The organism is Methylomarinum sp. Ch1-1 (assembly GCF_030717995.2).
Classification (GTDB): domain Bacteria; phylum Pseudomonadota; class Gammaproteobacteria; order Methylococcales; family Methylomonadaceae; genus Methylomarinum; species Methylomarinum roseum.
In genome coordinates this window covers 3,917,989-3,975,659 of sequence record NZ_CP157743.1, presented here as the reverse complement: position 1 = coordinate 3,975,659, position 57,671 = coordinate 3,917,989, and the positions used below count along the sequence as shown (strand labels likewise).

Annotated in this window: 48 protein-coding genes and 1 pseudogene (2 of these 49 only partly in view); 28 read left to right on the top strand and 21 right to left on the bottom strand. The window is 52.2% G+C overall.

Annotated elements, in window-relative coordinates; translation table 11 throughout:
- From Q9L42_RS18110 to Q9L42_RS18100, 3 genes are all read right to left on the bottom strand, one after another.
- A protein-coding gene (locus Q9L42_RS18110) for a lysophospholipid acyltransferase family protein (protein WP_349431552.1) crosses the window boundary here: on the bottom strand, window positions 1–1,085 show its 5' portion. Its footprint begins 637 nt before the window's first position; the window shows 1,085 of its 1,722 coding nt (coding positions 1–1,085); its start codon is at window positions 1,083–1,085; the stop codon falls past the left edge of the window.
- A gap of 79 nt (window positions 1,086–1,164) precedes the next feature.
- Complete coding sequence (locus tag Q9L42_RS18105) at window positions 1,165–1,908, bottom strand: alpha/beta fold hydrolase (RefSeq protein WP_305907009.1); 744 nt, start codon at window positions 1,906–1,908, stop codon at window positions 1,165–1,167.
- Window positions 1,895–2,932 (bottom strand): M14 family zinc carboxypeptidase, encoded by a 1,038-nt coding sequence (locus Q9L42_RS18100; protein ID WP_349431551.1) that lies wholly within the window; start codon window positions 2,930–2,932, stop codon window positions 1,895–1,897. The genes Q9L42_RS18105 and Q9L42_RS18100 overlap by 14 nt, the downstream gene beginning before the upstream one ends.
- Window positions 2,933–3,708: 776 nt before the next feature.
- Between Q9L42_RS18100 and Q9L42_RS18095 the strand changes: the two genes are divergently transcribed.
- The gene (locus Q9L42_RS18095) at window positions 3,709–4,107 is read left to right on the top strand and encodes a TraR/DksA family transcriptional regulator (protein WP_305907012.1); all 399 of its coding nucleotides are present in this window, start codon (window positions 3,709–3,711) and stop codon (window positions 4,105–4,107) included.
- 72 nt (window positions 4,108–4,179) lie between these two features.
- Here the strand turns inward: Q9L42_RS18095 and Q9L42_RS18090 are convergent, their stop codons facing one another.
- The 6 genes from Q9L42_RS18090 to Q9L42_RS18065 all read right to left on the bottom strand — a co-directional run bounded on the left by Q9L42_RS18090 (window position 4,180) and on the right by Q9L42_RS18065 (window position 12,818).
- The gene (locus tag Q9L42_RS18090; RefSeq protein ID WP_305907013.1) at window positions 4,180–4,713 is read right to left on the bottom strand and encodes a DUF2380 domain-containing protein; all 534 of its coding nucleotides are present in this window, start codon (window positions 4,711–4,713) and stop codon (window positions 4,180–4,182) included.
- A 5-nt stretch (window positions 4,714–4,718) separates the two neighbouring features.
- Window positions 4,719–5,291 carry a hypothetical protein gene (locus tag Q9L42_RS18085; protein ID WP_349431550.1) on the bottom strand — a complete coding sequence of 191 codons (573 nt, stop codon included), beginning with the start codon at window positions 5,289–5,291 and terminating at the stop codon, window positions 4,719–4,721.
- Window positions 5,292–7,189: 1,898 nt separating this feature from the next.
- Window positions 7,190–8,605 (bottom strand): nitrogen regulation protein NR(I), encoded by a 1,416-nt coding sequence (ntrC, locus tag Q9L42_RS18080; RefSeq protein ID WP_305907019.1) that lies wholly within the window; start codon window positions 8,603–8,605, stop codon window positions 7,190–7,192.
- The gene (gene glnL, locus Q9L42_RS18075; protein WP_305907020.1) at window positions 8,592–9,671 is read right to left on the bottom strand and encodes a nitrogen regulation protein NR(II); all 1,080 of its coding nucleotides are present in this window, start codon (window positions 9,669–9,671) and stop codon (window positions 8,592–8,594) included. The genes ntrC and glnL overlap by 14 nt, the downstream gene beginning before the upstream one ends.
- Before the next feature lie 192 nt (window positions 9,672–9,863).
- The gene (glnA, locus tag Q9L42_RS18070) at window positions 9,864–11,273 is read right to left on the bottom strand and encodes a glutamate--ammonia ligase (protein ID WP_305907021.1); all 1,410 of its coding nucleotides are present in this window, start codon (window positions 11,271–11,273) and stop codon (window positions 9,864–9,866) included.
- A gap of 360 nt (window positions 11,274–11,633) precedes the next feature.
- The gene (locus Q9L42_RS18065) at window positions 11,634–12,818 is read right to left on the bottom strand and encodes a porin (protein WP_305907022.1); all 1,185 of its coding nucleotides are present in this window, start codon (window positions 12,816–12,818) and stop codon (window positions 11,634–11,636) included.
- A gap of 867 nt (window positions 12,819–13,685) precedes the next feature.
- Between Q9L42_RS18065 and glnK the strand changes: the two genes are divergently transcribed.
- From glnK to Q9L42_RS21560, 7 genes and pseudogenes are all read left to right on the top strand, one after another.
- Window positions 13,686–14,024, top strand: a complete 339-nt coding sequence (gene glnK, locus Q9L42_RS18060) for a P-II family nitrogen regulator (RefSeq protein WP_305907023.1) — start codon at window positions 13,686–13,688, stop codon at window positions 14,022–14,024.
- 20 nt (window positions 14,025–14,044) lie between these two features.
- Complete coding sequence (locus tag Q9L42_RS18055; RefSeq protein WP_349431549.1) at window positions 14,045–15,307, top strand: ammonium transporter; 1,263 nt, start codon at window positions 14,045–14,047, stop codon at window positions 15,305–15,307.
- Between the two features lie 157 nt (window positions 15,308–15,464).
- Window positions 15,465–15,803 carry a P-II family nitrogen regulator gene (locus Q9L42_RS18050; RefSeq protein ID WP_305907026.1) on the top strand — a complete coding sequence of 113 codons (339 nt, stop codon included), beginning with the start codon at window positions 15,465–15,467 and terminating at the stop codon, window positions 15,801–15,803.
- A 133-nt stretch (window positions 15,804–15,936) separates the two neighbouring features.
- On the top strand, window positions 15,937–17,229 hold the full coding sequence (locus Q9L42_RS18045) for an ammonium transporter (RefSeq protein WP_305907027.1): 1,293 nt from the start codon (window positions 15,937–15,939) through the stop codon (window positions 17,227–17,229).
- Between the two features lie 494 nt (window positions 17,230–17,723).
- Window positions 17,724–20,459: a diguanylate cyclase domain-containing protein gene (locus tag Q9L42_RS18040; protein WP_349431548.1), complete on the top strand. Its 2,736-nt coding sequence runs from the start codon at window positions 17,724–17,726 to the stop codon at window positions 20,457–20,459.
- Window positions 20,460–21,209: 750 nt separating this feature from the next.
- Window positions 21,210–22,003 (top strand): annotated as a pseudogene (ltrA, locus tag Q9L42_RS18035) (group II intron reverse transcriptase/maturase); the annotation flags it as partial.
- Window positions 22,004–22,108: 105 nt separating this feature from the next.
- Window positions 22,109–22,522 carry a group II intron maturase-specific domain-containing protein gene (locus Q9L42_RS21560; protein WP_349431453.1) on the top strand — a complete coding sequence of 138 codons (414 nt, stop codon included), beginning with the start codon at window positions 22,109–22,111 and terminating at the stop codon, window positions 22,520–22,522.
- A 133-nt stretch (window positions 22,523–22,655) separates the two neighbouring features.
- Here the strand turns inward: Q9L42_RS21560 and Q9L42_RS18025 are convergent, their stop codons facing one another.
- Together Q9L42_RS18025 and Q9L42_RS18020 are read right to left on the bottom strand one after the other, a co-directional pair.
- Window positions 22,656–23,531, bottom strand: a complete 876-nt coding sequence (locus Q9L42_RS18025) for a sulfite exporter TauE/SafE family protein (RefSeq protein ID WP_349431546.1) — start codon at window positions 23,529–23,531, stop codon at window positions 22,656–22,658.
- Between the two features lie 9 nt (window positions 23,532–23,540).
- Window positions 23,541–24,257 carry an MBL fold metallo-hydrolase gene (locus tag Q9L42_RS18020; RefSeq protein WP_305907033.1) on the bottom strand — a complete coding sequence of 239 codons (717 nt, stop codon included), beginning with the start codon at window positions 24,255–24,257 and terminating at the stop codon, window positions 23,541–23,543.
- Between the two features lie 157 nt (window positions 24,258–24,414).
- On the opposite strand from Q9L42_RS18020, the gene Q9L42_RS18015 reads away from it, so the two are divergent.
- Window positions 24,415–24,579 carry a hypothetical protein gene (locus Q9L42_RS18015; RefSeq protein ID WP_305907034.1) on the top strand — a complete coding sequence of 55 codons (165 nt, stop codon included), beginning with the start codon at window positions 24,415–24,417 and terminating at the stop codon, window positions 24,577–24,579.
- Between the two features lie 385 nt (window positions 24,580–24,964).
- Here the strand turns inward: Q9L42_RS18015 and hemF are convergent, their stop codons facing one another.
- From hemF to Q9L42_RS18000, 3 genes are all read right to left on the bottom strand, one after another.
- Window positions 24,965–25,891, bottom strand: a complete 927-nt coding sequence (hemF, locus tag Q9L42_RS18010) for an oxygen-dependent coproporphyrinogen oxidase (protein WP_349431545.1) — start codon at window positions 25,889–25,891, stop codon at window positions 24,965–24,967.
- Between the two features lie 711 nt (window positions 25,892–26,602).
- Entirely contained in the window at window positions 26,603–26,965 is a 363-nt protein-coding gene (locus tag Q9L42_RS18005; protein ID WP_305907036.1) for an HvfA family oxazolone/thioamide-modified RiPP metallophore, read from the bottom strand.
- Between the two features lie 446 nt (window positions 26,966–27,411).
- Window positions 27,412–27,600: a hypothetical protein gene (locus Q9L42_RS18000; protein ID WP_305907037.1), complete on the bottom strand. Its 189-nt coding sequence runs from the start codon at window positions 27,598–27,600 to the stop codon at window positions 27,412–27,414.
- A gap of 219 nt (window positions 27,601–27,819) precedes the next feature.
- On the opposite strand from Q9L42_RS18000, the gene Q9L42_RS17995 reads away from it, so the two are divergent.
- The 6 genes from Q9L42_RS17995 to Q9L42_RS17970 are packed head-to-tail and all read left to right on the top strand — an operon-like array spanning window position 27,820 to window position 32,972.
- Window positions 27,820–27,987 carry a hypothetical protein gene (locus Q9L42_RS17995; protein WP_305907038.1) on the top strand — a complete coding sequence of 56 codons (168 nt, stop codon included), beginning with the start codon at window positions 27,820–27,822 and terminating at the stop codon, window positions 27,985–27,987.
- Window positions 27,984–29,339, top strand: coding sequence for a polyphosphate:AMP phosphotransferase (gene pap / locus Q9L42_RS17990; RefSeq protein ID WP_349431544.1), 1,356 nt, complete (start codon window positions 27,984–27,986; stop codon window positions 29,337–29,339). Before Q9L42_RS17995 ends, pap begins: the two co-directional genes overlap by 4 nt.
- Window positions 29,336–30,199: a TRAP transporter TatT component family protein gene (locus Q9L42_RS17985; protein WP_349431543.1), complete on the top strand. Its 864-nt coding sequence runs from the start codon at window positions 29,336–29,338 to the stop codon at window positions 30,197–30,199. The genes pap and Q9L42_RS17985 overlap by 4 nt, the downstream gene beginning before the upstream one ends.
- A 15-nt stretch (window positions 30,200–30,214) precedes the next feature.
- Entirely contained in the window at window positions 30,215–31,216 is a 1,002-nt protein-coding gene (gene dctP / locus Q9L42_RS17980) for a TRAP transporter substrate-binding protein DctP (protein WP_305907041.1), read from the top strand.
- The gene (locus tag Q9L42_RS17975) at window positions 31,213–31,698 is read left to right on the top strand and encodes a TRAP transporter small permease (protein ID WP_305907042.1); all 486 of its coding nucleotides are present in this window, start codon (window positions 31,213–31,215) and stop codon (window positions 31,696–31,698) included. Before dctP ends, Q9L42_RS17975 begins: the two co-directional genes overlap by 4 nt.
- Window positions 31,695–32,972 (top strand): TRAP transporter large permease, encoded by a 1,278-nt coding sequence (locus tag Q9L42_RS17970; protein ID WP_349431542.1) that lies wholly within the window; start codon window positions 31,695–31,697, stop codon window positions 32,970–32,972. Before Q9L42_RS17975 ends, Q9L42_RS17970 begins: the two co-directional genes overlap by 4 nt.
- 785 nt (window positions 32,973–33,757) lie before the next feature.
- Here Q9L42_RS17970 and Q9L42_RS17965 read toward each other — a convergent pair.
- The gene (locus tag Q9L42_RS17965; RefSeq protein ID WP_305907048.1) at window positions 33,758–35,407 is read right to left on the bottom strand and encodes a putative transporter; all 1,650 of its coding nucleotides are present in this window, start codon (window positions 35,405–35,407) and stop codon (window positions 33,758–33,760) included.
- Between the two features lie 883 nt (window positions 35,408–36,290).
- Between Q9L42_RS17965 and Q9L42_RS17960 the strand changes: the two genes are divergently transcribed.
- Window positions 36,291–37,085, top strand: coding sequence for an undecaprenyl-diphosphate phosphatase (locus tag Q9L42_RS17960; protein WP_305907050.1), 795 nt, complete (start codon window positions 36,291–36,293; stop codon window positions 37,083–37,085).
- Here Q9L42_RS17960 and Q9L42_RS17955 read toward each other — a convergent pair.
- Window positions 37,044–37,613 carry a Smr/MutS family protein gene (locus Q9L42_RS17955; protein ID WP_349431541.1) on the bottom strand — a complete coding sequence of 190 codons (570 nt, stop codon included), beginning with the start codon at window positions 37,611–37,613 and terminating at the stop codon, window positions 37,044–37,046. The genes Q9L42_RS17960 and Q9L42_RS17955 overlap by 42 nt on opposite strands.
- A 63-nt stretch (window positions 37,614–37,676) precedes the next feature.
- Here Q9L42_RS17955 and surE point away from each other — a divergent pair, with 63 nt between their 5' ends.
- The 4 genes from surE (at window position 37,677) to Q9L42_RS17935 (ending at window position 42,696) form a co-directional block, all read left to right on the top strand.
- Window positions 37,677–38,432: a 5'/3'-nucleotidase SurE gene (surE, locus tag Q9L42_RS17950; protein ID WP_305907051.1), complete on the top strand. Its 756-nt coding sequence runs from the start codon at window positions 37,677–37,679 to the stop codon at window positions 38,430–38,432.
- Window positions 38,429–39,088 (top strand): protein-L-isoaspartate(D-aspartate) O-methyltransferase, encoded by a 660-nt coding sequence (locus Q9L42_RS17945; protein ID WP_305907052.1) that lies wholly within the window; start codon window positions 38,429–38,431, stop codon window positions 39,086–39,088. Before surE ends, Q9L42_RS17945 begins: the two co-directional genes overlap by 4 nt.
- A 2-nt stretch (window positions 39,089–39,090) precedes the next feature.
- The gene (locus Q9L42_RS17940; RefSeq protein WP_349431540.1) at window positions 39,091–39,666 is read left to right on the top strand and encodes a YqaA family protein; all 576 of its coding nucleotides are present in this window, start codon (window positions 39,091–39,093) and stop codon (window positions 39,664–39,666) included.
- 291 nt (window positions 39,667–39,957) lie between these two features.
- The gene (locus tag Q9L42_RS17935) at window positions 39,958–42,696 is read left to right on the top strand and encodes an Hsp70 family protein (protein ID WP_349431539.1); all 2,739 of its coding nucleotides are present in this window, start codon (window positions 39,958–39,960) and stop codon (window positions 42,694–42,696) included.
- Window positions 42,697–43,069: 373 nt separating this feature from the next.
- Here the strand turns inward: Q9L42_RS17935 and greB are convergent, their stop codons facing one another.
- A complete protein-coding gene (greB, locus tag Q9L42_RS17930) occupies window positions 43,070–43,564 on the bottom strand; it encodes a transcription elongation factor GreB (protein WP_349431538.1) in 495 nt (164 codons plus the stop codon).
- Between the two features lie 61 nt (window positions 43,565–43,625).
- Here greB and Q9L42_RS17925 point away from each other — a divergent pair, with 61 nt between their 5' ends.
- Window positions 43,626–44,105 carry an FKBP-type peptidyl-prolyl cis-trans isomerase gene (locus Q9L42_RS17925; RefSeq protein WP_305907055.1) on the top strand — a complete coding sequence of 160 codons (480 nt, stop codon included), beginning with the start codon at window positions 43,626–43,628 and terminating at the stop codon, window positions 44,103–44,105.
- On the opposite strand, the gene Q9L42_RS17920 is transcribed toward Q9L42_RS17925, so the two are convergent.
- The gene (locus Q9L42_RS17920; protein WP_349431537.1) at window positions 44,102–44,809 is read right to left on the bottom strand and encodes an ABC transporter permease; all 708 of its coding nucleotides are present in this window, start codon (window positions 44,807–44,809) and stop codon (window positions 44,102–44,104) included. The genes Q9L42_RS17925 and Q9L42_RS17920 overlap by 4 nt on opposite strands.
- A 19-nt stretch (window positions 44,810–44,828) precedes the next feature.
- Between Q9L42_RS17920 and Q9L42_RS17915 the strand changes: the two genes are divergently transcribed.
- Both Q9L42_RS17915 and Q9L42_RS17910 read left to right on the top strand, forming a co-directional pair.
- Window positions 44,829–45,680 (top strand): TraB/GumN family protein, encoded by an 852-nt coding sequence (locus Q9L42_RS17915; protein ID WP_349431536.1) that lies wholly within the window; start codon window positions 44,829–44,831, stop codon window positions 45,678–45,680.
- Between the two features lie 452 nt (window positions 45,681–46,132).
- Window positions 46,133–46,300, top strand: a complete 168-nt coding sequence (locus tag Q9L42_RS17910; protein ID WP_305907059.1) for a hypothetical protein — start codon at window positions 46,133–46,135, stop codon at window positions 46,298–46,300.
- Between the two features lie 608 nt (window positions 46,301–46,908).
- Here the strand turns inward: Q9L42_RS17910 and Q9L42_RS17905 are convergent.
- Window positions 46,909–47,478, bottom strand: a complete 570-nt coding sequence (locus Q9L42_RS17905) for a PAS domain-containing protein (RefSeq protein ID WP_349431535.1) — start codon at window positions 47,476–47,478, stop codon at window positions 46,909–46,911.
- 304 nt (window positions 47,479–47,782) lie between these two features.
- A complete protein-coding gene (locus tag Q9L42_RS17900; RefSeq protein WP_349431534.1) occupies window positions 47,783–48,097 on the bottom strand; it encodes a BON domain-containing protein in 315 nt (104 codons plus the stop codon).
- A gap of 638 nt (window positions 48,098–48,735) precedes the next feature.
- On the opposite strand from Q9L42_RS17900, the gene Q9L42_RS17895 reads away from it, so the two are divergent.
- The 5 genes from Q9L42_RS17895 (at window position 48,736) to Q9L42_RS17875 (ending at window position 56,921) form a co-directional block, all read left to right on the top strand.
- On the top strand, window positions 48,736–49,779 hold the full coding sequence (locus Q9L42_RS17895) for an OmpA family protein (RefSeq protein WP_305910151.1): 1,044 nt from the start codon (window positions 48,736–48,738) through the stop codon (window positions 49,777–49,779).
- A gap of 322 nt (window positions 49,780–50,101) precedes the next feature.
- Window positions 50,102–50,695: a BON domain-containing protein gene (locus Q9L42_RS17890; protein WP_349431533.1), complete on the top strand. Its 594-nt coding sequence runs from the start codon at window positions 50,102–50,104 to the stop codon at window positions 50,693–50,695.
- Complete coding sequence (locus Q9L42_RS17885; protein ID WP_305907063.1) at window positions 50,692–51,828, top strand: DUF1207 domain-containing protein; 1,137 nt, start codon at window positions 50,692–50,694, stop codon at window positions 51,826–51,828. Before Q9L42_RS17890 ends, Q9L42_RS17885 begins: the two co-directional genes overlap by 4 nt.
- Before the next feature lie 267 nt (window positions 51,829–52,095).
- Window positions 52,096–54,711: a chemotaxis protein CheB gene (locus tag Q9L42_RS17880; protein WP_349431532.1), complete on the top strand. Its 2,616-nt coding sequence runs from the start codon at window positions 52,096–52,098 to the stop codon at window positions 54,709–54,711.
- Entirely contained in the window at window positions 54,708–56,921 is a 2,214-nt protein-coding gene (locus Q9L42_RS17875) for a putative bifunctional diguanylate cyclase/phosphodiesterase (RefSeq protein WP_349431531.1), read from the top strand. Before Q9L42_RS17880 ends, Q9L42_RS17875 begins: the two co-directional genes overlap by 4 nt.
- A 381-nt stretch (window positions 56,922–57,302) precedes the next feature.
- On the opposite strand, the gene Q9L42_RS17870 is transcribed toward Q9L42_RS17875, so the two are convergent.
- Window positions 57,303–57,671 carry the 3' portion of a Crp/Fnr family transcriptional regulator gene (locus Q9L42_RS17870; RefSeq protein WP_349432768.1) on the bottom strand. The gene runs 444 nt beyond the window's last position, so the window shows 369 of its 813 coding nt (coding positions 445–813); the start codon falls outside the window, past its right edge; the stop codon is at window positions 57,303–57,305.

Genomic DNA, 57,671 nt, shown 5'->3' with positions numbered 1-57,671 from the left:
TCCAGGTCATTGTCGTCCCATAACACCAGGTGACTGTAATAGACATCATATTTGTCCAGGTCCTCGGCCAGTCCGGTGCCTTCCTCGACGGAGCGGAAAGTCAGCTCGCGTAGGCGGGCGATCTCCTGGATGACCGGACAATCGTCGCGGTAGTGATAGAGAAAAATCTTCTTGCCGTCTTTGGTGACACCCAATAAACGTGACTGGTGCAGCGCTTTTTTCAACATTTTTCGATCGACCGGATGGGCGACCGTCGTGATCGTGTCAAACAGTGGCTTTTTGCCTTTTTTGCCAAGGTTCATTACGTGTTTGCGAAAGCGTTGGCTGAGTTCCTTGTTGCTGAGCTCGGATTCGGCAAAGGCTGGGTAAGGCACCGGCGAGCCGACCTTAAGCTTAACGTCCTGATTTTTTTTGTTAAACATTTCCTCGACCAGCAATAGCGTGCTCATCGGTTTGTAAAGCATCGAAGCGGCGTAGAAGCAGGCGGAATTGCCGGCCTTGATATGGACCGGCAGCACCGGACAGCGGGCTTTTTTAGCCAGTTTGATGAAGCCGTTTTTCCATTTTCCGTCGCGCACGCCTTTCGGTGTGATGCGGGAGACTTCACCAGCCGGGAACAGGATCACGGCCTCCTCGTTTTCCAGCGCGGCTAGCATCGCCTGATAGGCCTGCTTGTGTGATTTTTTGGCTGACAGCACATCGATCGGCAAAAATACCGACTGCAACGGTTCCATATGGGATAGCACGCGATTGGCGACGATGCGTACATCCGGGCGCACCGAGCGGATCATCTTGACCAGCGCCAGGCCGTCCAGTGTGCCGATCGGGTGGTTGGCGACGATGATCAGGCGGCCTTCCGAGGGGATGTTGTGATACGATTCCGGGCTGGCCTGATAACTGAACTTGAAGTGCTTCAGCAGTTTGTCGAGAAAGGCATAGCCGCGCAGGTGCTGGTTTTTGGCGATGACTTTGTTGAAGTCGTCTTCATGCAGTAGTTTCTTGATGATTTTCCGCATCAACTGACTGTCTTTGCCGACTTTCAGATTCGGGTAGGTTTCGCGTAGGATTTTTTCGGCATCGATCATGTGGCTTTTCCAGGTTCTGGGGTATAGCCCGGCATTGTAGGCGGCGAATATGTCAGAAGTGTGAACGATGCCGGCCTGTTTAATGGATGCTCAGCCACTGCTTAATCGAATCCGCCAGCCAGGCCGGTTCATCCAGCGCTAAATCATGGCCGGCCGTGTCGTGTTGTCGGTAATCCGTCCGCCAGGCTTGATAAAGCTGCCGGCTGCAGCGACAATCGACCAATCGGTCGCCGCCGCTGGCGACAATCAGCATCGGGTGGGGCGGTCTCGGCGGCAGGGTGAAGTTGGCTGCGGCCCGTAATTGATTGCGGGCGCTGTATGAGGTAACCGGGCATTGGCGCTGCCATTGTCGCCAGTTGCTTAACAGCTCGCTATCGCCGCGATGGCGGTTGGAAGTCAGGCTTAGGATGTCTTGTTCCTGTTGTTGTTTTGAATGACACAGCATAGAGATGAGACGGGGATAGCTTTGCCAGCGCAGGCGTCGATAAAACGGCGAAAGGGGGCGGGCGCTGGTGTTGATCAGCACCGAGGAGCGAATTTCGTCGGGATAGCGGGCCATCCAGTCGATCGCGACCATGCCGCCCATCGAGAGGGCGATTAGATCGACGGGGATGCCGACCTTGATTTGCTCGCGTAATGCCTCGGTCATCGCGGCAATCGTGTTCGGGCTGGTCAGTCGGTGCAGGCGACCGTTACCAGGGAGATCCGGGGTCAGGATCCGGGCGTTAGGAAAGCGCTGCCGCAAGTCATCGGTAAATTCACCCCAGTGCCTAGCCTCTCGTAACAAACCGCGAATCAGGACGAAACAATTATCTTTTTGCATCGGGATACCAAAGGGCCAGGGCTTGTCGTTCCATTTCTCGGGTATGGCTTTTGTTCAGCCATTGTTGATAGGACAGCGTGGCGTGCAGTAAAAATTCCATCAGCACCAGATGACCGCGTAAAACCCGGTTAATCCGGTGAGGCTTGATCGGATGAAACAGACCCAGCGATCTGCGCAATTGCAGCGGGTTTTTGCGTATCCAGCGCCAGGATCCCATTTCCAACGTTAGCGGCAAGAATATGGTGTCGCTGTCCAACGATTGCTGATAGAGATAGTCCCATAAATCCCCGTGGGTTAGGTAATGCTGGGATTGTGGTTCGAAGCGGTAGTTTTGATAAGGATAGGTCTGCTGAAACAGTTTGCGCAAATAAAAAACTTCTCCGAGATGTTTAATCGGTTCGATCCGGCTTTTTGCATAGGGAAACCAGATCTGGTTGTGATATCCGAAACCGGAATGGCAATCGAGCACCAGGCTGAACGGGGAAGGCAGCACTTCTCGTCGAATATAGTCGCACAATACCTGAGCCTCGGTCTGCATCGACTGATCCGCTTTGCCCCGGTACCAAGGCAGCAGCGGAGAGAGGCGATGCCCCCCGCCTAGCCAGACGGTGTGTTCGTCGCTGTCGACCGGAGCGTTGCGCATCAAATCGATGCCTTGGCCATTGGCGCGGCTGTGATTGAGCATGCCAATCGGATTGATCAGCGGCAACACGTTGATGCGCACCCGCTGCAGCATGTCGACCAAGGTCAGATCCCAATGCAGGCGTTCCAGCAACGTTTCCAGAAAAGTCAGCACCACCTGTGTGCCGATTCGCTCCAGGCCGTGTATGCCTCCGACCAGAGTGAGACTTGGTAGTTGCGTAGATGTATTGCCCAAAGTCAAGGCATGAATCGGCAGCGAGGTTTCGCCGTAACGCAGGCGGCAGAGCACGCGAGTGGACAAGTATTGTTTATGGTCACGTCCGATGATCGCTTCGATTTGCCCGAGTTCCGGTAACCGTTCCTGGATAGATTGGCCGCTCATATTGCCTTGTTGTTGTCCGGTTTAGGGCACCATTGTAACGAATCATGGAGCGGTTTATATGACAGTTGTATTGCAAGCGGCCATTTCCAGATTGAGTATCCGTAGGTCAGGGGGCGCGCCAGCGTTCCCTGACAAATCGATGCAGTTGATTGTCACGTCATTGAGCAGGACAGGGTTTGTAACCTCGTCCTGAACGATTCATCCGAGCCCAAAGCGGAAAGCAAGTTGAACGTTCGGGGCGGGGCGGGTTAAATAACCCGCCCGCATGTTTATCCGTAGGTCAGGGCAGCAATTCCCAGTTTGAGTATTTTTGCGGGGTTTAGGGCGTGGGGTGTGTCTGTCGAGGAGCGCCGTAAACCCATCCCTGGGGGCTTGACGGCAGCATCCTTGCTGCCGACATCCTCGCCAAACACACCCCATGCCCTATTTGAACGCCAAAGTGGGAATTGCTGAGGTCAGGGTGCGCGCCAGCGTTCCCTGACAAATCGATGCAGGTGATTGTCACGTCACTGAGCAGGACGGGTTTTGTAACCTCGTCCTGAACGATTAAACCGAGGCCAAAGCAAGTTGAACGTTCGGGGCGGGTTAAATAACCCGCCCCGCATGTGGGCTTGACGCCGGCATCTTCGCCAGACATCCCCTCATTTTCTTCGATCCTCGAATTGGAAATTGCTGGTAACAAACTAGCCTGATAGTAAAATCGCCGGCTTCGGAGTAAACTGATAGACAAAAGCGCATCATTTTGATGAGCGCTATTTGAAGTGGAGGAAAACGCGATGACTGTTCAATTGACCGACCACCAAATCAAGGTCTTAAAGACCAAACTAAACGATCGTTTCATGGCCTTGCGACGGGAAATCAGCGAGGAATTACTGCGCTATGATGAGCAACAATATGGCGAACTGGCCGGCCGCGTGCACGACACCGGCGATGCCGCGCTGGCCGACTTATTGGTCGATATCGAACTGGCCTCCATCGACCGTCACGTCCAAGAAATCAGAGACATCGACACCGCCTTGATGCGCATCGCCGAAGGCAGCTACGGTGAATGCCGCGATTGTCAGGAGCCCATCGCCATTGAGCGTCTGACCGCCTATCCCGTCGCCCAGCGCTGCGTCGCCTGTCAGCAGGTTCATGATCGAACCTATGCTCATGGCGGGCAGGCGGCGTTATGATCGGCTTTGTAGGGTTGTGCTGAAAGGCATAAAGCGCAGCGTTATCATTGAAATGTAGAGAGGGGTCTGATATCAGCGCTGGCTCGATGAGGAAGGCGGGCGGTAACGTTGATCCAGGATAGCGTCTACTTCACTGGCCAGCGTTTCGATCGCCTTGCCGGTCAGTTTTTTCGCGCCGCCTTTGCTTTCCACGATGAAACGCCCGACCAGTTTGCCGTTGCTGACTTTAACCAAGTTTCCCATCAGATAGACGAATAGAAAACTGGGCTTATGTAATCGGCCGACCAGGACATAATCGGCCGCATAACGCTCGGCGAGCTCAGTGGCCGCATCGTGATGGTCGAATAGATAACCGACCCCACTGTTGGCGCGTTGTTGGGCCGATCGGTCGATATCGACGATGGTGTAGCCTGCGCCCGCCAACTCCTTTTCGAGCAACGGTTTGAGGCGGGCGGTACGCTCAAGCTCGACCGGCGTAGCCGATTTCATGGTCAGGTCCTTCAGTTCAAAGTCGAGGATGGCGATCCTGGTCTCGGCGCCGGCGGCGGAATAAAGGCAATAAGCCAATACTAACAGCCACTTACCTGATTTTATTAGTTTGGCCAAGTCGATCATTCCGTTTCGCTAGTTGAAGTCTTGGATTGGCGAAACATAAAAAACAACATGATAGCGATGAACACCGCTGGTATTGCAATTTTCAGTATGCCGGAAAAAGATTCTTCCTCGACGCCGACCGAAAAAGGCAAATGGGTATCCTGCTTTTCCCCTTGATGCATGATCGTTACATGAGCTAGATAATCGCCGGCGCCATATTTGCCGAAATCGATCGTGGCATTGACGGTGCCGGATTTAATTTTTTTCGGCTCCTGGTGAAAGATTCGCGTGCCTTCGGGTTCCTTGGTGATTTCGAATTCGACGGTGTCGTTGCGCAGTTTGTGACCCTCGTAATCAAAAACCAAGTTAGTGGGGCCGATATTTGGGATTGCCTGGCAATAGCCGGTGCCTTGGGTGAATGTCGGCGTGTAAGCGGTGAAGTGAATTTTCTCGGAGCCTACCCGTATCCGGCAAGTATCGATTTCATCGGCCGGTCCGCGATGAGCGTAGGCGCTGATTGCAGTTGTCATCAACAGTAAGCCGGTCAAGGTCTGAAAGTTGTGTAGCAAGCGGAGAATCAGTTTGTTCATTTCTTAACCTCTTTATGGTTATAGCTATCGGTTGTGGGAAGAAACGTAGAGCCTAGACTTAAAAACGCAGCGCGATGCTAGCGGCGTCTTATGCCCGTCCGAGCCAAATAGAATTTAGGTTATCGGTTAAATCTTTATTAGTCAAATATGGCTGCCATTCCTCAGCAATTCTCATCAGTTTGAGCATTTCCGTTGCGTTAAACATATTGGGGTGCGGCATTCTCGCTATTTCAAAGCCGGACGGAGTTTGCAACCTTTCATCGATTGCCTCATCGCAAGAAACGTTGACCGCGCTCTCGTTACTGCGGCACGCCTCGATTTGTTGGGCTTCATTTTATTCAGTCCAACCCACACAAATTTAAGACATCATGCAATATAGATACCACGATGAGTCAGGGCTACCTCATTAAATGAATGAGTGGCAAAACAGAAAATTAACAACAAATACGCCTAAGGAACGAGTATGAAATAACTTTTCCAACTGTCGGAAAAGGAATCGGAGGTTCGATTGACAGGATGCGACATCCCAGTCGCATACACTTCTTCCGCAAGCAATTGATAGTAAAAGAAATATTTTTTCAGTATCAAGCTGAATAGTGACTCCTAAAGTAAGTTAAACGTTTAGGGTGTGTTAAATAACCCGCCCCGTGTGCACGGCCAATTTTGCCCAGGTGGCGGTTTTTGGCGGCTTGCTTCGCGAAGCCGCCCTACATTGGTGGATCCGCTGCGCTTGATCCACCCTACGTTGGTATCGCAACCGTCGGTTGGCCCATCGTAAGGGGGATTCGCCGCCAGGCAATCCGCCTGGATACGCACAACGGCTAATTTTTCCCCGGTGGCGGGTTTTGGCGGCTTGCTTCGCGAAGCCGCCCTACATTGGTGGATCCGCTGCGCTTGATCCACCCTACGTTGGTATCGCAACCGTCGGCTGGCCCATCGTAGGGTGGATTCGCCGCCAGGCAATCCGCCTGGATACGCACAACGGCTAATTTTGCCTCCGGTGGCATTTTTTGGCGGCTTGCTTCGCGAAGCCGCCCTACATTGGTGGATCCGCTGCGCTTGATCCACCCTACGTTGGTATCGCAACCGTCGGCTGGCCCATCGTAGGGCGGATTCGCCGCCAGGCAATCCGCCTGGATACGCACAACGGCTAATTTTTCCCCGGTGGCGGGTTTTGGCGGCTTGCTTCGCGAAGCCGCCCTACATTGGCGGATCCGCTGCGCTTGATCCACCCTACGTTGGTATCGCAACCGTCGGCTGGCCCATCGTAGGGCGGATTCGCCGCCAGGCAATCCGCCTGGATACGCACAACGGCTAATTTTTCCCCGGTGGCGGGTTTTGGCGGCTTGCTTCGCGAAGCCGCCCTACATTGGTGGATCCGCCACGCTTGATCCACCCGTTGGTATCGCAACCGTCGGCTGGCCCATCGTAGGGTGGATTCGCCGCCAGGCAATCCACCTGGATACGCACAACGGCCAATTTTTCCCCGGTGGCGGTTTTTGGCGGCTTGCTTCGCGAAGCCGCCCTACATTGGTGGATCCGCTGCGCTTGATCCACCCTACGTTGGTATCCCAACCGTCGGCTGGCCCATCGTAAGGGGGATTCGCCGCCAGGCAATCCGCCTGGATACGCACAACGGCTAATTTTTCCCCGGTGGCGGTTTTTGGCGGCTTGCTTCGCGAAGCCGCCCTACATTGGTGGATCCGCTGCGCTTGATCCACCCTACGTTGGTATCGCAACCGTCGGTTTTTGAGGGAGCCCTGCACGATGAGTGCTTTTCGCGCCGAGGGCGGCGCTCCTACGGAAAGGTCAGGGGGCGCGCAAGCATTCCCTGATTAAACTTTTGATCTTCAAATTGGGAATGGCTGCAATTTTGCCTCGTCATCGAGGCAAGGCGCCTATTCCTGGATATTAAGCTCTTTGATTTTACGGGTTAGGGTGTTGCGGCCATACCCCAATAATGTCGCGGCCTCATGACGCTTGCCATGAGTGAACTTTAGCGCCGAACTGATCAGGATCGATTCGACCACCGGGATCGATAGTTTGGCGATATCTTGCTGTCCGCTCGATAATTGCTGATTGACCCAGTTTTCATAAGCGGATTCCCAGTTCTCGGCCTTGCCGCTCGATGACCTTGTTTGGCGGGGGGTCGATAATTCCGGCGGCAAGTCTTCCATGTGGATTTCGCGCCCGGAAGCCATTACGGTCAACCAACGACAGGTATTCTCCAGCTGGCGTACGTTGCCCGGCCATTCCAGTGAGCTTAGGAAGGCTTCGGTTTCCGGCCGCAAGATTTTGATTTCGGTATTCAGCTCTCTGGCGCTTTGTTGCAGGAAATGGCGCATCAACAGGCCTATGTCTTCGCTGCGTTTTCTCAACGGCGGGATATGAATGCGAATCACATTCAGACGATGAAATAAATCTTCCCGAAAACGCCCCTGGGCGACCAGGCTTTCCAGGTTTTGATGGGTGGCGGCAATGATACGCACATCCACCTTGACCGAGGAATGGGCGCCGACCGGATAAAATTCGTTGTCGGCCAATACCCTTAACAAACGAGTTTGCAATTCGGCCGGCATATCGCCGATCTCATCGAGAAACAAGGTGCCGTTGTTGGCCTGTTCAAAACGTCCTGCGCGTCGAGCTTGGGCGCCGGTGAATGCGCCTTTCTCGTGACCGAACAGCTCCGATTCCATCAGGTCTTTCGGGATCGCCGCCATGTTTAAGGCGATGAACGGTTGCTTGGCGCGCGGGCTATGGCGATGCAATGCTTTCGCGACCAATTCCTTGCCGGTGCCCGATTCGCCGTTAATCAAGACGGTGATGTGGGAGCGGGCCAGGCGGCCGATGGCGCGAAACACTTCCTGCATCGCCGGAGATTCACCGATAATCTCCGGTGTTTCCTCGATGATATCGGCATCCGCCTCGGCGCCCTTGCTTTGCCGGCTATGGGCGCAGGCGCGTTGGACGATCTCGACGACTTCATTGATATCGAACGGTTTAGGTAGGTATTCAAAGGCTCCGCCATGGAAGGCGGAAACGGCGCTTTCCAGGTCGGAATGAGCGGTCATGACGATGACCGGCAGTTCGGGATAGCGGTTTTGAATGTTTTTCAGCAGTTCAAGCCCATCCATGCCGGGCATGCGGATGTCGGTGATCAGCACATCAGGCAGGCTTTCTTTGAGTTCATTCAGAAGATTGGATGCATTGGCAAAGCTTTGGGTTTCGATGGAGGCTTTTTGCAGGGCTTTTTCCAGTACCCAACGTATCGATTTATCGTCATCGACGATCCAGACCCGGTTAGGCATTTGCATGATTATTCTCCAGGGGAAGATAAATTGAGAACACGGTGCGGCCCGGCACACTTTCGCATTCGATCAGGCCGTTATGTTGGTTGATCAGCGACTGGGCGATTGACAGGCCCAGTCCGGTGCCTTCGGCGCGGCTGGTGATCATCGGGTAAAAAATTTTTCCCATCAATTCCGCTTTGATGCCCGGACCGTTATCGATGATGTCGATTTTGGCCGTGAGCTTGTAAAGTTTGCGACCGATCGTCATATGTCGTTGAACCCGGGTCTTCAGAATGATCTCGCCATGACCTTTAAGAGCCTGCACTGCGTTTCGGACGATGTTCAGTATGGCCTGGATCAGCTGGTTTTTGTCGGCAAAAATTTCCGGAATGCTGGGGTCGTAATCGGCAGTCAGGATGATGTCGTCCTGACTTTCGGCACAGACCAGTTGCCTGACTCGTTCCAGCGCTTCGTGTATATTCAACCAGCATTTATGGGCTGGATTTTTAGGGCCCAGCATCTTATCCATCAAACCCTGCAAACGGTCCGATTCGGCGATGATGATTTGGGTATATTCTTTTAGATCCGCGTCCTCCAACTCCTGATCCAGCAATTGCGCGGCGCCGCGCAAGCCGCCCAAGGGATTTTTGATTTCATGGGCCAGTCCCCTGATCAGCATGCGGGTCGTGTTCTGCTGCGCCAGTAGCTGCTCCTCCTTGGTGATGCGTAAATGGCGGTCGACTTGTTGTAGCTCAACGACCACGCCGGTAATTTGTCCTTTTTCGATGATCGGAGTGGCGCTGAAATTGACCGTCAGCGTCTGATTGATGCGGTTTAGCGGTAATTCTCTGTCGACTAGCGACTCCTGTGAGTTTAGGCAATGTCGCAAATTGTTATACAGGCTGGAGTTGCAGGGTCTGAATAAAGCCTTAGCCGAATGTCCGGTCAGATGTTTGGCGCTATCGGCAAACAAAATTTCACCGGCCGAATTGATATAGGTCAGATTCAACTCGTTGTCGAATAACAGAATCGCTTCATTCAGGTGATCCAGGATTTTTTTGTGATCGCTATTGGCAAGGGAATATATCATGTTTACTTCACAAGCAAGTAATATACCAATACTGGTTGGTCGAGGCTGGCGCGGAGCTAGGTATTTATCCGCAGGATTGGCAAGTTAGACAGCTTAATAAGGAGAAAGATTGCACAATTATGGCGCGCGCAAAAAAAACGCCCCAAAATGGGGCGTTTGTGGCCTTGTGGCGTTTTGCCGGGTCAATGAGCTTTACAAGCTGTAGTACATGTCGAATTCTACGGGATGCGTGCTCATGCGCAGGCGTTGCACCTCTTCCATCTTCAGGTCGATATAGCCGTCAATCGCATCATCGGTGAATACGCCGCCTTGAGTCAGGAACTCGCGGTCTTCATTCAACGCTTGCAGGGCTTGATCGAAGGAGTGGCAAACCTGAGGAATGCTTTTTTCTTCTTCAGGCGGCAAGTCATACAGGTCTTTATCCATCGCATCGCCTGGATGGATTTTGTTCTGAATGCCGTCCAGTCCGGCCATCAACATGGCCGAAAACGCCAGATAAGGGTTGGCCGTGGAATCAGGGAAACGAACCTCGATACGGCGCGCTTTCGGGTTGTTGACGAAAGGCACGCGGATGGAAGCTGAACGGTTGCGCGCAGAGTAAGCCAGCATAACCGGAGCCTCAAATCCTGGCACCAGGCGTTTGTAACTATTGGTCGATGCGTTGGCGAATGCGTTGATCGCCTTGGCGTGCTTGATGATGCCGCCGATGTAATACAATGCGGTTTCCGACAGGCCGCCGTAGAGATCGCCTGAGAACAGGTTGACGCCGTCTTTGGATAAAGATTGGTGAACGTGCATGCCGCTGCCGTTGTCGCCGACTAAGGGTTTGGGCATGAAGGTCGCTGTCTTGCCGTAAGCATGGGCGATGTTCGCGATGACATATTTCAATTCCAACACTTCATCGGATTTTTTCACCAAGGTATTGAACTTGGAGCCGATTTCACATTGACCGGCGGTCGCGACTTCGTGATGGTGTACTTCGGTGGTTTGGCCCATTTCTTCCAACACCAGGCACATCGCGGAACGCATATCCTGTAAGGAATCAACCGGTGGAACCGGAAAGTAACCGCCTTTGACACTAGGGCGGTGACCGATGTTGCCGTCTTCGTAGACTTTTTCCGAGTTCCAGCCGGCTTCCTCGGAATCGACCTGATAGGAGCATTTGCCCATTTCAGTGTTCCAGCGCACATCATCGAAAACGAAAAATTCGTTTTCCGGACCAAATAGCGCGGTGTCGGCGATGCCGGTCGATTGCATGTAGGCTTCCGCGCGTTTGGCGATGGAGCGTGGATCGCGTTCGTAGCCTTGCATGTCTTTGGGTTCGATGATGTCGCAACGCAGAATCAGGGTGTTGTCATCAAAAAAGGGATCGATCACAGCGGTGCTGGGGTCGGGCATCAAGATCATATCCGATTCATTAATCCCTTTCCAGCCGGCAACCGATGAACCATCAAACATTTTGCCTTCTTCAAAAGTGTCTTCATCGATCGTGTGGGCAGGGTAAGTGACGTGCTGTTCTTTGCCTCGGGTATCGCAAAAGCGAAAGTCAACGAATTTGACATCGCTTTCCTGGATCATTTTAAGAACGTTATCTACTGACATTAGTCAAGGTCTCCTAAACATTTGTTTCTATGGTTCATCGAAATTTAAGCGGATATAACGATATCACCAATTGGGGTAAAGTGCTATAAAAAACCAGCAATTCCCAATTTGAGTATTTTTGCGGGGTTTAGGGCATGGGGTGTGTCTGTCGAGGAGCGCCGTAAACCCATCCATGGGGGCTTGACGGCAGCATCCTTGCTGCCGACATCCTCGCCAAACACACCCCATGCCCTTTTTGAACGCCAAAGTGGGAATTGCTGATAAAAAACAAAGCTTCCGGCCTATTTGAGGGGGGAGGGCCGAAAGCTTTGTGTTAAGCTTTAAATCTTGCGTCTTTCAAGGTTGCAAAAAAACGATGGATTAGAACGTGATAATCATATCCATCGCAACTTGGACTTGTTCATTTTTGTTGCCGCCAAAAACAGCGCCCGCACCATTGGTATCGGCCCAGTCATAACGAACTTCCGGACGGAGTTTCAGCCACGATAAAGGCGAGTAGTTTAAACCAGCAGTCGCTGCATAATAATTAGTGCCGAAAGAATTGATGCGGCCGCCTCTATCGCTGAACCATTCGGCGCGCAGACCGGCCGATAGTTTTTCGTTAATGTCATAGGTCAGATATTGGTTGATGCCGTACCAGTCTGCGTCGTCACCAGGTGCGTTGCCATCTTCTACGACGCCAAAATCGTGTTGGAACACATAGTGCAGGTTATCGGCAAAATCGTGGCCGAAAACGACGCTGTACATCGTGGTGTTCTGACCGACCGAGTCATCGCCGTCTTCACCGCTGATGAGAGAAAGCGCCAGCCAGGTTTTTTCGTCATCGCTGGTCCAGTTGGCGCCGCCCAAGAAACTCCAGTCTCCGCCTTCTCGGCGGAAATTATCCCAGCCGTCCACGGCGCCGCCGCTAATCGACCAGTTGTCATTGATTTGGTAAGTCGCCAAAGCGCCGGTATGGGTGAACGGCTCGCCATAGTTCATGGTGAAGGCGTGAGAGTAAAAGAAGTTATCCGGCGAAGTGACGACTTCATAGCCGATGATGGTGTAGAAGTGGCCGGCTTTGACGGTTAAGCCGTTGCCGATGGGGGCGAAGATTTCGGCGTAGGCCTGCGGGAATGCCACATCATATTGATTGAAATCCTTGTTTTCGTCGGAGCCGAGAATCTGGTCATCCCAGCCGCCTGCCTGGGTGGAAGGCGCGTCGGTTCCGAACATGAAATCGACGCGGCCGCCGATATCCCACTCTGAACCGCTGGTGTCCACGGCTTTTTCCACATACAGATAAGCCTGATTCAATTGGAATTCGTTGACCCGGTCGGTGCCAAACGGAATTGCGCCGTTGTTGCCGCTCTTATTGCTGTGAGAAGCGTAGGTAATGCCGGCATCAGCCCAGCCGCCAATTTCAATACCCAAATCTTTTAAAGCTTGAGTGTCATTAACATTGTTTCCTGTCAATGATTCGACAAGGCCTTCGGCATGTAAGTTGACGCTGCCGGTTAGCAGTACGCCGCCGATCAAAGGTGTAGCGATAAGATTTTTTCTCATTAAAGATCTCCTGGATAAAGTTCAGGGTTACCTCAGCAATTAACGGGCCACTTTTCTAAGTCGTTGAAAAGGTGTAGGAATGAATTGTAAGTATGGCGCAACTTATGTTGTTTTTGTGCAACTTTGGTGCAAATTGCACCGCAATGGTGCAATAAGAGCATAAAGGCTTATGGGCCTAAAGTCATCATGAATTAGCTTTGAGAGGCAATAGGGCTGTTTTAATTCGTTATGCCTTGTTTTGCTGGTGAGGCGGCAATGTCCTTGATGCCGCTTTAGAAATAACCTGAGTTCGGGTTAACTATTCAGTATCTTTCAGGGTTTCGGCGGCGCTCCTCGACAGATACGCCCCATGCCCTAAACACAGCAAAAATGCTCAAACCGAGAATAGCTGGCGCCTGCCGAGTACCCGTCATATATAAAGTGACTGAGTACTCGCTTGGAATTTGCTCGAATGATTCGTGGTGTGCAATCTGTCGGCGGGGGAGTGACATGCCACAGGGTAACATTGTTGCGTATGTGCAACGGTGTGTTGGGATTTGATATGGGCGTTCCTGTCGCTATGCAATGGTGCAATGCGGGTTTTATTGCACCACAATTGTGCGGCCGAGTGAGCTTTTTAGGGAAGAATCGATTAAGTCGTTACTGTCACAGTCGGTGACAGCAAGTCATTCGTTTTGTAAGCCGTTGGCTACCGCTTTGCCAACGGCAATCACAGAGAGATCCAGAGGTGTGTCTATTCTGCGTTTCCTCCAGTTAAAACGATCTTGCTTTACAAAATAAAACCGCGTTTTTTCGCTTTGGCATGCATAGTGCATATGGGGTATTCGAGTGACAACTTAATTGTGAACCAGAGATAGGTGTTGATCTATGAAATTAATAACCGCTGTTGTTAAACCCTTTAAATTGGACGATGTGCGTGAGGCGCTTTCAGACATTGGGGTATCCGGTGTGACAGTCACCGAAGTTAAAGGTTTCGGCCGCCAGAAAGGGCATACAGAGCTCTATCGGGGAGCCGAATACGTGGTTGATTTTTTACCGAAAGCAAAAATCGAAGTGGCGATTGCAGATGACCAGGTCGAGCAGGCGGTCGAAGCGATCACCAGCGCGGCCAATACCGGTAAGATCGGTGACGGCAAAATTTTTGTTTCAAACCTAGAACAAGTCGTGCGTATCAGAACCGGTGAAACGGGCGAAGAAGCGCTATAAAACAATTACAGGAGATACAAGTGGAAAACTTAAACAAAATCGTAGAATTGAGTTATGCGCTGGACACTTTTTATTTTTTGATCAGCGGCGCCTTGGTGATGTGGATGGCGGCCGGATTTGCCATGTTGGAAGCCGGCCTGGTGAGGGCGAAGAATACGACCGAAATTTTAACCAAGAATGTCGCCTTGTTTGCGATTGCCTGCATCATGTATATGCTTTGCGGTTACAACATCATGTATCCGGATGAGGCGGTAAACAGCGTTTGGCCGGGGATCGGTTTCTTAATCGGTGGCGATAATTCTCTGGAAGAGGTGCTGGCCAGCAAGGGCGAAACCTATTATTCGGGCATGTCGGATTTCTTTTTTCAGGTGGTGTTTGTCGCGACCGCGATGTCGATTGTTTCCGGCGCTGTCGCGGAAAGAATGAAATTATGGTCGTTTTTGATATTTGCCGTGGTGATGACCGGCTTTATCTATCCCATGCAAGGTTTTTGGAAATGGGGCGGTGGTTTTCTGGATGAAAAAGGTTTTCTGGATTTTGCCGGTTCCGGTGTCGTGCATATGTGTGGCGCGACGGCGGCGTTGACAGGGGTTTTATTGCTGGGCGCACGGAAAGGCAAATATGGACCTAATGGCGAAGTACAACCGATTCCTGGCTGCAACTTGCCTTTGGCGACCTTGGGAACATTTATTCTATGGATGGGCTGGTTCGGTTTTAACGGCGGCTCCGAATTGAAGATATCCGATGTCGGTGAAGCGAATGCGGTGGCGCTGGTTTTTGTCAACACCAATGCCGCAGCGGCCGGCGGCGTTGTCGCGGCCTTACTGACCTCCCATTTCTTGTTCGGCAAGGCTGATTTGTCGATGGTTTTGAACGGCGCTTTGGCGGGCCTTGTTGCGATCACAGCGGAGCCGTTAACGCCGACACCATTGGTGGCGACGATCATAGGCGGCATAGGCGGCATTCTGGTGGTATTTTCGATCATCGGCATGGATAAGCTGAAAATCGACGATCCGGTCGGTGCGATTTCGGTGCATGGCGTGGTTGGCACCTGGGGATTGCTGGCCGTGTGTATTTCCAATCCTGAGGCGAAGCTGTCGTCTCAATTGCTAGGCATTGTGACCATATTGGGTTTTGTCTTTGTCACCAGTCTGCTGACTTGGTTTGTGATTAAGGCGGTGATGGGACTCCGCGTCAGCGAAGAGGATGAATATCATGGCGTCGATTATTCCGAGTGTGGCATGGAGGCTTATCCGGAGTTTACCGACACCAGCAAAGGCTAGCGCTTGTTCGCCGAAATTAACGGGCGCCTAGGCGCCCGTTTTCGTGCTTGAAAAGGACTTGGTCGGGGAGATTTTCGCGGCGTAAATTGTATGTTGCTCTGGAATTATTTATTATTGCCGGCAGGCAAGATTTTTTAATCATACAACTGGGGATAACATGAAATTAATTACCGCGATTATCAAACCATTTAAATTGGATGATGTGAGAGAAGCATTATCCGAGATTGGTGTGACGGGGGTGACGGCGACTGAGGTGAAAGGTTTCGGCAGGCAGAAAGGGCATACGGAGTTGTATCGAGGAGCGGAGTATGTCGTGGACTTTTTGCCCAAGGTTAAACTGGAAATTGCAGTCGCGGAAAGCGTCGTCGATCAGGCTGTGGAAACCATCGTCAATGCAGCCAACACCGGAAAAATAGGTGATGGCAAAATCTTCGTTTCCGAATTGGAACAGGTGATCCGGATCAGAACCGGAGAAACCGGAGAGGATGCCATTTAACAGTCTGCCCGGATAAAGATAACTCAGTCGCATAAAATCGCCCCTGTCTGTGCTTGGCATGGATAGGGGCGATTTTGTTGCATCAGGTCATCGTTATTTAGAAGGCAGATCAATAATACTGTGGTAATAAATAATGAACTCAACAACAAAAAACTTGATGCTTGTGGCGATGTTAGCGCTGCCAGAATTGGCGTTAGCCGATCAATTAAATCAGGCCAATACGGCTTGGATATTAACCTCGACGGCCTTGGTGCTGTTCATGACCCTACCGGGCTTATCCCTGTTCTACGGCGGCCTCGTCAGAGGTAAAAACGTTTTATCGGTGCTGATGCAGTGTTTTGCGATTACCTGTCTGGTATCGCTGTTATGGCTGGCCGGCGTCTATAGTTTCATATTTGCCGATGGCGGCGAATGGCAGAAATTCATCGGCGGTTCCGCTAAGGTTTTCATGCCTGACTTACGGACGGAATCATTAAGCGGCGATATCCCGGAAACCGTATTTTTCATGTTCCAGATGACCTTCGCGATTATTACCCCAGCCCTAATCGTCGGCGGTTTTGCCGAAAGGATGAAGTTTTCGGCGATGCTTTGGTTCAGCGCCTTATGGTTGGTTGTCGTTTATATGCCGGTTTGTCACTGGATATGGGGAGGAGGCTGGCTGGCCGATTTAGGCGTCAAGGATTTTGCCGGCGGCATCGTGATTCATGTCAATGCCGGGGTCGCCGCCTTGGTTTCGGCATTGCTTCTGGGTAATCGTAAGGGCTTTCCGACTACGCCGATGCCGCCGCACAATATGACGATGGTAGTCACCGGCGCCGGCATGTTATGGGTCGGCTGGTTCGGTTTTAACGGCGGCAGCGCCTTGACTGCCGATGGTTCTGCCGGCATGGCTATTTTGGTAACTCATGTTGCGGCGGCGGCTGGGTCGTTGACCTGGATGACGATGGAATGGATGCGTTTCGGCAAACCAAGCGTGTTGGGTATCGTTACCGGCATGGTGGCCGGACTGGGCACGATTACTCCGGCCTCCGGTTTTGTCGGGCCGGCCGGGGCGATATTTATCGGCATCACCGCGGGCGCGGTGTGTTTTTCTGCGACCCAATATTTTAAACGGGTGCTGAAGATCGATGATTCGCTGGACGTCTTTCCCGTTCATGGCGTCGGCGGCATTATCGGCTCTGTTTTGACCGGCGTGTTTGCCGCGGAAAGCCTTGGCGGTCTTGGACTGCACGGCGTCAGCATCGCCGACCAGGTCAGCATTCAGGCTTTGGGCGTGCTGGTGACGGCGTTATGGAGCGCCGTGTTCAGTTTTGTGATTCTAAAACTAATCGATAGCTTGATCGGTTTAAGAGTCGACGCCGATGAAGAGCTGCAAGGTCTGGATATCGTTCTACACGAAGAAACCGGCTACCATAATCTTTATTAATGTGATGTAGAGCAAAATTTTGCTAAACGCCGTCTTTTTTGAGGCGGCGTTTTATTGTTTTTATTCTAGCAATTTGCTAGTTTTAAATCCGTCAGAGGCCATTTTGTCAGAGCGATCTATCAATCGAAGGATATGATGAGTAGGAGCATCCATTTTCTTTCAACCGGTAAGATCAATTGCTGATATGATTGACGCTGATCATACTTTTCAAATGGCTGGGTCATCGTTAGTTATTGAAAATTTTTTTGTGTGAATAATCTCATTTCATGCGAATTATGAGCATTTACTCGAGGTCGCATAAATTAAGGATTCCACATTTAACGGGTACAGTAATCTAATTGATCAGCATTCTCCTAATCACGACAAAGCATTGAGCCAGTAGGCGCCGGTGATATTTACGCATTCCGCTTGAGTGACTGAGTCAAAAAGTTAGCGATTTAGCTTAGTGTGCGGCCGTATTCGCGCCTAAGTTGATACTTCGGATTGAATTTGCTATGCGCCAAAGACAACTATTACGGATTATCGGCGATAATTTCTTATTAATATCGATATATTATTTGGCTGGACACTTGTCGATGCATTTTTTGGCAACGCCTCCCAGTAATGCCGCGGTTATCTGGCCGCCGGCTGGTATTGCGCTGGCGGCGGTATGGGTGCGTGGTTATCGGCTGCTTCCGGCTGTGTTTATCGGCGATTTGATCATAGCGATCGAGATCTTTGGCTTTGGCGAGTTTAGTCCTCGAATGTTCTCACTGATGGTTGGCTTTCAAGCCTGTTTGTCGGCGGCCTTGGGGGCTTTCATGATCAATCGCTGTCTCAAGCCGAAAAATCCTCTGTTGGATAACCGTTCCATCTTTGCGTTTTTTTGCTTAGGCGGCCCCTTAAGCCAATTGTTATCGGCGCTCATAGCGATCGGCAGCGAATTATGGTTAGGCATCATTAATCGCGGGGATATCATGGCCAGTTTTTTTACCTGGTGGCTGGGCAGCAGCGTCGGTGTGATTTTATTTGCGCCCTTGGTGCTAATTTTTATCGCCCAGCCGCGTTCTATTTGGCGTCCCCGTATCATACCGGTCGCCTTCCCACTGTTATTTCTTTGCATTAATGGTGTTTGGGCATTTAATGTTTTAAAAACGGATGAGCAAGACAGGTTGAGGCGGATATTTGCGGGGAAGGTGGATAATTTTCATCGCCAGGTCGTTAAGGATGGACTGGCGTTGGTCCAGCAGGAAGAAAATATCCGAACCTTCATTACTGCCATGTCGGCGCTATCGGCCAGAGAATTCAAAATTGTCAGCCAAGCGGCGTTGAAGGAACATAACTATATCAAGGCATTAGCATGGGCGCCGGCGAGCGAATTCGGCCCGCTGCTGTTGACCGGCGAGCTCAGCATTGCTTATATCGAGCCTCATCTTCCTCAGTTGCAATTACAACAATTTAAGCCAGCGAATGGAATGAATTGGCCGGATGTCTTGCAGCGGATCAGGGACAGCGGTCAGTTGGAATTAATCGGGCCGACCGTCGTTGATTCGATTGCAGGGCCGCAGTCACTGGCGGCATTGTTGATGCCTGTCTATCGTGACCAGCATGAATCACGCGCTTTATCGGGTTATCTCAGTCTGTTTTTCGATTATCGGGGGCTGAAGGAACAAACCATTGACTTCGCCAAGCGGCAGCATATCGAGCTGAACATCATCGAAAGTCACTCCCGGCGGCAAGCAATAAGCGCCGATCTGACCGATTATGGCTTTGAGATAGATAAGGAAATCGATATCCTCTCTAGGCGCTGGCTTTTTAACTATAAACCTAGCGAAGTATTCATCAATACGCATACGACTCTGTCCTACTGGTGGATTTTTATCGCCGGATTTTGCATCATCAGCATGTTGGGGTTTATTCTGCTGTCTGTCACCGGCCAGACCTTGCAAACACAAAAGCTAGTGGAGGAAAAAACCCGTCAGTTAAACAAACAGCATCGCCTCCTGGATTCAATATTGAATAATGTCAGGGAAGGCATCATTTCCTGCGATAGCAAGGGCAGGCTGACGATGTTGAATCGGACTGCGCAGCAACAGTATGGCCTGGAATTAGGCAATTTATCGCCTAGGAAGTGGCTAGAACGCTATCAGCTGTTTGAAATGGATGGTCAAACCCAATTAACGCCGCAGAATAATCCTCTTAACCTGGCTTTGGCCGGGAAGGAAGTCCATGCCTTTGAAATGATCATGAAAAATGCCGAATCCAACAGGACGTTGTCCGTTAACAGCCTGCCGTTAAGGGATGAGCATGAAGGCATAATCGGCGCCGTCGCATCCTTCCAGGATATCAGTTGCCAGAAGCAGTATGTTGATGAATTGAAGAAGCTGTCTTGGGCCGTTCAGCATAGCCCTAGCGCGGTCATGATGACCGACACCCAAGGCCGGATAGAGTATGTCAACGACAAGTTCGTGGAAATTAATGGCTATACACTGGAGGATGTCATTAAACGGTCGCCGCGCATTTTAAAGTCTGGAAGAACGCCGGAAACTATCTATCAGCAAATATGGCAGACTTTGGCAAAAGGCGAACACTGGCAAGGAGAATTGCTGAATCAAAGGAAAAATGGGGAGCTTTATTGGGCAAAGCAATTGATTTCACCGGTTAAAAATGAACAAGGCAAGGTCACTCATTTCATTGCGCTGATGGAAGACGTCACTGAAGTGCGAAAAAAAGCCGAAATCATCTCCTATCAGGCCAGTCATGATGATCTGACCGGTTTGCTCAACCGCAGGGCTTGTGAACAACGTCTGGAAAGAATCATTGCTGGCAGTAGACAGGATCGGTCCGAGCATGTGTTTTGTTTTCTGGATCTGGATCATTTCAAGGCCGTTAATGACAGCTGCGGACATCTTGCCGGGGATGATTTGTTGCGCGGCGTCAGTGAATTGTTAGCGAAACAACTGCGACAGCGCGATACCTTGGCCCGTCTCGGTGGCGACGAATTCGCCATCATTTTGGAGCATTGTTGTTTGTCGCAGGCGAGAGATATTGGTGCGGCGATCTGCGAAGAGATCAAACAGTATAATTTCTACTGGCAAGATCATTGTTTCAAGATAGGCGTTAGCATTGGCATGGCGAAAATCAACGCCGACTCAACCGATTTCTCCACGGTGATCGAGGAAGCGGATCAGGCCTGTTATCAAGTGAAAAAACAAGGGCGCGGACAGGTCGCGGTCTATAGCAAAACATAATGTTGAAGCGGATAAGGTGCAATAAATAATTACGCTCTATTCATTGAGAATAATAAGGTTTACGCCGTAGAGTGCCGCTGAACGAAGTGAAGCGGTGTGACTGGCATGGTAGTCAGCTAGCTGGTGAAAGTCCAGCCTTTGCCCTGTGAGAAGGGAAGAAGTAGGCGAAAGCAAGGGTGTCCAAAGAAACTCCCGGTAGCTACCCAACAGGGAAGCACGGTTACCGAGAGCCAATGCGGAATCTGAAAGAAGCTCTAGCCGAATCGGTCACCTAAACGAGAGTGAACCTTCGTAAGGCGGCAGCAAGAGGATGAGGTGCCCGCGTCCACCGAAGTCCGATATTCTCACCGTAACTTGCTGTTGTATTGAAGGTAGGTGGACCGAGATAAAGTTGACTATCTTACCCAGTGAAGGGCCGTCGGCTTCGGGTCGGTGTAACTGCGACACCTTAAGCCCTAAGCGCAGCAGTAATGCTGACGTGATGAACCGAGGGTCTGCAGATGAAGCCGTAGTAATCGTAAAGTTCGATGCCGATGAGGTTATGGTGACATAGCTGAGGGAAAAACATCGAACCAGTGACAGGAAGTTGGAGGTGAAGGGTGGAACACGTAAGCGGCCATGGCCGTTGATTATAAACTGAGGGTCTGAGATCAGCCTGACAGGAGCAATCGACTATTCGCGTCGTAAACAGTGAACGAATCGATTGCGCGAGATTGAAGAAAGGCCATTGCAAGAGAGAGAAAAAGTGAAATGAACGAACATGACCGATTGATTGAGGAACCAAGACTCTTTGACCAACTGTGCTCAACGTTGTATTTGAGTGCGGGATTTGAACAGGTGAAGAAGAACAAAGGCAAACCCGGCATTGACGGGGTCACGATAGCCGACTTTGAAGCCCGTTTAGACGAAGAGCTAAGTCGTCTGCAACAGGAATTGCAGGATTGGACTTACCAACCCTCGCCGGTTCGCCGAGTGGAAATACCTAAGCCTGGCGGCAAGGGCGTACGTCTGCTCGGCATACCGACGGTGCGGGATCGTGTGGTACAGACGACCCTGAAATTGTTGCTGGAACCGATCTTTGATCCGCATTTTTCAGGGCACAGCTATGGCTTTCGTCCGGGACGGAGTCAACACCAAGCGGTGCAAGCGGCGCAACGGATCGTGGAAAGCGGTAAACCCTATGTGGTGGACATCGACTTATCGAAGTTCTTCGATCGTATTCACCACGACCGGCTGATTGGCCGGATGGGGCAACGGATCGCCGACAAACGCATCTTGCGCTTGATCGGCATGATGCTGCGCAGTGGCGTGATGATCAACGGCGTCGTCAACCCCAACAAGGAAGGTGCGATGCAGGGCGGACCGTTAAGCCCTTGCTGAGCAACATTGTTCTGGACGAACTGGATCAGGAATTGGAAAAGCGCGGACTGGAATTTTGTCGGTTTGCCGATGACTGCAACATTTTCGTTGGGTCGCAAAAGGCGGCGGAGCGAGTGATGGAGAAAGTCAGCCAATTCATCGAAAACAAGCTGAAACTGAAGGTGAACCGGGAGAAAAGCCAAGTGGCTAAATCCGATGCGGTAAAGTTCTTAGGCTTTACCGTGGTCGACAGGACAGTAGCGATTGCGCACAAAGCCCTGCAAACGGCCATGAGTAAAGTCAAAGCCTTAACGCCGCGAGGCACCCATCAGACGCTGAATCACACCCTGGCCGACCTTAATCAGTGGTACGTGGGCTGGGCCAACTACTACAGCTTGACCCAATACCCGTCCCAGCTGAGGAAAATCGAAGCCCATATCCGGCGACGATTACGAGCGAGGCTGGTGAGTCAGCAGAAGCGGAAACAGCATCTGTATCGAAACCTGGTCAAACGGGGCGTACCGCGAAAGCAAGCCGCCCAGACGGTCTTTTCCAACAAGAAACGGTGGGCGCTTTCCGCAACCCGAGCGGTGACGAGAGCCTATCCGAACAGTTGGTTTATCAACCTGATGGGACAGGAAATACGATCCGACCGACAGTTAGCGCATTGGTTTGAGGTATCTCAATGGATTCGTCTTACGTGAGGAGCCGTGTACGGACCCGTACGCACGGTTCTGTGGGCAGACGGGAGCTGCGGCTCCCTCTGACCCGATCACCAAGATGATATTGCAGAACAGATCCGATGCAAATTTTAACCTGAACTCAGGTTTTTTTAGCTTAGTGCAACCTAGACCATAAGCGGTACAGCATCAGGGTCACGATAATGGTGCTCGCGCCTTTGATGAACTCCTTATGTTCAATGAGCAATTGTTTGATTTGTGCAATCAACTCGGCCGAAATTTCTTGATAGAGCAGAAAACTGCCCAGTAAAAACACGAACACGCCGAAACCGCGTTTCAAATACTGGCTGTCGATGATTTTCGTCAATTGACCGCCGATCAGGCTGCCGAATACGGCGCAGCTGGTGACCAAGAGCGTCAACTCGATGTTGATCGACATATGATTGGCATGCCCCGCCAACGCCGCCAGCGATTGCAGCACGATGATGAACAAGGAGGTGCCGATCGCCGCTTGTATCGGCAGGCCGGCCAATAAAGCCAAGGCCGGCACCAGTAGGAATCCGCCGCCGACGCCAATCAAACCGGTGACCAAGCCAACCAACACGCCGTCAAACAGGATGGCCGAGACCGGTAAATTCATCGGACAGAAATCATCTTCGCAATTTTTTTCGCCGGTCACAGGTTTCTTATTCCGTATCATCGCAAACGACGCCAGCAGCATCACGGTGGCGAACAACACCAATAAGATGGGTCCCGGAATATACGCTGCCAAGCGCCCGCCGCTAAAGGCCCCCAACATGCCGGCGATGCCGAAGGTGGCGCCTGTTTTCCAGCATACCCGCTTGCTTCGGGCATAATGGATGACGGCGATCGCGCTGGTGATGCAGACGACGATCAGTGACGTGACGATGGCGCTTTTGGCCGATAAGTCGGCCAGATAGACCAATACCGGCACCGTTAAAATCGATCCGCCGCCGCCCAGCAGGCTCAATAAGATGCCGATAGCGATGGATGCGGCGATTAATAAGGTCATGATGGACTATTATCCCTGAACGATTGAGGCCTGATCATTTTCCGGCTGACCGCAGGCCTTGTTGGCCGGCAAGGCTTCGTCGATGAATTTTGGGTAGGCCAGGTCCAGATCATTCATGATCTGAACAAATTCCTCGCGGGTTTTGCCGTTGCCGAGTCGGGCATTGAGTGATTTTTCCTGTTTGATCGTCGAGACGGTCTGGCCTTTATAATCATGGCCGGGATAAACCAAGGTATCGGACGGAAGGGTGAACAGCTTCTGAGTGATGCTGTCATACATGACGCCGGAGTCGCCTTGTTGAAAATCGGTGCGACCGCAGCCGTTGATCAACAGACAGTCGCCGGTGAACACGCGGTCGCCAATCAGATAACTGGTGCAGCCACTGGTGTGGCCTGGCGTGTGCAGCGCCTTGATTTCAATATCGCCGACCTGCAATTGCACACCATCGGTGACCAGCAGGTCGGCGCACATCGCGCCTGCATCCCTGTGGACGATGCTTTTGCTGCCGATCTGGTCGCGCAAATGTCCGGCGCCGGTAATATGGTCGGCATGGACATGGGTTTCCAGCGTATAAACCAAGTCCAGATCCAGTTGTTCTAGTTGTTGAATATAGAAATCAACTTCGCTGGCGACGGTATCGATCAAGATGGCTTTGCGGCTGAATTCGCAGCCTAGCAGATAGGTATAGGTCGAGGTGACCGGTTCAAAAAATTGTCGGAAAATCATGACGTCTCCCTGGAATGCTTTATTAATGAACCCTAATATAACATAAGCATCCAGTACCTAAGCAAATAAAATCGTAACTATTCAGTATAAAAATGGGAACTACTCACCCCCATTCGTAGGGTGGATAAGCGGAGCGCATCCACCGGGTCGGCTAAAAATGTTTGAAATTATTCAGCGTATTTTTATAAGAGGGAGTCGATTATTGATTTATCGGGCTGTCTGCAACAGGCAGATTTTTGCTCTGACCGCCAAGGAAGGCGGAAATGTAGAAAATGCAGGAGCAATTTTCTACCGGCAAAACCTGCATTTCCATCGTCCCTGACGGTCTACCTCACCGGTTCCCGACCGGTGTGGCATTCCCACCCTCCCTGGCAGTCAGACGTTGCGGTCAGAGCTTACGCCGCACAAGGAAGTGCAAGTGCCGCGCGAGATAGGACATCGCTAGCGGCCGCCGCACAAGGAAGTGCAAGTGCCGCGCGAGATAGGACATCGCTAGCGGCCGCCGCACAGGGACATGCAAGTGCCGCGTGAGGCAGGATGCCATTAGCTGCCAAGGATGTATTAACCCAGCACCTAAATTAACGAAGATGATTTATCGCAGCCATTAGCCTATGGAATTTAGGTGCTGGGTAAATTCCTGGCAGTTATCAACTCCGGTTTCACGTTTGAATGGTTGCAAAGTTGTCGATTTTCCAAGGCTCTCGCGTTTATGATGAACCGTTCGTGCCCAGCCAGTCACGCGGTTTTAAGTATTGTTCATAAAGCACAGACTCCGCACTGCCGGGGTCGGGGCGCCAATTATATTTCCAGTGGGCGACCGGCGGCATAGACATCAGGATCGATTCGGTTCGGCCTCCTGATTGCAGGCCGAACAACGTGCCGCGGTCATAAACCAAATTGAATTCGACATAACGGCCGCGCCGGTAGAGTTGGAAGTCGCGTTCTTTGTCGCTGTAAGGGGTGTCCTGACGTTTTTTCATTATCGGCAGATAAGCGTCGATATAATGATTGCCGACGCTCTGCATAAAGGCAAAGCAGCGCTCGAAGCCCCATTCGTTCAGGTCATCGAAGAACAATCCGCCGACGCCGCGAGTTTCATCGCGGTGTTTCAGATAAAAATAGTCGTCACACCATTTTTTGTAACGCGGATAAACATCGGGGCCGAACGGCTCACAGGCTTTGCGAGCGGTTTCGTGCCAATGAATCACGTCTTCCTCAAACGGATAAAAAGGCGTCAAGTCAAAACCGCCGCCAAACCACCAGATCGGTTCTTCTCCCGGTTTTTCCGCGACGAAAAAACGGACATTGGCATGCGAGGTCGGCACATAGGGGTTGCGCGGATGAATCACCAGCGATACGCCCATCGCTTGAAATTGTCGGTTAGCCAATTCCGGCCGGGCCGCCGTTGCCGAAGCCGGCAGTTTGTCGCCAAAGACATGGGAAAAATTAACGCCGCCTTGTTCAATGATGCGTCCGCCGCTCAGAACCCGGGTTCTGCCTCCGCCGCCTTCGTTACGCTCCCAATTATCCTCGATAAAGTGAGTCTCTGTTTCTTCGCCTTCCAGCGCCTGGCAAACTCGATCCTGTAAATCGAGTAGGAAAAGTTTAACGTTTGTGATGTCTTCTTTATTCATGGTCTGTAAAAAGGTCGGTATACGAACGCGTGAGAGTCGTTCAGTTAATTCATGCCAGGACAATTTGTCTGCCGCTCAGCTAACTTTAATTGCTGAGAGATCTTAGCAAAAGTGAGATTCTACCGGAAAGCTCGGGGCCTTAGTCAAATTAATCCAAGCATCCAGGCGGATTGCCTGGCGGCGAATCCACGGCGGGTCCCCGACGGTTGCGACGCCAACGTAGCCAACGTGGACGGATTCGTAGGGTGGCTTCGCGAAGCAAGCCACCAAACCCCGCCTCCGAGGCAAAATTGGCCGTTGTGCGTATCCAGGTGGATTGCCTGGCGGCGAATCCACGGCGGGTTCCCGACGGTTGCGACGCCAACGTAGCCAACGTGGACGGATTCGTAGGGTGGCTTCGCGAAGCAAGCCACCAAACCCCGCCTCCGGAGCAAAATTGGCATTGTGCGTATCCAGGCGGATTGCCTGGCGGCGAATCCACGGCGGTTCCGATCGACGGTTGCGATGCCAACGTAGCCAACATGGGCGGATTCGTAGGGTGGCTTCGCGAAGCAAGCCACCAAACCCCGCCTCCGGGGGCAAAATTGGCCGTTGTGCGTATCCAGGCGGATTGGCCGGCAGAGTATAGGAGGGATGTTGGGTGTGCGACGTTTACTACAGAGTCGTGTGGAGAGTATCGGCCCTTGTGGGCCGATCCTGGTCGGCAGTTAATTATTTTTTCATTGAACCGCCGCATTTGCCTTCGCCGCATTTGCCTTCCATGTCTTTCGTTTTGTCGGAAGGCATCGGTTTATTGCCGGCGCATTTGCCTTCGGCTGCTTTTTCCTGATTTCCTTGCATCATCGCGCCGCCGCATTTGCCTTCGCCGCAAGAGCCGTCTTTCATCTTCATCGAACCGCTTTGTTCTTGATCGGATTGGGCGGTCTGCATGTAACCGGATGACAGTTCAGTCAGGGCAAATGGATTGCTGTTCGCATCGATCGACGCGTCGGCTTGGGCCACATTTGCGGACAGTCCTGAAACTAAAGAGGTTCCTAATGCAATGGCAAAAGGGGTGTTTTTGGATTTTTTCATAACTTCTCCTTATGAGTAAAAAGACTGATTTGATATCAGTACCAGTGTCGAATAGTTTTAAGCTCAGACTTGCTATAAAGGATTCGGTTCAATGTCTGATACTCATCTATTTCATACCGTTGGACAAATTTTGACCCCGAACTCGGGTTGTAAAAAGTGTCGGCGGGAAAGTATAGCACCTACGTTAGCCGTTTAAGACGGTCAATTGCAGGAAGGTAATTTTACGCCTGAAACACGACCTTCCTAATAACAGTCGAAGTTTAAACATAGGCAAGGGATAAAAACCGAGAGGAAACGAACTATAACTAGCTGGGGAAAAACTAAATGGCCGGGTAGCGGGGATTAACGGTGGCTAAATTTGCCAAGTCTATGAATGGCTAATCTGGCTGGAAACATTGGGGGGAGGAGAAAAGTCCCTTGTTTTAGAAACAAGGGACTTTTATTCATTATTCCATAACGTTGTTGAAGTCTCTAGCTTTTCCCAGAACTTGAGCTTCAGCTTCTGGCGTTGTTTGAGCAGACATTTTCAAATGCTCTGTTTCTCTGCCTTTCAGCATCATTACGAATGCGATCATAATTACTGCAGATACAGCAACAACGATGGTGTAAGTATTGCTTTGTTTTTCTTCAGCCATTTTCATAATCCTCTTGGTATTTATTGTAATAATAACCCTTACTACTTGATAAGGGGGCAACTCGAGTTGCTTGTCGAATGTCTTTGTTTTGTTATTAAATCGACGTCGATATTTGTATCACGACAAAAGGTTTTCTGTCAAAACTAAAATTAACAATAATGAGGATTTTATTTTTGCTATGCTTTAAAGGCGGAAAAAAAACGGCATTAAGGAGGCTAGGTGTTTGAAATTGCTGAGTTAGGACATACCGTTAAAAAGTCGATTTACCGGGAAAAAGTTTCGTTATTGCGGACGCAATTGTTGCTAGCTCAACAAAAACTGCAGGACTGTGATTTTCCGGTCATTATCTTAATTTCAGGCGTCGACGGTGGCGGTAAGGGGAGGTGATCAACCTCTTAAATGAATGGATGGACCCGCGCTATATGCGCACCATCGCCTTTGCCGAGCCTTCCGATGAAGAGAGGGAGAGGCCCAAATTCTGGCGTTTCTGGCGCACCTTGCCGGGGAAGGGGAGCATCGGTATTTACGTCGGCTCCTGGTATAGCGAACCCCTGGCCCAACGAGTCTACGGTGAAACTGGAGATGATCAGCTGCAGGTGCAATTAATGCATATCAGGCAGTTAGAGCAGTTGTTGAGCGATGATGGGGCGTTAATCATCAAATGCTGGCTGCATTTAAAAAAGGACGCCCAGAAAAAACGCCTGAAAGCCTTGCAAAAAAAACCGGAAACGAGATGGCGGGTGACCGAAAAAGATATAAAACATCTAGCCCTCTATGACCAATTTGTCGCGGTCGCCGAACGAGTCTTGACAGAAACCAGCACAGCCTCGGCGCCTTGGCTGATCGTGGAAGGCTCCGATATCCGTTATAGCAGTCTGACCGTCGGACAGCATGTCCTGAATCGTATCGAGCAGCATATTGCCCAGCGCCAGGTTTTAAAACAACTGAACAATGAGGCTGACTGGCCAAGGGTTAATCATGTCAGTCAGCAAAATTTGCTCGATTCGCTGGATTTAACCTTAAAACTGGATAAAAAAACCTATAGACAACAGTTGGCGAAGTATCAGGGGCGGATCAACAAGCTGGTGCGTCAGGCCCATCAATTGAAACGATCCAGTATATTGGTGTTTGAGGGCTGGGATGCCGCCGGCAAGGGCGGCGCAATCAGGCGTTTGACCCATGCTATGGATGCTAGAAATTATCAGGTCATACCGGTTGCCGCACCGACCGACGAGGAACGCGCGCATCATTATCTCTGGCGTTTTTGGCGTCATATTCCGCGCGCCGGGCAAGTGACGATTTATGATCGCAGCTGGTACGGTCGGGTTCTGGTGGAGCGGGTGGAAGGCTTTGCCGGTCGGCGCGAGTGGCAGCGGGCTTATGCGGAAATCGTTAATTTTGAAGAAGCCTTGGTTGAGCATGGCATCGTGCTGTTGAAATTCTGGCTGCATATCGACCAGGAAGAACAGCTAAAACGATTTAAGGAGCGTGAGCAAATCAGCTATAAAAAGCATAAAATAACCGAAGAGGATTATCGTAATCGGGAAAAATGGGATGACTACCAGCGAGCGGTTAACGAAATGATAGCCAGGACCAGCACCCATCAGGCCCCATGGCTAATGGTCGAGGGTAATGATAAATATTATGCGCGCATCAAGGTCTTGAAGGCCTATTGCGAGCGTATGGAAGAAATGCTCGACGCCGGCATGGCGGAGCAAAGTCAGGAGCGAGACTCGTGAGAAATCGATCGATGAAAGCGCTGTTGCTGGTCACGCTAGTCTTAGCCTGCAACGGCTGTAGCTTTTTTATTACGTCCGCGGCAAAGGATTTCGGCAGTCATTTGCAGCAGGCGATGTTGAACTCCAATGATCCGGAGATGGTGGCGCAGGCAATTCCAGCCTATTTACTGATGCAGGAGGCCTTGCTGCTCAGTGAACCTGAAGACGAAGCGCTGTTGCTATCCACCGCCAGACTCTATGCCTCCTATACGGCGTTAATGGCCGACGATGAACCATCTAGGAATCGGCGCCTGACTGAGAAGGCGCTGAGTTTTGCCGTCCGAGCCGCCTGTCTGCATAAGCAAGCGCTCTGCGATGTGCAGACGCTGACTTTCGCCGAATTTTCTACCGTGATCGAAGACACCGAAAAGGAGGACCTGGAAAGCCTTTATGCGCTCGGCACGGCCTGGGCCGGCTGGATACGCGCCCATGCCGGCGATTGGCGCGCTGTGGCCCAATTGGCCCAGGTTAAACGACTGATGCGTCATGTCTGCGAAATGGATGAAGACTATCGCGATGGCGAGATTTATCTGTATTTGGGCATGCTGGAGAGCATTTTACCGCCTGCTTTAGGCGGCAAGCCCGATTTGGCTCGACACTATTTTGAGAAGGCCATAAGCTTGTCCGCCGAAAAAAACTTGATGGCGCCGGTGCTCTATGCCCGGTACTATGCCCGCATGGTGTTTGATCGCGAACTGCATGACCGTTTGTTAGAAGCGGTCATAGCCGCCAATCCTCAGCAGAATGGGTTAACATTGATCAACACGCTGGCGCAGCAGCGAGCGGCTGAATTATTACAAAGCGCCGATGACTACTTTTAATGAGCGAGCTAGGATATGAAAATTCAAGTTTACCAGGCCATGCTGTGGCTGTTGTTGACCTTCGCCGCTAATACCGCGCAGGCCTATACGTTTAAAATCGCCACCTTATCGCCGGATGGCTCTTATTGGGTCAGGCAATTGCGCGCCGGCGCCGAAGAAATTAATCGTAAGACCGACGGCCGGGTTAAATTTAAATTTTATCCCGGCGGTGTGATGGGCGATGACGTCGGAGTGTTGCGCAAAATGCGCTTGCGCCAATTGCATGGCGCGGCGGTGACAAATGCGGTACTGAGCAACATTTATCCCGATATTCAGCTTTACAATCTGGTGTTGAAGTTTCATAACCTCCAGGAAGTGGATTATGTCAGACGGAAAATGGATGCCAAGCTGATGCAAGGTTTGGAGGAACATGGCGTCGTGCCGCTGGGGTTCGCCGAAGTCGGCATGGCTTATGTGATGTCCACGGCGCCGGTGCAGACCCTCGAGCAAATGCGCAATTACAAGGTCTGGGTGCCGGATGATAATCGCGTGGTCTTGGAGGCGATGAAGGCCTTTTCCATCTCGCCGATTCCGTTACCGTTGCGCGATGTGCTGATGGGTTTGCAAACCGGTATGATCGATGTGGTTGCCGGCTCGCCGGTCGGCGCACTGGCCTTGCAGTGGCATACCAAAGTCAAATATGTCACCGATATACCGCTGTTATATGCGTTCGGCGCATTGGTGCTGGATAAGGGCGCATTTGCAAGAATTTCCGCAGCGGACCGTCAGATCGTGCGCTCGGTGATGGGGCGGGTGATTGAGGAAATCGATAAGCACACCCGAGAGGATAACCTGCAAGCGGCCGAGGTGCTGAAGGAACAGGGCATTCAGTTTCTGAAGCCGACGCCGGCCGCGGCCGATGAGCTGAGACGCACGATCGTCAGCGCCAACCGCAAGATTGAGCAGGAGGGCAACATGTCGGCCGATAAAATCAGGGAGTTGAATGCTTATTTGGCCGAGTTCAGACGGCAGCAATGAGCTTGACGGCATTGCGTAACATACGGCGTTGGTTATTGAACGGCGAGACCTTTATTTTAGTCGCGTTGTTCATCTCCTTGATGCTGGTGGCCGTGACTCAGATCGTGATGCGTAATTTCTTTGCCAGCGGCATCATCTGGGCGGAATCCTTTGTTCGCATCGCCGTGTTGTGGATCGCGCTGATCGGCGCGATGATCGCCAGCCGCGACGGTCAACATATCAGTATCGATGTGGTCGTCAAGAAACTGCCTGCCGGCATTCGGCCTATCGCGCAGCGGCTAAGCGCGCTGTTCACTTCGGCGGTGTGCTACGTCATGACCTGGCATAGTCTGCAGTTTGTGCTTCAGGAATATCGATATGGCGGCATCGCCTTCGCCGCGGTGCCGAATTGGCTGTGTGAGGCAATCATACCGATCGCCTTTTTGATCATTTCGCTACGCTATACCATCTCCATCGTATTGCCTAATTCTCTAAGTCAATGACAGTTTTTGCCATTTTAATCATTGTGCTGATGGTGATGATCGGTGCACCGTTGTTTGTCGTGATCTTGGCGGCGACGATGCTGGGCTTTGTCAGCTCCGAGGTTGATTTGGCCATTATTGCCGCAGAGCTCTACCGCATCGCCGAAACGCCGTTACTGGTGGCTCTGCCGTTGTTCACCTTCGCCGGCTATATTCTCTCGGAAGGCAAGACTTCGGAGCGAATCTTGCGCCTGACTCGGGTTTTCTTCGGCTGGATGCCGTCCGGCTTGGCCATCGTCTCGTTGGTGGCCTGCGCGGTGTTTACCGCCTTTACCGGGGCTTCCGGCATCACCATCGTGGCCCTGGGAGCGTTGCTGCTGCCGGCGCTGATTGCCGAGGGCTATCAGGAAAAGTTCAGTCTCGGCCTGGTGACCACCAGCGGCAGTTTGGGCTTGTTGTTGCCGCCGTCTATCCCGTTGATCCTCTATGGAGTGATCGTTCAACAGATGAGCCTGGGTCAAAGGTTCACCTTGCCGGAATTGTTCATGGCCGGTTTGTTGCCGGCGCTGCTGATGATTTTGCTGCTGGGTCTTTGGACCGCCTGGGCCAACCGGCATTTATCGTGGCAGCGTAGTGTTTTTTCCCTGACCGAGGCGTGGGCCGCGATTAGGGAGGCGATCTGGGAGTTGCCGCTGCCGGTATTCATCGTGGCCGGCATCTTTGGCGGTTTTCTGACGGTATCGGAGGTCGCGGCGGTGACGGCGTTATACGTGATGCTGGTGGAAATCTTCGTCTATAAGGAAATAGAATTACAAAACCTGATCCAGGTGATCAAAGCATCGATGCAGATGGTTGGCGGGATTTTAATGATCCTGGGCGTGTCGATAGCCTTCACCAATTACCTGGTCGATGCGCAAATTCCGATGCATTTGTTTGAATGGGTTAAGGCAAATATCGACAGCAAGATGTCCTTTTTAATTCTGCTCAATATTTTTCTATTGATTTTGGGCGCGATACTGGATATTTTTTCCGCACTGGTCATCGTCGTGCCGTTGATCGTGCCGATCGCCCTCAATTATGGCGTACATCCGATTCATCTGGGCGTGATCTTTCTGGCCAATATGCAAATCGGCTATTTTACCCCGCCGGTGGGCATGAATCTGTTCATTGCCAGTTACCGTTTCAACAAGCCGATCACCGAACTGTATCAGGCCACGATCCCGTTCATGCTGATTTTACTAGTGGCGGTGTTGATCATCACCTACGTGCCCTGGTTGAGCACCTGGTTTCTTTAAATAGGGCGTCACATAAACAACAGTGGGTAGGGTGTGCTGACGATAGGAAGCGCACCATGTGTCGATGCGCTTCACGACGATCGGCTTTACATTGGCATCGCAATCGTAGGGTGGATTCGCCGCCAGGCAATCCACCTGGATACGCACAACGGCCAATTTTGTCTCCGGTAGCGTTTTTTGGCGGCTTGCTTCGCGAAGCCGCCCTAAATTGGTGGATCCGCTGCGCTTGATCCACCCTACGTTGGTATCGCAAACGTCGGCTGGCCCATCGTAGGATGGATTCGCCGTCAGGCAATACGCCTGGATACGCACAATGCCAATTTTGCTCTGGTGGCGGTTTTTGGCGGCTTGCTTCGCGAAGCCGCCCTACATTGGTGGATCCGCTGCGCTTGATCCACCCTACGTTGGTATCGCAAACGTCGGCTGGCCCATCGTAGGATGGATTCGCCGTCAGGCAATACGCCTGGATACGCACAACGGCCAATTTTGCCTCCGGTGGCGTTTTTTGGCGGCTTGCTTCGCGAAGCCGCCCTACATTGGTGGATCCGCTGCGCTTGATCCACCCTACGTTGGTATCGCAAACGTCGGATTGACCCATCGTAGGGTGGATTCGCCGCCAGGCAATCCACCTGGATACGCACAACGGCCAATTTTGTCTCCGGTAGCGTTTTTTGGCGGCTTGCTTCGCGAAGCCGCCCTACGCGAAGCCGCCCTACGCGAAGCCGCCCTACGATGCTGTTAAAAGTACGCTGAATAATTCCCCCGAACTCAGGTTAAATAGGGCGTCACATAAACAACAGAATGATCAACTGCGCCGAAATAATCCTCAGTATCATGACCAGCGGATAGACCGTGGCGTAGGCAATGGCAACGGCCGAGGAAGGACTGAAGCCGTTGGCGAAGGCTAGCGCCGGCGGGTCGGTCATGCTGCCGGCCAGCAGGCCGCAGATGGAGAGAAAATTTAGCCGCAGGTATAGCCTCGCGATCATCGCGACGATCAGCAAGGGCAGCAACGTGATCAGCACGGCAAAGCCCAGCCATTTCAGCCCATCGCCTTCCACCAAGGTGGCCAGAAACTGATCGCCGGCGTTCAGGCCAACGCAGGCGAGGAACAACACGATGCCGATATCTTTCAGGATGATGTTGGAGCTTTTCGGCATCTGCCAGGTCATCGTGCCCCAACTGTCGACCCGGCTGAGAACGATGGCCATGATCAGCGGCCCGCCGGCCAGTCCCAGCTTGACCGCCGAAGGAATGCCGGGGATATAAAGCGGCCAGCTGCCCAGGATCACGCCCAGCGTGATGCCGATGAAGATCGGCATCACCTGAGGATGATTGATTTTTTCCAGTGAATTGCCTAGCACCTTTTCGATATTGTTCAACGCTTCTTTAGACCCGATTACATGCAGTTCATCGCCAAAATGAATGCGGGTCGATTTGTTCGGTATGATTTCCACTTCCGGCCGTTGAATCCTGGAAATCGTCACCGCGTAATAGGTTCTTAATTCATCGATCGTTTTGCCGATGGCTTCCTTGTTGGTGACGACGAAACGCTGTAAATGCAGGCTGTTGGAAATTTCATTCAGATTTACCGGCGAGTCGGGACCGATCAATATCTTCAGTTTGTCGATGTTTTTCGGTTTGCCGACCAGACGGATGGAATCGCCGGTTTGCAGCATTGTTTCGCTGCTGACGATGCTGACCTTGTCTTGATGGGCAATACGGGTCACGATCGCGCTCATCGCATCGAAAAAAGGAATTTGCGCAATCGTCAAGCCGTTCAGGTTCGGGTTTTCGATGATCAGGTCTTTCGATATCGAACGGTTGGCCGATTGTCGTTGTTGTTTGTCGAAATTTTTCGCCTCGCCCTCGACGTTTATTGCAAAAAAATGTTTGATGACCAGCATCGATAAGATGATGCCGATGACGCCGAAAGGGTAGGCCACCGCGTAGCCGAGTCCCGGTTGTTTCAACGTATCTGCATCGACGCCGGGTAGTTGGCCGAGAATTTCCTGAGCGGTCGCCAGCGATGGGGTGTTGGTGGTGGCCCCGGAAAACAAACCGACCGCCACCGGTATTTCAATGCCGCCGAATTGACTGATCAGCAGCGTCACAACGGCGCCTAATAGTACGATGCCCGCAGCCATCAGATTCAGGCTGATGCCGTTATGTAGAAAGGAATTGACGAAGCCCGGGCCGACTTGCAGACCGATCGCGTAGACGAACAGAATCAAGCCGAATTCACGAATGAAATGCATCAAGTGGCCGTCTAGCGTGTAGCCGAAGTGACTGAAGACGATGCCGGAAAACAATACGCCGGCAATGCCCAGCTTCAGGCGAAACAACGGAATCTGTCCCAAGGCTAGGCCGAAGGAGATCACCAGGCTCAGGATCAAGATGGAATAGGAAATCGAATGTTCGTCGAACCAGTTCATTTATTTTTTCGCGGGGTTGTTGCAATCGATAGCTATTGAAATGTTAAAACCTTAAAGCTTGGCTTCGAAATAAGTTCGTAGGCCAAGTAGATTAGGATGTGCGATCAGCAATTCTCAGCTTGAGCGTTTTAGGGGTGTTTAGCAGGGCTCCCTCATTAAAAATACCTGAACCAACACATTGGTTAATATCGCGTCATCCCTCTGGGCGGGGCGGGTTATTTAACCCGCCCCAAACGTTTAACTTGCTCTAGTGACGGTTGAATCGTTCAGGACCTCGTTGACCTGCATTTCGCATAGCGACATGCGGCTACTTGCTGCGCCGCGGCTCCGCCAAAGTCTGCCCGTAGGAGGCCCGCCCTCGGGCCGAATGGCTCTTTTCGCGCCGAGGGCGGCGCTCCTACGCAAAGCACCGTCTTGCCTTCGGATGTTGAACAGCGTGAAGCGCATCAAAAACCGGTGCGCTTCCTCTCGTCAGCACACCAGCGCATCGTAGGGCGGCTTCGCGAAGCAAGCCGCCAAAAACCCTGAGCGGGGCGGGTTATTCAACCCGCCCCGAACGTTTCGGTTTTTCCCCGAACGTTTCGGTTTTTAGTTTGGCATAGGCTTGAAAGATTCAGGCCGGGGTTACAAACCCCGGCCTGCTCAGTGCTGAACAGCGTGAAACGCATCAAAAACCGGTGCGCTTCCTCTCATCAGCACATCAGCGCATCGTAGGGCGGCTTCGCGAAGCAAGCCGCCAAAAATCGCCAAAGGAGCAATGTGGTGTTGTTCGTATCCAGGCGGATTGCCTGTCAACTGTAGCTCGGCGCTGCAAGTTTATTAGAACGTCGTCCCGACTAGCGATACAATTGTCGGCTAATTTTTATTGGCTGACAATCAAATCATGGATATTATTCAAGCGCTAGCGCTCGCCGTATTACAAGGGTTAACCGAATTTTTGCCGATTTCCAGCTCGGCTCATCTGATCTTGCTGCCGGTGATTTCCGGTTGGGAAGATCAGGGCTTGGTTTTCGATGTCGCGGTGCATGTCGGCACCTTGACCGCGGTGGTGGCGTTTTATCGTCACGACCTCTATCGCATCATCAATGATTGGCTAGGCTCCTTGCTAGGACGAGGCTTGACCGAAGATGCGAAGCTGGCCTGGTACGTCATATTGGGGACGATTCCGGTCGGTCTCGTCGGGATTTCTTTGCCCGATCCTCTGAAGGAGGCGCTGCGTTCACCGCTGGTGATCGCCGGGGCCACGATTGTTTTCGCCTTATTATTATGGGTCGCGGAAAAATGGGCGCGAGAACAACGCAGCGAAGTCACCTTGCTCGATGCGATTATCGTCGGCCTGTTTCAGGCGATCGCCTTGATACCGGGCACATCGCGTTCCGGCATCACCATTACCGCCGGTTTGCTCACCGGATTGCGCAGGGAGCAGGCGGCGCGCTTCTCGTTCCTGTTGTCGATCCCGGTCATTGCGCTGGCCGGCCTGTTGCACGTCATTGATTTGGCGCAAAGCAGCGAGCCGGTGCAATGGGATCTGATCGTCGTCGGCGCAAGCGTTTCCGCCGTGGTGGCTTATTTAACCATCGGCTGGTTTTTAAAGCTGCTGGAAAAGATCGGCATGCTGCCCTTCGTTTATTACCGGCTAATACTCGGCGCCGTCCTGTTCGCCGTATTTCTCCGATAGCTTCAATAGCACGAACACCGCGCCGGTGCCGCCGTCTTTAGGCGGCGTCGAGCAAAACGCCAGTACGTCTTTGTGCTGGCGTAGCCACAGGTTGACATCGTTTTTCAGCACCGGATGATGCTCCGGCGATCGATAGCCCTTGCCGTGTATGATATGCACACAGCGACAGCCATCTTCGACGCAATGGTGAAGAAAATTCAGTAAATGTTGTTTCGCCACTTGGCTGCTCAGGCCATGCAGGTCGATATCGGCATCTAGACCGTAATAGCCTTTACGCAGCTTTTTTAACACGTTTTTTTGCAGACCGGGGGCGATGAAGCTGAGTTTGTCTTCATGGCTTAGCGTTTCTAACGCCGTGTCGATCACCTTTTCTAATGGATTGTCTCGCTCGAAGGTTTGCGATAGAGGCCGCGGACGGGGTTTCCGGGCCGGTTTTAACGCCACGTTTTCCTTTTTTACTGCAATGACCTTGCCAATTGTTTGCCTGAATAATGCAGAATCTTCTGCGGAAAGTATTTTTTTTGTCACGCCAGCTGATTTTTTGCCGAAATTTTTGCTAATATGGCTGATTTTATAGTGTTTTAGAGCAGCATGCACATATTAATAAGTAATGACGACGGTTACCTGGCACAGGGATTGGCTACGCTGGCTGAGTCATTAGCCTGCTATGCCGATATATCGGTGGTTGCGCCCGACAAGAATCGCAGCGCGGCCAGTAACTCGCTGACTCTGGAAATGCCGTTACGCGCTATTGATTCCGAGAATGGCTTTATTCGCGTCGACGGAACGCCGACCGATTGCGTTCATCTCGCCATTACCGGTCTATTGGAGCAGGAACCGGACATGGTTTTCGCCGGCATCAATCATGGCGCTAATCTGGGCGATGATGTCCTCTATTCGGGCACCGTGGCGGCGGCGACGGAAGGACGTTTTCTGGGCTTGCCGGCCGTCGCCATTTCGCTGGCGTCCGGTAACCCTAAACATTTCGATACCGCCGGCCATGTCGCCGTGACCTTGATGAAGAAGATCATCAATCATCCGTTGCCGCAAGACACGTTATTGAACGTCAATGTGCCGGACATAGCCATTGCCGACTTGCAAGGTTATCAATCGACCCGGCTGGGTCAGCGGCACCGCGCCGAGCCGATCATCCGCTCCAGCGACCCGAGAGGGCGGGAGATTTTCTGGGTGGGGCCCCCAGGCAGCGAACAGGACGCCGGACCCGGCACCGATTTTTTTGCCGTTAAAAACGGTTATGTTTCGGTGACTCCATTGCAATTGGATTTAACCCGTTATGAGCGCATGGACATGATAGGCCATTGGCTGGAGCGGGAGGATGACGCATGAGCCAACGTCTACTCGGTATCGGCATGACCTCGCGCAGGACCCGCGAGCGCATGGCCAAACGCTTGCAGGAGCAAGGCATACGCGATAACCGTGTGTTGAACGTGATGATCGACACGCCTCGGCATATTTTCGTCGACGAGGCCTTGGCCAGTCGTTCCTATGAAGATACGGCCCTGCCGATTGGTCATAATCAGACCATTTCCCAGCCTTATATCGTCGCCAGAATGACGGAGTTGCTGCTGGAAAAGGGGCCTTTGCACAAGGTGTTGGAAATCGGCACCGGCTGCGGCTATCAGACCGCGATTTTGGCCCAGATGGTCGACAAGGTATATACGGTGGAGCGGCTTGAACCGCTGTTAAAAAAGGCCAAGGATCATTTGTGGGAACTGAAATTGAAAAATGTCAGTTTTCGTCACAGTGACGGCGGTTGGGGATGGCCGGAGTATGCGCCATTCGATGGCATTCTGGCGGCGGCCGCGCCACAGGAAATTCCGGAAACCTTGTTGCAGCAAATGGCGCCAGGCGGGGTCATGGTGATCCCGGTCGGCAAGGAAAGTGTCCAGGAATTGCATCGGGTGACTCGCACCGGCCAAGGTTTTGAAGATGAAGTCATGGAGCGGGTCAGTTTCGTGCCGTTTCTGTCGGGGAAGGGATAAGAATGTTTCAGAAGTTATATGACAAGGCTTTGCACTGGTCCAGGCATCGTCACGCCAGTAAATATTTGGCCGCGCTCAGTTTTGCCGAATCCTCCTTTTTCCCGATTCCACCGGATGTGATGTTGGCGCCGATGTCGCTGTCCCAGCCGAAAAAGGCCTGGCGCTTGGCGTTGTTGACGACGGTGGCCTCGGTGTTGGGCGGCATGCTGGGTTATGCCATCGGCTATTTCATGTTCGACAGCATCGCGCCTTGGCTGCAGCAGAGCCGCTACTGGGAAAAATACCAGTTGGCCGAAGCCTGGTTTCAGCAATGGGGGGTCTGGGCCGTGTTCGTCGCGGGATTTTCGCCGATACCTTACAAGGTGTTTACGATAGCCGCCGGCGCCTTGCAAATGCTGTTTCCGCCATTTGTGTTGGCATCGATGGTCGGACGGGGGGGGCGTTTTTTTCTGGTCGCGTTATTGATCGCAGCAGGCGGCGAGAAATTGGAATCGGGGTTGCGCCGCTACATGGACCGGTTGGGCTGGGCCGTCGTGGCGATCGTCGTCATCGGCGCCTTGATTTATAAATTTCGCTAGCTTTTTGCGGGATGTCGTAAATTTGTGTAGGTTGGGCTGAATAAAATGAAGCCCAACAAATGTAGGCGCGCCGGAAATGTTAAGCTTTGCAAGCCTCAGCTCAATCTACGACATCCTTGTGCATAACGGCAAGCCAGTAGCCCGCATGAAGCCTTGCGGAATGCGGGGGGGATATCGTGATAGCCTGGATTCCGCTGCGCTACATCATTGACCTACGACATATAGGTTGCGGACGGAGCTGCAAACTCCGTCCGGCTTTGTTTAATCCGTATACGCTAACTAAAATTAACCGTGAACAAACAAGCTCAATATCTGGTCGGCATCGATCTAGGCACCACCCATACCGCGGTGGCCTACGCTCACGCCGACCAAGCCACGCAAGACATTCGTATCTTCGAAATCGCGCAGTTGGTGGCGCCGGGGCAGGTGGCCTCGCGGTCCTTGCTGCCTTCGGTGCGTTATCATCCGGTCGAGGGCGAGTTGAGCGAGGTCGATACCCGCTTCTCGCCGGCTGGCGAACAGGCGGTGATCGGTGAAGCGGCCAGGGTGCTGGGGGCGAAATCCCTGGGTCGTTTGGTGACCAGCGCCAAAAGCTGGCTTTCCCACCCTTCGGTCGATCATGAGGCCGAGATACTGCCCTGGGGCGGCTCCGATGAGGTCGCCAAGGTGTCGCCGTTGGACGCCAGCGCCAGCTATCTAAGCCATGTCCGCAGCGTGTGGAGACATCAGTTTCCGGACGCGCCGCTGGAGCAGCAGGATATCGTCATCACCGTTCCGGCTTCATTCGACGAGGCGGCCCGCTCGCTGACGCTGGAAGCGGCCAGAATTGCCGGTTTGTCCAATATCCGCCTGCTCGAGGAACCGCAGGCGGTTTGCTATGACTGGCTGCGGCGTCACGCCGGCAACATCAAGCAGGCATTGGCCGAGGTGCATTTATTGTTGGTCTGCGATGTCGGCGGCGGCACCACCGATTTGACCTTGATCAAGGTCGAGCCGGGGCGCGACGAACCGAAACTGACCCGGATCGGTGTCGGCGATCATTTGATGCTGGGCGGGGACAACATCGATCTGGCCTTGGCGCATCTGGCCGAGAGCCGTCTGCATCGCGGCGACAGCAAATTGTCCGCCGCCGACTTTTCCCAATTGATCGAACAATGCCGCATCGCCAAGGAACGATTGTTGGCCGATGATGCGCCAGAGCAGGTCAATGTCACGCTGTTGGGCGGCGGTTCGCGTTTGATCGGCGGCAGCCGGACGGCATCCCTGGGCAGAGATGAGGTCAGGAAAATCGCATTGGACGGTTTTTTTCCGTTGTCTGGCCTGGACGAGTTGCCGGATAAAAAACGCAGCGGGGTCGTCGAGTTCGGCTTGCCTTATGCGGCGGAGCCGGCGATCAGCAAGCATATCGCCGCGTTCCTGCGCTCGCACAGCCAGGCGGCCCAGGAAGCCTTGGGCCAAGACAGCATCGTGCCGGACGCCTTGTTGTTGAACGGCGGGGTGTTTCGCAGCAAAACCATTACCCAGCGGGTGATCGATTTGCTGAACAAGTGGCGTGATAAGGCGCCGCGACTGTTGGAAAACAAGCATCCCGAACTGGCGGTGGCTTATGGCGCGGTCAGTTATGCATTGGCGCGACGCGATAAAAAGGTCCGTATCGGCGGGGGAGCCGCGCGCAGTTATTTCCTGCTGGTCGAGAGCGAGGCGGGACAACAGCAAGGGGTTTGCATCCTGCCTAAAGGCAGCGAAGAGGGCAATGAAATCCGTTTGACCCAACAACAATTCGCCTTGCGCGTCGGCCAGCCGGTGCGTTTTCATCTGGTTTCCTGCAGCGGCGACGGCGACTTTCAGCCAGGCGAGTTGACCGAGGTGACGGATGAGCGTTTTCATTCGTTGCCGCCGTTAGCCGTCGCCTTTGAGGGGGAAGACAAGGGTGAAGTGATCGTGCAGCTGGCCGTCAGCCATACCGAGGTGGGTACGCTGAACATTCAATGCGTCTCGGTCAACGATGAAAGCCGGCGTTGGGACGTCGAATTCCAGATCCGCAAGAAAGGCCTGACGCCGTCGACATCCGCTCAGCTGCCTGCCCAGTTCGACGAGGCTGTCGATAAAATTCAGCAAGTGTTCGGCTCGAAATCTAAGCGGGTTAATCCCAAGTCGGTTAAAAGCCTGCGCGCCGATCTGGAGAAAGTGCTGGGCATGGGGCGCGCCGAGTGGGATACGCCGCTATTGCGGGCGTTGTTCGAGACCTTGTTGGAAGGCATGAAGAACCGGCGTCGATCGGAAAATCATGAACGGGTCTGGCTGAGTCTGATCGGTTTCTGCCTGCGGCCGGGATTCGGTTATCCGCTCGATGACTGGCGCGTCGAACAATTGTGGAAAAGCTATCCGCACGGCATACAATTTGTCAACGAACGGCAAAACTGGACGGAGTGGTGGACATTATGGCGCCGTATCGCGGGGGGGCTCGATGGCGAGGCTCAACAGCGCTTGCTCGGCGATATCGCCAAATTCCTGAATCCGGCGGCGGCCAGACAAGCCGGGGTCGCAAAACAAATCAAAATTCGCGGTTACGACGATATGGTGCGGCTGGCCGGCGTATTGGAACGCTTACCGGTCGACAAGAAGATCGAGCTGGGCGAGTGGCTGCTGAAAAGGCTGCGCAAGGCTAGCGAACCGAATCAGACCTGGTGGGCGGTCGGCCGCATCGGCTCGCGGGTGCCGTTTCATGGCGGCAGCCATAATGTCGTGCCGGCCGATGTCGTGCAGTTATGGCTGGAACAAGTATTGACCGTCGATTGGAAGAAAGTGCCCCAGGCGGGCTTTGCCGCAACGATGATCGCCAGGATGAGCGGCGACAGGGCGCGCGATATTGACGATGCCATGCGGCAAAAAGTCATCGACAAACTGAAAGCGAGCAAGGCGCCGTCTTCCTGGGTCGGCATGGTCGAAGAGTTCAAGGAATTGGATGAACAGGAAGAGAAACAGATCTTCGGCGAAGCATTGCCGCCCGGCTTGAAGCTGGTTTCTTGAGAGGTCAATTCAACAACAATGTAGGGATTCGCACAACACCAATTTTGCCCCCGGAGGCGGGGTTGGCAGATGATTTCCCGTAGGGTGGATTCGCCGCCAGGCAATCCACCTGGATACGCACAACGGCCAATTTTTCCCCGGTGGCGGGTTTTGGCGGCTTGCTTCGCGAAGCCGCCCTACGATGGCGGATCCGCTGCGCTTGATCCGCCCTACCGGTGCGGGTAGGGTGTGCTGACGTGAGGAAGCGCACCATTTTTGATGCGCTTCACGCTGTGAAGCACATCCGAAGGCAAGTCGTAGGGTGGATTCGCCGCCAGGCAATCCACCTGGATGCCGCCAAAAGGGATTCGACGCTACGATCAATCCCAAGCCGTCAGCGGTATTCAATCTCGGTCACGTAATAACGGCTTTCCTGCAATTCATTGCGGATGACGATTTCATCGTCAACGGTTTTCTTCAGCAAGGCCCGGGCCAACGGCGAGTCGAGGCTGATATAGCCTTTCCCCGGTTCTATCTCATCGGGACCGACGATGCGATAGGTGACTTCGGAGCCATCCATTTTTTCCAGCGTGACCCAGGCGCCAAAGAAAATCTGTTCGCGATTGCCCGGTTTCTCCGACACGATGGTCAATGACGGTAGCCGCTTTTGCAAATAACGGATGCGCCGGTCTATACCGCGCAATTCTTTTTTCCGATAAATGTACTCGGCGTTTTCCGAGCGATCGCCTTCGGCAGCGGCTGCCGCTAACGCGGCGGTCACATCCTTGCGTTTTTCCCAAAGTTGTTTCAGCTCCGACTCCAGCTGTTGATAGCCTTCCGGAGTGATATAGGGGGACGATTTTGGGCGGGGGGGTCTCCAACGCGACATGTTAATTTGTGCTAAAAAGTTATATGATAGTGAGTTTTTAGTAAAGCATTAAGGTTGTTACATGCAAATTTCAGACAATATGGCGGTGTCCATACATTATACTCTAACCAATGCCGGCGGCGAGACACTGGATAGTTCCATGGGGGCGGAACCTCTGGTTTATCTGCACGGGGCCGGAAATATCATCTCCGGTCTGGAAGATGCGTTAAGCGGAAAAAACGCCGGCGATAAGTTTAATGTCACCATTGAACCGGAAGATGCTTATGGCGAAAAACGCGCGGAGATGATTCAAGTTGTTTCCAAAGACTTGTTCGAAGGGATGCCGGTGGAAGTCGGCATGCAATTTCAAGCCGAAGTCAGTCATGGTCCCGGTATCATCACCGTCGTTCATATCGAGGGCGACGAAGTGACGATCGACGGCAATCATCCGCTGGCCGGAGAATCGTTGACCTTCGATGTCGAAGTGATGGATGTCAGAGAGGCGACCGAAGAAGAGGTGGCTCATGGCCATATTCATGGCGAAGGTGGACATCAGCATTAATTCCGTTCATTCGTTTTTAACAGGGATAGAAAACACGCCGCCGATAAGCCCGAAGCGGCAAAGATCATCGTCATGACCATGATCTGATATCGGGCGGCGATAAAAGGTGAAACGCCGGACAGAATCTGTCCGGTCATCATCCCCGGCAATGAGACCAGACCAACCGCCAACAGGCCGTTAATGGTCGGGATCATCGCGGTATGAAGGGCGCGGTTTCTTGCTTCGGCATAGGCTGCGCCATTCAGCTTGTCCGCCTGAAAACGGTCTGCGGCCAGGCTGATGCTGTTCATAGCGCTGGCGAATATCATACCGGCTAGCGGGATCACAAAGCGAGGTTGATGCCAGGGATGCAATTCCAACACCGGCTGAACAACCATCCACAAGGTCAGTCCTCCCCCCGTCAGCACCGCCAGCATCGCTTTCCACAACAACTTATTTCGCATCGATTTTACCGTGCCGAGCGCTATCCAGCTGGAAAAAATAATCATCACCGCTAAGATTAACAGCGTGACCGGCGCCGAATTCGAGGCAAAAAGATAGTTCAATACATAACCGATCAGCAGCAACTGCACCAGCATCCTGAGTATCGCGTAGCTGGCGTGGCCGGCGCCCTGGCCCCATTTGAACAGGATGACGAGTACTGCCAGCACCGGTATCAAGATAAATGCCAGATTCTGTAGCGGAATGGTTTGTATATTATTCATCGAAGACAAGGTTTAAATGATGCGAAAATTGATTTTACTATGGCTGTTGTTGCCTATACAGGGTTGGGCGGACAGTTCCGTTTGGAAAGTCAGCGACGGCCATTCCGAATTGTTCATTGGCGGCACCATCCATGTGTTGAGCAGACAAGATTATCCGTTGCCGGAGGAGTTTGAGCAAGCCTATCGGCAAGCCGACCTAGTGATACTGGAAACCGATTTGGCGGCGATGGCCCAACCCGAGGCCCAGCAGCGATTATTGCAACAAGTCATGTATCCAGAGGGTCGATCGCTGCAAGACGACTTGCGTCCGGAGACCTATCGTAAGCTCGTTGACTATGTTTCGTCGATCAACTTGTCGATGGCGGCATTAGAACGCTTCAAGCCGCCGATGTTGGTGATTACCTTGACCATGGCCGAGCTGCAGCGCTTAGGCATGGGCGATACCGGCGTGGACCATTATTTTCACGCCAAAGCCTTGCAGGACGGTAAAAGACTGGGGGAGCTGGAGTCGGTCGAATTGCAGATGAAGATCATTGCCGACATGGGCAAGGGTCAGGAAGATGAGATGATCCTAAGCACCCTCCAGGAATTGAGCGAATTGCCGGTGATGATGAACGACATGAAGAGGGCTTGGCGTAACGGCGATATGGATAAGTTAGAGGAAATCGGGATCGTGCCGATGCGAGAGGAATTCCCATCTTTATATGATTCATTGCTGGTTGAACGTAACAACAGTTGGATGCCGAAAATTGAAGCGTTATTGGCGACCCCGGAAACGGAGCTTGTCTTGGTCGGCGCCTTGCATCTGGTGGCGAACGAAGGCGTCATCGAGCAATTGAAAAGCCGGGGTTATCGGGTGGAGCGCTGGTAAAACAGTTTGTATCGATACCGTATAGGTTAGTAAACACTAATTCTTATGTAGGGTGGGGCGACGGCAAGGATGCAGGAGGTAGGGCAACGCGAAACCCATCAATGGCCTTATGACATATAGGTTGCAAACTCCGTCCGGCTTTGAGTTTGTGTAGGTTGGGCTGAATAAAATGAAGCCCAACATATTGAGGCGCGCCGGAAATGTTGGGCTTCGCTATCGCTCAATCCAACCTACGAAACGGCAGCCGCTCTGCGGTTCGGGATGCCCTAGAGTTCCTGATAGGGTTCCCTCACGGCATGGGAACCTTATCGGGAAGTTATGATTAGCAAAATCCTTAGTTGGATAGTAAACATTTTTTGATCTAGGTCAAAAGCCATAACCTTACTTATTGTATAGTTATTGCCGTTGAAGCTAATTCAGCATTTTTACTAAACAACAGTAAGGAAAATACAATGAGTGAAGTACAAGAAAAAGACAATTTTTGGCTCTATATCGTTATTGGTATCGTGTTCTTTGCCGGTGCTATTTTCATGGTAAAAAATTCAGAGAGTGACAAATATGACAGGGCAGCCCAACTGATTGCCGAAGATTCCAGTAATTCCGCATATAGAAACAAATAGTTTTTCTCCTCCTATCTCTCTTCTTGTTTGGCTGCGCCCTACATAGGGCGCGGCCTTCATGCCGTTTCTTCAAGACCTTCACCGATGATCAATGGGTGGATTCGCCGCCAGGCAATCCGCCTTTGATACGCACAACGCCAATTTTGCCTCCGGTGGCGGGGTTTTGGCGGCTTGCTTCGCGAAGCCACCCTACACGAAGCCGCCCTACATTGCTTACATTGGCATCGCAGCCGTAGGGTGGATTCGCCGCCAGGCAATCCGCCTGATACGCACAATGCCAATTTTGCCCGCGATGGTGGGTTTTGGTGGCTTGCTTCGCGAAGCCACCCTACACGAAGCCGCCCTACATTGCTTACATTGGCATCGCAACCGTAGGGTGGATTCGCCGCCAGGCAATCCGCCTGGATACGCACAATGCCAATTTTGCCACGGTGGCGGGTTTTGGCGGCTTGCTTCGCGAAGCCGCCCTACGCGAATTTGTGGGCCCAAGACCGAATATCTTCGCCGCCAGGCAATCCGCCTGGATACGCTCGGTTAAAAAATGACAGGAAAAAATTTCTTGGTGGCGGTGCGCTGTCGCTTTGGCGATATGCGATAGCAGCGTTAGCTTAATTCTTCTTTGCCAGATTGCCTTTGCTGATATCGGTCATCGCGACTCGCAACATCGGCGGTGCGTCCGAAGATTCCCTGCGCAGGCAATCAAGATGGGCATGAAACTGGGAGCCATCGGAGCGTTTCATCACCAGAGCGAAGGCTTGTTTTCCAGAGTTGGCAGATTCCATCATGGTTGGTAACAGGCTATACCAATGGTCGCTGTCCTGGGGAGCGACAAACGTCGAGAAACGAAGATTGATCAGTTTGGTGCGTTCATCACCCAGCAATGCAGCCCCTGTCAGGTTAATTTCGCTAATCAGGTCTTCCTGGGTGATGGTGAGGTAGCCGACCGGAGCGAATTCATAAAGATCCCTATAGTGATCTCGCGCTTCTTGCAATGCGTTGTGGGCACTTTGCAACTCCTCGTGCTGCATCTCCAGCTCGATCTTGTGTACCAGTAGTTCATGTAGCAGCATTTCGGCCGGTTTGGTCTTAATTTCTTCGGTAGACAAACTTGCAACTAGGGCCTCAGCCTTTGCTCTTAGTGACTTACGCCGCTCAATCCCATCCCATATTAGGTTCATGTCGTATTCTCACTCTCACTCAGCACGGCCGTCACCAGCAATACCATTATCCCGGCAGCGAGCCCTCTTCTTCCCGCAACGATTCGTTCGACCCAATGGAAGATCGGCCAGGTAGAAAGGACAGAATCAGGGCCCATAAGATGGCCGAGAGAAAAGGGCGCAGCATGACGAAACAGCCTGCGATCAAAGCGATGATCATGGCGATGCCGGCATACCGGCCGAAACGGTTTTCGCTAAGGATCGGGGTTGTCTCTCGCTGCCGAATTGGATACTTTGCCTACTCTTTCAATGAGAGATTCCTCGACTATCTGAGACGCATGGCATTCTTGACCGACTTCACGCCGGCGACGTCGCGAGCGATTTCGACCGCTCTGTCTATACCGGCCTGAGAGTTCACGAATCCGCTCAATTGAACCACGCCCTTGAAGGTTTCAACATTGATCTGGGCAGAACTCAGGTTGGGCTCATTCAATAACTGCGCCTTGACCTTGGTGGTGATGACGCTGTCGTCAACGTATTCGCCGGTTCCCTCGTGCTTTTGCGTCGATGCGCAACCTGCGGCAGTCATTAACGTCAGGGCCAAACAGAATGCGGAAAGTAATCTAATAAGGTGTTTCATAACAAAATCTCCAGTTAAGCACTAATTCCATTAGGCCGTGAAACCTTCCGATACTTCGGGATAAACGGTCTATTTGGATTAGATTTTATTTACAAAAAAGAAAAGCTGACTAAAATTCGACCAAAGATCGGGATTTGTTCCTGAAAACTCTTATTCCTTGCCAAGTACTCACCATTTGACAGCAACTTTCAGCTAAAGAAATCAAGAGAGACTAAAGACCGGCAATTCATCACGGCCAACAAACAAACGTCGGGGCGAGACTGACAGTTGTCTTAAATCCCTGAAAACACTTTAGCCGTAAAACACGTCGCAGTCGGTTCGGTAGCGTACATAATGGCGGGCGGAAGGAGTCCTGTATACGATGAGAAGGGGAGCTGTTCCTTGGCATGATTGGATCATGGCGAATACCTGATGCGCGATGAACTGATCGTCTATTAGAAAAAATTATGCAGTATTTTGTTTTGCAAGACGGCAATGTACGGTGACGCACAGACGACCCACTAATGTTGTTATTAAGCTACGGCTTGAGAGTTTTTAACAACGCTGCTGCGAATCGGCTGCAAGTTATTTGGATATGGCGGCAATGTCATGTGTTTTATGGATTCCCAATTTTTTATTACTTGAGTAAGGAAAATATTATGCTGAAAAAAATGTTATTCGCTATTGCCTCGTTAACTAGCGTCAGTTCCTTGCCGATGGCCCAGGCCGCCGATCAAATTCAAGATGATCGTTGGTATATAGCGCCTTTTGCTTCATTCATCAAAACCGGCGGCGATCGTAAAGCAAGCGACGGCTGGGGAGGCGGGATGGGCTTAGGTAAGATCATCGATCAACATTTCAATGTCGAGCTGAGGGGATTTTATCAAGACTTCGGCGGTACTAACGGCCCCTGGAGCTTGACTGGCGGTACGGCGGATGTCCAGTATTACTTCTTCCGCGATAAATTTTCTCCCTATACTGTCGTCGGCATAGGGGGCATGAACAGTTGTGCTTCCGCTAACTGCGGTGCGGGCTTGATTGGCGAAGCCGGTGTGGGTTTTACCTATGAGCTTCACGACAACTTCCTGCTCCGCAGTGATGTCCGTTATCGTTACAATAACAATCTCAATGCTCACGTACAACCCGGTACAGACGAATTTCATGACATGACGGTTAACGTGGGTTTTGTGATTCCGTTCGGTGACAAGCCGAAACGCCTAGCAAAGGTTGAGAGCTTTACCGCACCAGTCCCGGTTGCCGCTTGTTCCACCCTGGATTCGGATGCCGACGGTGTAAACGACTGTCTGGATCAATGCCCTGGAACCCTCAAAGATGCCACTGTTGACGCCGACGGTTGCATCGTCAGGCTGGTGCTAAAGGGTGTCAATTTCAAATATGATTCGGCCGAGTTGACGCCGACGGCCTTGGGCATTCTGGAGGGTGTTGCGGAAAACCTTGTCGCCTATCCTCAGAAAAACGATATTGAAGTCCAGGGCCACGCCAGCAGCGAAGGCTCCGACGACTACAATATGAGGCTGTCGGAGCGGCGTTCGGCATCCGTTGTTGATTATCTTAAAAGGAAAGGTGTAACCAACAAGCTAATTGCGAAAGGCTACGGTGAAACCCGACCCATTGCCGACAACCATACCGAATCGGGCCGATCAGCAAACCGCCGTATCGAATTGATCTGGCTTGACGACTGATGAGGATTTAACAAATAATGAGTAATCCCCCGGCTATGCCGGGGAGACACCAATACCGGAAAACGGGCTGGAACTTGTTGAGCGCCATCTATGAAAACCAGCTTTACATTGCGGGTTTATATGCCAACCAGTCGCGGCACGAATATCCACGGCTTAAGGCTTTGTGTACGATACCGAACAGACCGCATCGTGGCATGTCGTTAAAATTCCTAACAGTTTGTGCACGACTCAGCGTAGATTCTTGTCTCTGGCCTTTTTACTGCCGTAAGCGCCAATTTGTCATTTGGTGCGCTTTTAACAACTCAACACCAAGGGATAAACCATGAAAACGACGAATGATTGCAAACAAAATAAATTAGCAGAGAGAGTACTCGTGATCGGCTTTTTATCCGCTACGCTCGGGCTGGCGGGTTGCCAACAACAAGAAGAAGGAACAGCAGAAAAAGCTGGAAAAAAAATCGATCGTGCGACTGAAAAGGCCAGTCAGAAAATTGATGCGGCAAAGGAGTCATTGGATCAGAAGACCAGCGAAGCCGGCGAATACATCGATGAATCGGCCGACGCCTCTAGAGAAGGGTTAGAAAAGGCCGGAGAAAAAATTGATCAAACGACAGAGGCCGCAGGAAAAGAACTTGAAAGTGCAAAGGAGGCGTTAAGCGAAAAAGCTGAAACGACCGGAGCATACATCGATGATTCGATGATTACCGCAAAGGTTAAGGCGGCTTTTTTAGCGGATCCTTTGCTCAAGGCTTTTCAAATAGAAGTGACTACGGTCGATGGCATCGTCAAGTTAAGCGGGACCGTGGACTCCGAGCAAAGCATCGGCCGAGCCGTAGAACTTGCTAAAAGCCAGGAAAATGTGAAATCGGTGGCAACCGATCTGATCGTCAATGTAGATTCGCGGAGTAATGAATGATGGCCTATCGTCGATTAAGGTTTGCGCTGGCCATAATGCTGATGCCGGTGGCTCTTGCTCATGCATCGGCTCAGGATGATGCTTACATTGCCGGTTATGCCGCCGGCGTATTGAAACATGGCTTAAAGCTTGATATGCCGCCACTAAATGTCCGGGATGGCGTCATTACTTTGCCGTCTGGCAGTCTGAAAGCCGCCGAACAGGCCGAAGCCGTACAGTTATTATCTGAAATTCCCGGGGTGAATGCGGTAAAAATATCTCAAGCAACCCGTACACAGTCCAAGGACGACACTTCAGGCGCTTTCCAGGTTCCCGGTGATGAGACTGTGTCGGGAACCGAGACGATCATGTTGCCGACAGGACTGCTACCGAGTGGCCATCTTTTCAAGCCGTTACTGGCGGACCCGCGCTGGGCTCATTTCTCGGCCGCTTACCGAAATCACCAGAATAATAATTTTGATGGCAAGGACATAGGCGCAGTCAGTTTCGGTGAAACCATCCCGTTTTATCGAGCAAACATAGGACAATCGACGGCGCAATGGGAAGCAGGGCTTCAGGCAGGGGTCTTCAGCGACTTCAATCTGGGCGCTTCTTCGTCCGATCTGGTCAATACCGATTTTATTGCATCGTTATATTCCAGTCTGCGTGTAGGCCAATTTTCGGCTTTTGCCCGCATCTTCCATCAGAGTTCACATCTTGGCGACGAATTTTTGTTGCGCAAGATCGACTCAAAATTCGAGCGCGTGAACCTTAGCTACGAAGGCCTGGATCTGAGACTGTCTTATGAGCTTCCCTTCGGTGTGCGCATCTATGGCGGTGGAGGCGGGTTGTTTCACAGAGAGCCTTCGGATCTAAAGATTTGGTCGACGCAATACGGCGTTGAATTTCGAAGTCCTTGGCGCATTGACTTTGCCGCCATGCGTCCGGTTGCTGCGGTCGATATCAAGAATTTTGAAGAAAACAAATGGAATACCGATGTATCGGCCAGAGCCGGTGTTGAATTCGAAAATTCAACAGTTTTAGGCCGGAAGCTGCAGATTGTTGTGGAATACTATAACGGCTTCTCTCCGAGTGGGCAGTTTTATAATGATAAAGTGGAATATGTCGGCTTGGGAGCGCATTATTTCTTTTAACCTAACGATCATGGCGCTAGAGCGCCACCCTAGCCAATGAAAGTGTCCGTTCCCTCTCCCAAAGGGCACAGGAGGTTACGGTGTGTCGCTTCGCGACTTTCACAGCAACCCTCGACACACCTACCGCTATTATCCTTGTAGCGGTAGGCCGGAGGATTGAGTCAGAAATATCTTAAGGCGGCTGCTCTCATTCCTGCCGTTTGTGGATAGGAATAATGTGGTGAAAGCAGTGTAGCCATCTAATCAAAATCCGATCGCGTTGAAAAAATGGACAAATCCAACCCTGCGAAGCCAAGTTCGTCTTCGTTAAAGCCAACCGGCAATAAGTCCGAGCCTGCACCGGCCAGCAAGGCATGTATCAATGTTGATGGCACGCCCCCCATTATAGCCATAGGCGCGTCGGCCGGAGGGCTGGACGCTTTGGAACAATTTTTTGCCCCTGTCCCGGCAGACAGCGGCACGGCTTTTGTCGTCATTCAGCACCTCGATCCCACGCATCAAGGCATTCTGCCGGAATTGTTGCAGCGCGCCACGCCGATGAAGGTCTCCCAGGCCGCCAACCGCAGTAAGGTCAAGCCGGGTTGTGTGTATGTGATTCCGTCCAATAAAGATTTGTCGATCCTGCAAGGCAAGCTTCAACTGCTTGATCTGGTCGCACCACGAGGGTTGCATCTGCCGATTGATTCATTCTTCCGGGCACTGGCCGACGACCAGCACGAACGAGCCATCGGCGTGATCCTCTCCGGGATGGGTTCCGACGGAACCTTAGGTCTGCGCGCCATCAAGGAGAACGCAGGCCTGGCGCTGGTGCAATCCCCGGATTCCGCCCAATTCGATGCCATGCCGCGCAGTGCGATCGAGGCCGGACTGGCCGATATCATTGCGCCGCCGCAAGAAATGTGGGCCCGGATATTGGCCTATCTCAAGCACAATCCGAGGGGCGTTCATGCCGTCCCTGAACCGATCCTGGAACTTAAATCGCAAAGCGCTCTGGAGCAGATTGTTATCCTGCTGCGGGAGCAAACCGGCAACGACTTCTCACTCTACAAAAAGAGCACCATTTGCCGCCGCATCGAACGACGCATGGGGCTGCACCAAATCAGCAGCATTGCCAAATACGCGCGCTATCTGGGCGAAAATTCCCAGGAACTGGAGCTATTGTTCAAGGAGCTGCTGATTGGTGTGACTAATTTTTTTCGCGACCAGGCTATATGGGAGACCCTGAAGGCCGACGCCATTCCTGCGTTGTTGGCAGAGTATCCGGCCGGCAAGGCATTGCGGGCCTGGGTTCCGGCTTGCTCGACGGGAGAAGAGGCTTATTCATTGGCCATCGTGTTCAAGGAGGCATTGGCGCAAAGCCAACTCAAACACCGGTTTACCTTGCAAATTTTTGCCACTGACCTTGACCGGGATGCGATTGAGAAGGCTCGGCAAGGATTCTATCCGGCTAACATTGCCGGCGATGTTTCAGCTGAACGTCTTGACCGTTTCTTTAGCGTCGATGGCGACGGCTACCGAATTAACAAAGAAATTCGAGAGATGGTGCTCTTTGCGACTCAAAACGTCATCATGGATCCGCCATTTACCAGACTGGACATCCTCTCCTGCCGTAATCTGCTGATTTATCTGAGTCATGAATTGCAGAAAAAACTGATCCCGCTGTTCCACTATGCGTTGACTGCTCACGGCATTCTGCTGCTCGGCAATGCCGAAACGATTAACGGTTTTAGCCATTTGTTTAAGGTGATCGATAACAAATCACGCTTATACCAGCACCTTGATCAGACTTTCTCGACCGATGTTGATTTTCCCACCCAGTATTTTCCAGCAGCGCCCATGGCTCAACGAGCCAACAACAAAATCAACGCTATCGACAATTTGCAAACGTTGGCAGACCAGCTACTGTTGCAACAGTTCTCACCGGCCGCAGTATTGGTCAATGCCGCCGGCGATATTCTCTACATCAACGGCCGCACCGGCAAATATCTGGAGCCGGCGGCCGGCAAAGCCAATTGGAATATTCACGCGATGGCGCGCGAAGGCCTGCGCTATGAGCTCGCCGGCGCGTTAAAGAAAGCCCAACAACAAGCAGAAGCCGTTCATCTGCCCGGCTTGACGGTAGCCACTGACGGCGGAACCCAAGCGATCGATCTTACGGTGCAGGCGATCGCTCACCCCGAAGCGTTGAGCGGTTTAGTGCTTGTCGTATTTACCGATGTGGCGATGCCAACGGCCGGGAAAGCCTCCCGTAAATCCTCGAATGCGGGACAGAAATTGTTGCAGGTCGAACTGCAACAAGCTCACGAAGAAATACAAACGTTGCGCGAAGAAATGCAGACCTCGCAGGAAGAACTCAGATCTTCCAATGAAGAATTGCAATCGACTAACGAGGAATTGCAGTCCTCTAATGAGGAATTGACGACCTCCAAGGAAGAGATGCAATCGTTGAATGAGGAGCTGCAAACCGTGAATGCGGAACTGCAGGCTAAATTAGACGATCTGTCGCGGGTCAGCAATGATATGAATAATCTGCTCAACAGCATGGAGATCGCCACCGTGTTTCTGGACGACGCGCTCAACATCCGGCGGTTCACCAGTCCCATCACCCATTTGTTCAAGCTGATTGCGGGCGATGTAGGCCGTCCGCTTTCCGATATCTCCACCGACCTGGATTATCCGCAATTACAACAGGATGCACAGGAAGTACTGCGGACTCTGGTATTTGTGGAAAAACAGGTCAGGGCTCGCGATGACCGTTGGTTCAAGGTGCGCATCATGCCGTATCGTACTCAGGACAACCTGATTGATGGTGTGGTTATCACCTTCATCGACATCTCCGAGACCAAAAAGCTGGAAGCGGAATTAAGGAGCAAGCGGCGATGAACAAGTCATCCGACATTAATCAAAATGCGGAGGAACTGCGACAATGTGCGGAACGGAAGCTCGCCGTCAAACCGGAGGCCGCGCCGGACAAGCCGATCGACCCAAACAGGCTGGTGCACGAATTGCAAGTTCATAAGATTGAGCTGGAGCTGCAGAACGAAGCCTTGCGGGAAGCGCGCGCGACCGCTGAACTGGCGTTGGAACGCTATGCCGATCTGTTCGAATTTGCGCCGATCGCTTATTTTATTTTAGGGACTGACGGCCTCATTCGGCAGACCAATTTCCGCGGCGGATTGCTGCTGGGTAGCGAGCGATTTAGGCTGACCGGGCAACATTTTACCGATAGCGTAGCCAACGAATATCGGCCTGTTTTCAAGCGCTTTCTGGAACAAGTGTTTGCGAGTGACGGTCCCCTGCGCTGTGAGATAATCCTAAAAGCTGGCGATATTGTCCGCTGGGTGAGCATCGAGGCGACTGCCGATACCACTTGCCAAAGTTGTCTTGCGGCGGTCTTGGATATCAGTGAACGGAAACGCAGCGAACAAGAACTGCAACTGGCGGCGGCCATATATCGGGTGCTCGAAGAAGCCATGATGGTGACGGATGACAATAACCGAATTGTGGCCGTTAATCCGGCCTTCACCCAGTTGACCGGTTACACGGCGGAAGAAGCCATCGCCCGGCCGGCCTCTCTGCTTAAATCCGAACGTCATGATCAAGCCTTTTACCGGGAACTGTGGGATAGGCTTAAAAATACCGGCCACTGGCAGGGCGAGCTATGGAACCGGCGTAAGAACGGCGATGAATACCTTGTCAGGTTATCCATCAGCACGCTTTACAGTGACAGCGGCGAGGCGATCCGTCGAGTGGCTATGGGTTACGACATCACTGAAAAAAAACGGATGGAGGAAATCATTAGCAAACAGGCAAATATCGACCCTCTTACCGAACTGCCTAATCGGCGTTTGTTCCTTGACCGGTTGCAGCGGGCCGTCAACAAATCCCAGCGCGAGCATCAGAAATTAGCATTGATGTTTCTCGACCTTGACTATTTCAAAGATGTCAACGATACCTTGGGGCACGATGCGGGGGACTGTCTGCTCAGGGAAGCCGCCGAACGCTTGAAAAGCTGCATACGCGGAACCGATACCCTGGCGCGTCCGGGGGGCGATGAATTCACCCTGATTATGAGCGAACTGGATGGACTCGGTAGTATCGATCGTGTCGCCCAGTGTATTCTGCAATCCATGACGGCGCCCTTTCAATTGAAAAATGAACGCTGCTGTGTGTCGGTCAGTATCGGCATAGCACTGTTTCCGGATGATGCCGGCAACCTGGAGGAATTGCTCAAGAAAGCCGACCAGGCCATGTATACCGCCAAGCAACAGGGACGCAGCCGTTTTTGTTACTTCACGCCAGCCATGCAAGAATCGGCGGAGAATCGCTTGCGGTTGACCAATGATTTACGCTACGCACTGGCCGATAAGCAAATCTGGTTGGCTTACCAACCCATTGTGGAATTGGCGACAGGCGTTATTCAAAAAGCCGAAGCGCTGATACGCTGGCAGCATCCCACGCGCGGTCTGATCAGTCCAGCGGAATTTATCCCCATCGCCGAAGATACCGGCATGATTATTGAGATAGGCAACTGGGTGTTCCATCAAGCGGCCCATCAAGTAGCCCTGTGGCGCAGCAAGCACTGCCCGAACTTTCAGATCAGTATCAATAAATCCCCGGCACAGTTCTACAGCAACAGCGACAGCCTGATCTACTGGCTAGATTACTTGCAACAGCTCGACTTGTCGGGTGATTCCATTTTGGTGGAAATTACCGAAGGGCTGTTGCTGAATGCTTCGGCCATGGTCTCGGAAAAATTGCTCGCATTCAAAGACGCCGGCATACAGGTATCGCTCGACGACTTCGGTACCGGCTATTCGTCACTCTCCTACCTGAAAAAGTTCGACATCGATTACCTGAAAATCGATCAATCTTTTGTCAGCAATCTGACCGCGAACTCCACCGATTTGGTGTTATGCGAGGCGATGATCCTGATGGCCAACAAGCTGGGCATGAAGGTTATCGCCGAAGGGATAGAGACGGCGGAGCAGCGCGATTTGCTGATGCAAGCGGGTTGTGATTACGGACAAGGTTGTCTGTTTTCCAGTCCGGTGTCTGCCGAGGAGTTTGAAAAGTTATTTCAAGCCGAATAGCGTTTTCTAATTTCGCATAGCGACATGCGGACTACTTGCGCCGCGGCTCCGCCAAAGTCTGCCCGTAGGAGGCCCGCCCTCGGGCCGAATGGCTCTTTTCGCGCCGAGGGCGGCGCTCCTACGCAAAGCACCGCCTTGCCTTCGGATGTTGAACAGCGTGAAGCGCATCAAAAACCGGTGCGCTTCCTATCGTCAGCACACCCTACCCGCACCGTAGGGCGGCTTCGCGAAGCAAGCCGCCAAAAACCGCCTCCGGGGCAAAATTGGCCGTGTACGCGGGGCGGGTTATTTAATTCATGTCGGACTCCTGGTAAAGGAAAGGAGTCCATATCATCATCCTGCCTGACGTATTTGTTGTTAATTTTCTGTTTTGCCACTCATTCATTTAATGAGGTAGCCCTGAGTGGCCAGGAATATATCGGTGACATGGAAACTGTCCGAGTGCGCCCGGTCGCCCCCTGTGTCAGGGTGGGGGGGGGGGAGCAGACGATCGAATTCCATTTTAACCACGCGGTAACACTCGCAGACGCGCGCTTCCAATCCCGGCCGATCCAGCACCGTGATACGGCCTCGGCAATAATGAATCAAGCCCGCTTTCTGCAATTTTATGGCGGCCTCGGTGACGCCTTCGCGGCGCACGCCCAGCATATTGGCGATCAGTTCCTGGGTCATGGCTAACTCGTTCGATGAGAGTCGGTCTAGGCTGAGTAGTAGCCAGCGACAAAGTTGCTGATCCACCGAATGATGGCG

Excerpts from the sequence above, each read along its gene's own strand:
- greB (WP_349431538.1), bottom strand. The coding sequence starts at position 43,564 with ATGTCGCGTTGGAGACCCCCCCGCCCAAAATCGTCCCCCTATATCACT.
- surE (WP_305907051.1), top strand. The coding sequence starts at position 37,677 with ATGCACATATTAATAAGTAATGACGACGGTTACCTGGCACAGGGATTG.
- Q9L42_RS18040 (WP_349431548.1), top strand. The coding sequence starts at position 17,724 with ATGCGCCAAAGACAACTATTACGGATTATCGGCGATAATTTCTTATTA.
- glnL (WP_305907020.1), bottom strand. The coding sequence starts at position 9,671 with ATGATATATTCCCTTGCCAATAGCGATCACAAAAAAATCCTGGATCAC.
- Q9L42_RS17880 (WP_349431532.1), top strand. The coding sequence starts at position 52,096 with ATGGACAAATCCAACCCTGCGAAGCCAAGTTCGTCTTCGTTAAAGCCA.
- Q9L42_RS17900 (WP_349431534.1), bottom strand. The coding sequence starts at position 48,097 with ATGAAACACCTTATTAGATTACTTTCCGCATTCTGTTTGGCCCTGACG.
- Q9L42_RS21560 (WP_349431453.1), top strand. The coding sequence starts at position 22,109 with ATGAGTAAAGTCAAAGCCTTAACGCCGCGAGGCACCCATCAGACGCTG.
- Q9L42_RS18000 (WP_305907037.1), bottom strand. The coding sequence starts at position 27,600 with ATGGCTGAAGAAAAACAAAGCAATACTTACACCATCGTTGTTGCTGTA.
- Q9L42_RS17895 (WP_305910151.1), top strand. The coding sequence starts at position 48,736 with ATGCTGAAAAAAATGTTATTCGCTATTGCCTCGTTAACTAGCGTCAGT.
- Q9L42_RS17960 (WP_305907050.1), top strand. The coding sequence starts at position 36,291 with ATGGATATTATTCAAGCGCTAGCGCTCGCCGTATTACAAGGGTTAACC.
- Q9L42_RS17925 (WP_305907055.1), top strand. The coding sequence starts at position 43,626 with ATGCAAATTTCAGACAATATGGCGGTGTCCATACATTATACTCTAACC.
- Q9L42_RS17890 (WP_349431533.1), top strand. The coding sequence starts at position 50,102 with ATGAAAACGACGAATGATTGCAAACAAAATAAATTAGCAGAGAGAGTA.
- Q9L42_RS18020 (WP_305907033.1), bottom strand. The coding sequence starts at position 24,257 with ATGATTTTCCGACAATTTTTTGAACCGGTCACCTCGACCTATACCTAT.
- glnA (WP_305907021.1), bottom strand. The coding sequence starts at position 11,273 with ATGTCAGTAGATAACGTTCTTAAAATGATCCAGGAAAGCGATGTCAAA.
- Q9L42_RS17970 (WP_349431542.1), top strand. The coding sequence starts at position 31,695 with ATGACAGTTTTTGCCATTTTAATCATTGTGCTGATGGTGATGATCGGT.
- Q9L42_RS18015 (WP_305907034.1), top strand. The coding sequence starts at position 24,415 with ATGTTTGAAATTATTCAGCGTATTTTTATAAGAGGGAGTCGATTATTG.
- Q9L42_RS18100 (WP_349431551.1), bottom strand. The coding sequence starts at position 2,932 with ATGAGCGGCCAATCTATCCAGGAACGGTTACCGGAACTCGGGCAAATC.
- Q9L42_RS17975 (WP_305907042.1), top strand. The coding sequence starts at position 31,213 with ATGAGCTTGACGGCATTGCGTAACATACGGCGTTGGTTATTGAACGGC.
- Q9L42_RS17945 (WP_305907052.1), top strand. The coding sequence starts at position 38,429 with ATGAGCCAACGTCTACTCGGTATCGGCATGACCTCGCGCAGGACCCGC.
- Q9L42_RS18085 (WP_349431550.1), bottom strand. The coding sequence starts at position 5,291 with ATGAACAAACTGATTCTCCGCTTGCTACACAACTTTCAGACCTTGACC.
- glnK (WP_305907023.1), top strand. The coding sequence starts at position 13,686 with ATGAAATTAATAACCGCTGTTGTTAAACCCTTTAAATTGGACGATGTG.
- Q9L42_RS18045 (WP_305907027.1), top strand. The coding sequence starts at position 15,937 with ATGAACTCAACAACAAAAAACTTGATGCTTGTGGCGATGTTAGCGCTG.
- Q9L42_RS18050 (WP_305907026.1), top strand. The coding sequence starts at position 15,465 with ATGAAATTAATTACCGCGATTATCAAACCATTTAAATTGGATGATGTG.
- Q9L42_RS18095 (WP_305907012.1), top strand. The coding sequence starts at position 3,709 with ATGACTGTTCAATTGACCGACCACCAAATCAAGGTCTTAAAGACCAAA.
- Q9L42_RS17920 (WP_349431537.1), bottom strand. The coding sequence starts at position 44,809 with ATGAATAATATACAAACCATTCCGCTACAGAATCTGGCATTTATCTTG.
- Q9L42_RS17875 (WP_349431531.1), top strand. The coding sequence starts at position 54,708 with ATGAACAAGTCATCCGACATTAATCAAAATGCGGAGGAACTGCGACAA.
- ntrC (WP_305907019.1), bottom strand. The coding sequence starts at position 8,605 with ATGCAAATGCCTAACCGGGTCTGGATCGTCGATGACGATAAATCGATA.
- Q9L42_RS17885 (WP_305907063.1), top strand. The coding sequence starts at position 50,692 with ATGATGGCCTATCGTCGATTAAGGTTTGCGCTGGCCATAATGCTGATG.
- Q9L42_RS17965 (WP_305907048.1), bottom strand. The coding sequence starts at position 35,407 with ATGAACTGGTTCGACGAACATTCGATTTCCTATTCCATCTTGATCCTG.
- hemF (WP_349431545.1), bottom strand. The coding sequence starts at position 25,891 with ATGAATAAAGAAGACATCACAAACGTTAAACTTTTCCTACTCGATTTA.
- Q9L42_RS18105 (WP_305907009.1), bottom strand. The coding sequence starts at position 1,908 with ATGCAAAAAGATAATTGTTTCGTCCTGATTCGCGGTTTGTTACGAGAG.
- Q9L42_RS17940 (WP_349431540.1), top strand. The coding sequence starts at position 39,091 with ATGTTTCAGAAGTTATATGACAAGGCTTTGCACTGGTCCAGGCATCGT.
- dctP (WP_305907041.1), top strand. The coding sequence starts at position 30,215 with ATGAAAATTCAAGTTTACCAGGCCATGCTGTGGCTGTTGTTGACCTTC.
- Q9L42_RS18065 (WP_305907022.1), bottom strand. The coding sequence starts at position 12,818 with ATGAGAAAAAATCTTATCGCTACACCTTTGATCGGCGGCGTACTGCTA.
- Q9L42_RS17905 (WP_349431535.1), bottom strand. The coding sequence starts at position 47,478 with ATGAACCTAATATGGGATGGGATTGAGCGGCGTAAGTCACTAAGAGCA.
- Q9L42_RS17915 (WP_349431536.1), top strand. The coding sequence starts at position 44,829 with ATGCGAAAATTGATTTTACTATGGCTGTTGTTGCCTATACAGGGTTGG.
- Q9L42_RS18025 (WP_349431546.1), bottom strand. The coding sequence starts at position 23,531 with ATGACCTTATTAATCGCCGCATCCATCGCTATCGGCATCTTATTGAGC.
- Q9L42_RS18005 (WP_305907036.1), bottom strand. The coding sequence starts at position 26,965 with ATGAAAAAATCCAAAAACACCCCTTTTGCCATTGCATTAGGAACCTCT.
- Q9L42_RS17910 (WP_305907059.1), top strand. The coding sequence starts at position 46,133 with ATGAGTGAAGTACAAGAAAAAGACAATTTTTGGCTCTATATCGTTATT.